Source organism: Streptomyces sp. NPDC104202, assembly GCF_055584185.1.
This window is the reverse complement of sequence record NZ_JBVJMN010000021.1, coordinates 56,805-106,759: the sequence shown is the minus strand read 5'-3', so window position 1 is coordinate 106,759 and position 49,955 is coordinate 56,805. Positions and strand designations below refer to the sequence as shown.

General features: G+C 73.2%; 49 protein-coding genes. 26 read left to right on the top strand and 23 right to left on the bottom strand.

The window, feature by feature from the left end:
• Positions 1 to 82: 82 nt before the first annotated feature.
• The gene (locus tag ACZ60W_RS16470; RefSeq protein ID WP_469756009.1) at positions 83 to 451 is read right to left on the bottom strand and encodes a YbjQ family protein; all 369 of its coding nucleotides are present in this window, start codon (positions 449 to 451) and stop codon (positions 83 to 85) included.
• Between the two features lie 150 nt (positions 452 to 601).
• Between ACZ60W_RS16470 and ACZ60W_RS16465 the strand changes: the two genes are divergently transcribed.
• Entirely contained in the window at positions 602 to 1,303 is a 702-nt protein-coding gene (locus ACZ60W_RS16465; protein WP_469756005.1) for a DedA family protein, read from the top strand.
• A 207-nt stretch (positions 1,304 to 1,510) separates the two neighbouring features.
• On the opposite strand, the gene ACZ60W_RS16460 is transcribed toward ACZ60W_RS16465, so the two are convergent.
• Together ACZ60W_RS16460 and ACZ60W_RS16455 are read right to left on the bottom strand one after the other, a co-directional pair.
• Positions 1,511 to 3,169 (bottom strand): threonine/serine exporter family protein, encoded by a 1,659-nt coding sequence (locus ACZ60W_RS16460; RefSeq protein WP_469756004.1) that lies wholly within the window; start codon positions 3,167 to 3,169, stop codon positions 1,511 to 1,513.
• A gap of 115 nt (positions 3,170 to 3,284) precedes the next feature.
• Positions 3,285 to 3,776, bottom strand: a complete 492-nt coding sequence (locus tag ACZ60W_RS16455; RefSeq protein WP_015034462.1) for an inorganic diphosphatase — start codon at positions 3,774 to 3,776, stop codon at positions 3,285 to 3,287.
• Between the two features lie 103 nt (positions 3,777 to 3,879).
• On the opposite strand from ACZ60W_RS16455, the gene dacB reads away from it, so the two are divergent.
• The 6 genes from dacB to folE all read left to right on the top strand — a co-directional run bounded on the left by dacB (position 3,880) and on the right by folE (position 11,221).
• The gene (dacB, locus tag ACZ60W_RS16450) at positions 3,880 to 5,301 is read left to right on the top strand and encodes a D-alanyl-D-alanine carboxypeptidase/D-alanyl-D-alanine endopeptidase (protein WP_469756003.1); all 1,422 of its coding nucleotides are present in this window, start codon (positions 3,880 to 3,882) and stop codon (positions 5,299 to 5,301) included.
• 82 nt (positions 5,302 to 5,383) lie between these two features.
• Positions 5,384 to 6,520: a zinc-dependent metalloprotease gene (locus ACZ60W_RS16445; RefSeq protein WP_469756002.1), complete on the top strand. Its 1,137-nt coding sequence runs from the start codon at positions 5,384 to 5,386 to the stop codon at positions 6,518 to 6,520.
• Between the two features lie 207 nt (positions 6,521 to 6,727).
• Positions 6,728 to 7,747, top strand: a complete 1,020-nt coding sequence (gene tilS, locus ACZ60W_RS16440; protein WP_469756001.1) for a tRNA lysidine(34) synthetase TilS — start codon at positions 6,728 to 6,730, stop codon at positions 7,745 to 7,747.
• 41 nt (positions 7,748 to 7,788) lie between these two features.
• On the top strand, positions 7,789 to 8,328 hold the full coding sequence (hpt, locus tag ACZ60W_RS16435) for a hypoxanthine phosphoribosyltransferase (RefSeq protein ID WP_030219931.1): 540 nt from the start codon (positions 7,789 to 7,791) through the stop codon (positions 8,326 to 8,328).
• Positions 8,329 to 8,499: 171 nt separating this feature from the next.
• Positions 8,500 to 10,518, top strand: a complete 2,019-nt coding sequence (gene ftsH, locus ACZ60W_RS16430; RefSeq protein WP_469756000.1) for an ATP-dependent zinc metalloprotease FtsH — start codon at positions 8,500 to 8,502, stop codon at positions 10,516 to 10,518.
• A gap of 97 nt (positions 10,519 to 10,615) precedes the next feature.
• Positions 10,616 to 11,221: a GTP cyclohydrolase I FolE gene (folE, locus tag ACZ60W_RS16425; RefSeq protein ID WP_469755999.1), complete on the top strand. Its 606-nt coding sequence runs from the start codon at positions 10,616 to 10,618 to the stop codon at positions 11,219 to 11,221.
• Positions 11,222 to 11,243: 22 nt separating this feature from the next.
• Here the strand turns inward: folE and ACZ60W_RS16420 are convergent, their stop codons facing one another.
• From ACZ60W_RS16420 to ACZ60W_RS16395, 6 genes are all read right to left on the bottom strand, one after another.
• The gene (locus ACZ60W_RS16420) at positions 11,244 to 11,726 is read right to left on the bottom strand and encodes a DUF3180 domain-containing protein (RefSeq protein WP_469755998.1); all 483 of its coding nucleotides are present in this window, start codon (positions 11,724 to 11,726) and stop codon (positions 11,244 to 11,246) included.
• Between the two features lie 47 nt (positions 11,727 to 11,773).
• A complete protein-coding gene (folK, locus tag ACZ60W_RS16415) occupies positions 11,774 to 12,373 on the bottom strand; it encodes a 2-amino-4-hydroxy-6-hydroxymethyldihydropteridine diphosphokinase (protein ID WP_469755997.1) in 600 nt (199 codons plus the stop codon).
• Complete coding sequence (folB, locus tag ACZ60W_RS16410) at positions 12,370 to 12,729, bottom strand: dihydroneopterin aldolase (RefSeq protein WP_364277156.1); 360 nt, start codon at positions 12,727 to 12,729, stop codon at positions 12,370 to 12,372. Before folB ends, folK begins: the two co-directional genes overlap by 4 nt.
• 121 nt (positions 12,730 to 12,850) lie before the next feature.
• Positions 12,851 to 13,270: a nuclear transport factor 2 family protein gene (locus tag ACZ60W_RS16405; protein ID WP_469756008.1), complete on the bottom strand. Its 420-nt coding sequence runs from the start codon at positions 13,268 to 13,270 to the stop codon at positions 12,851 to 12,853.
• 65 nt (positions 13,271 to 13,335) lie between these two features.
• The gene (folP, locus tag ACZ60W_RS16400; RefSeq protein WP_469755996.1) at positions 13,336 to 14,196 is read right to left on the bottom strand and encodes a dihydropteroate synthase; all 861 of its coding nucleotides are present in this window, start codon (positions 14,194 to 14,196) and stop codon (positions 13,336 to 13,338) included.
• A gap of 28 nt (positions 14,197 to 14,224) precedes the next feature.
• Positions 14,225 to 16,066, bottom strand: coding sequence for a phosphatidylglycerol lysyltransferase domain-containing protein (locus tag ACZ60W_RS16395; protein WP_469755995.1), 1,842 nt, complete (start codon positions 16,064 to 16,066; stop codon positions 14,225 to 14,227).
• A gap of 185 nt (positions 16,067 to 16,251) precedes the next feature.
• On the opposite strand from ACZ60W_RS16395, the gene ACZ60W_RS16390 reads away from it, so the two are divergent.
• Positions 16,252 to 17,364, top strand: coding sequence for an alpha/beta hydrolase (locus ACZ60W_RS16390; protein ID WP_469755994.1), 1,113 nt, complete (start codon positions 16,252 to 16,254; stop codon positions 17,362 to 17,364).
• A 54-nt stretch (positions 17,365 to 17,418) separates the two neighbouring features.
• Here the strand turns inward: ACZ60W_RS16390 and ACZ60W_RS16385 are convergent, their stop codons facing one another.
• Positions 17,419 to 18,378, bottom strand: a complete 960-nt coding sequence (locus tag ACZ60W_RS16385) for an ABC transporter ATP-binding protein (protein WP_469755993.1) — start codon at positions 18,376 to 18,378, stop codon at positions 17,419 to 17,421.
• Between the two features lie 143 nt (positions 18,379 to 18,521).
• Here ACZ60W_RS16385 and ACZ60W_RS16380 point away from each other — a divergent pair, with 143 nt between their 5' ends.
• The 4 genes from ACZ60W_RS16380 to ACZ60W_RS16365 all read left to right on the top strand — a co-directional run bounded on the left by ACZ60W_RS16380 (position 18,522) and on the right by ACZ60W_RS16365 (position 22,042).
• Positions 18,522 to 19,208: an ABC transporter permease gene (locus ACZ60W_RS16380; protein WP_469755992.1), complete on the top strand. Its 687-nt coding sequence runs from the start codon at positions 18,522 to 18,524 to the stop codon at positions 19,206 to 19,208.
• A gap of 1 nt (position 19,209) precedes the next feature.
• Positions 19,210 to 19,911, top strand: coding sequence for an ABC transporter permease (locus ACZ60W_RS16375; protein ID WP_469755991.1), 702 nt, complete (start codon positions 19,210 to 19,212; stop codon positions 19,909 to 19,911).
• Between the two features lie 6 nt (positions 19,912 to 19,917).
• Complete coding sequence (locus tag ACZ60W_RS16370) at positions 19,918 to 20,904, top strand: ABC transporter substrate-binding protein (protein ID WP_469755990.1); 987 nt, start codon at positions 19,918 to 19,920, stop codon at positions 20,902 to 20,904.
• A 130-nt stretch (positions 20,905 to 21,034) separates the two neighbouring features.
• Complete coding sequence (locus ACZ60W_RS16365) at positions 21,035 to 22,042, top strand: hypothetical protein (RefSeq protein WP_469755989.1); 1,008 nt, start codon at positions 21,035 to 21,037, stop codon at positions 22,040 to 22,042.
• Between the two features lie 81 nt (positions 22,043 to 22,123).
• Here ACZ60W_RS16365 and ACZ60W_RS16360 read toward each other — a convergent pair whose 3' ends face one another.
• A complete protein-coding gene (locus ACZ60W_RS16360) occupies positions 22,124 to 23,266 on the bottom strand; it encodes an NADH-quinone oxidoreductase subunit D (protein WP_469755988.1) in 1,143 nt (380 codons plus the stop codon).
• Between the two features lie 44 nt (positions 23,267 to 23,310).
• Positions 23,311 to 24,372: an SAM-dependent methyltransferase gene (locus ACZ60W_RS16355; RefSeq protein WP_469755987.1), complete on the bottom strand. Its 1,062-nt coding sequence runs from the start codon at positions 24,370 to 24,372 to the stop codon at positions 23,311 to 23,313.
• A 97-nt stretch (positions 24,373 to 24,469) separates the two neighbouring features.
• Here ACZ60W_RS16355 and ACZ60W_RS16350 point away from each other — a divergent pair, with 97 nt between their 5' ends.
• Positions 24,470 to 25,672: a sensor histidine kinase gene (locus ACZ60W_RS16350; RefSeq protein ID WP_469755986.1), complete on the top strand. Its 1,203-nt coding sequence runs from the start codon at positions 24,470 to 24,472 to the stop codon at positions 25,670 to 25,672.
• A gap of 42 nt (positions 25,673 to 25,714) precedes the next feature.
• Positions 25,715 to 26,395 (top strand): response regulator, encoded by a 681-nt coding sequence (locus tag ACZ60W_RS16345; RefSeq protein ID WP_469755985.1) that lies wholly within the window; start codon positions 25,715 to 25,717, stop codon positions 26,393 to 26,395.
• A gap of 4 nt (positions 26,396 to 26,399) precedes the next feature.
• Here ACZ60W_RS16345 and ACZ60W_RS16340 read toward each other — a convergent pair whose 3' ends face one another.
• Positions 26,400 to 27,488, bottom strand: coding sequence for a DUF5937 family protein (locus tag ACZ60W_RS16340; protein ID WP_469755984.1), 1,089 nt, complete (start codon positions 27,486 to 27,488; stop codon positions 26,400 to 26,402).
• 131 nt (positions 27,489 to 27,619) lie between these two features.
• Between ACZ60W_RS16340 and ACZ60W_RS16335 the strand changes: the two genes are divergently transcribed.
• A complete protein-coding gene (locus tag ACZ60W_RS16335) occupies positions 27,620 to 27,865 on the top strand; it encodes a hypothetical protein (protein WP_469755983.1) in 246 nt (81 codons plus the stop codon).
• Positions 27,866 to 27,939: 74 nt separating this feature from the next.
• On the opposite strand, the gene ACZ60W_RS16330 is transcribed toward ACZ60W_RS16335, so the two are convergent.
• Positions 27,940 to 29,109 (bottom strand): threonine aldolase family protein, encoded by a 1,170-nt coding sequence (locus tag ACZ60W_RS16330; RefSeq protein ID WP_469755982.1) that lies wholly within the window; start codon positions 29,107 to 29,109, stop codon positions 27,940 to 27,942.
• Between the two features lie 125 nt (positions 29,110 to 29,234).
• On the opposite strand from ACZ60W_RS16330, the gene ACZ60W_RS16325 reads away from it, so the two are divergent.
• From ACZ60W_RS16325 to ACZ60W_RS16280, 10 genes are all read left to right on the top strand, one after another.
• Positions 29,235 to 30,152, top strand: coding sequence for a Rossmann-like and DUF2520 domain-containing protein (locus ACZ60W_RS16325; protein WP_469755981.1), 918 nt, complete (start codon positions 29,235 to 29,237; stop codon positions 30,150 to 30,152).
• Complete coding sequence (panC, locus tag ACZ60W_RS16320; RefSeq protein ID WP_469755980.1) at positions 30,149 to 31,234, top strand: pantoate--beta-alanine ligase; 1,086 nt, start codon at positions 30,149 to 30,151, stop codon at positions 31,232 to 31,234. Before ACZ60W_RS16325 ends, panC begins: the two co-directional genes overlap by 4 nt.
• Positions 31,231 to 32,925, top strand: a complete 1,695-nt coding sequence (locus ACZ60W_RS16315) for an L-aspartate oxidase (protein WP_469755979.1) — start codon at positions 31,231 to 31,233, stop codon at positions 32,923 to 32,925. The genes panC and ACZ60W_RS16315 overlap by 4 nt, the downstream gene beginning before the upstream one ends.
• Positions 32,926 to 33,942 (top strand): carboxylating nicotinate-nucleotide diphosphorylase, encoded by a 1,017-nt coding sequence (gene nadC / locus ACZ60W_RS16310; protein WP_469755978.1) that lies wholly within the window; start codon positions 32,926 to 32,928, stop codon positions 33,940 to 33,942.
• Positions 33,942 to 34,748, top strand: a complete 807-nt coding sequence (locus ACZ60W_RS16305; RefSeq protein ID WP_469755977.1) for a type III pantothenate kinase — start codon at positions 33,942 to 33,944, stop codon at positions 34,746 to 34,748. The genes nadC and ACZ60W_RS16305 overlap by 1 nt, the downstream gene beginning before the upstream one ends.
• A gap of 227 nt (positions 34,749 to 34,975) precedes the next feature.
• Positions 34,976 to 35,548 carry a hypothetical protein gene (locus ACZ60W_RS16300; protein ID WP_469756007.1) on the top strand — a complete coding sequence of 191 codons (573 nt, stop codon included), beginning with the start codon at positions 34,976 to 34,978 and terminating at the stop codon, positions 35,546 to 35,548.
• A 14-nt stretch (positions 35,549 to 35,562) separates the two neighbouring features.
• On the top strand, positions 35,563 to 35,742 hold the full coding sequence (locus ACZ60W_RS16295; protein ID WP_469755976.1) for a hypothetical protein: 180 nt from the start codon (positions 35,563 to 35,565) through the stop codon (positions 35,740 to 35,742).
• 128 nt (positions 35,743 to 35,870) lie between these two features.
• Entirely contained in the window at positions 35,871 to 36,290 is a 420-nt protein-coding gene (locus ACZ60W_RS16290) for a BlaI/MecI/CopY family transcriptional regulator (protein ID WP_469755975.1), read from the top strand.
• Positions 36,291 to 36,299: 9 nt separating this feature from the next.
• The gene (locus ACZ60W_RS16285) at positions 36,300 to 36,845 is read left to right on the top strand and encodes an amino-acid N-acetyltransferase (protein WP_469755974.1); all 546 of its coding nucleotides are present in this window, start codon (positions 36,300 to 36,302) and stop codon (positions 36,843 to 36,845) included.
• Positions 36,846 to 36,970: 125 nt separating this feature from the next.
• Positions 36,971 to 37,303 carry a histone-like nucleoid-structuring protein Lsr2 gene (locus tag ACZ60W_RS16280; RefSeq protein ID WP_469755973.1) on the top strand — a complete coding sequence of 111 codons (333 nt, stop codon included), beginning with the start codon at positions 36,971 to 36,973 and terminating at the stop codon, positions 37,301 to 37,303.
• Here the strand turns inward: ACZ60W_RS16280 and ACZ60W_RS16275 are convergent.
• On the bottom strand, positions 37,282 to 37,872 hold the full coding sequence (locus ACZ60W_RS16275; protein WP_469755972.1) for an SCO3374 family protein: 591 nt from the start codon (positions 37,870 to 37,872) through the stop codon (positions 37,282 to 37,284). The two genes, ACZ60W_RS16280 and ACZ60W_RS16275, sit on opposite strands and share 22 nt — an antisense overlap.
• 461 nt (positions 37,873 to 38,333) lie before the next feature.
• Between ACZ60W_RS16275 and ACZ60W_RS16270 the strand changes: the two genes are divergently transcribed.
• Positions 38,334 to 40,856, top strand: a complete 2,523-nt coding sequence (locus ACZ60W_RS16270; RefSeq protein WP_469755971.1) for an ATP-dependent Clp protease ATP-binding subunit — start codon at positions 38,334 to 38,336, stop codon at positions 40,854 to 40,856.
• Between the two features lie 319 nt (positions 40,857 to 41,175).
• Here ACZ60W_RS16270 and ACZ60W_RS16265 read toward each other — a convergent pair whose 3' ends face one another.
• From ACZ60W_RS16265 to ACZ60W_RS16230, 8 genes are all read right to left on the bottom strand, one after another.
• Entirely contained in the window at positions 41,176 to 42,828 is a 1,653-nt protein-coding gene (locus tag ACZ60W_RS16265; RefSeq protein WP_469755970.1) for a long-chain fatty acid--CoA ligase, read from the bottom strand.
• Positions 42,829 to 42,975: 147 nt separating this feature from the next.
• Complete coding sequence (locus ACZ60W_RS16260; protein WP_469755969.1) at positions 42,976 to 43,521, bottom strand: SigE family RNA polymerase sigma factor; 546 nt, start codon at positions 43,519 to 43,521, stop codon at positions 42,976 to 42,978.
• Positions 43,522 to 43,751: 230 nt separating this feature from the next.
• The gene (locus tag ACZ60W_RS16255) at positions 43,752 to 45,005 is read right to left on the bottom strand and encodes a DUF1906 domain-containing protein (protein ID WP_469755968.1); all 1,254 of its coding nucleotides are present in this window, start codon (positions 45,003 to 45,005) and stop codon (positions 43,752 to 43,754) included.
• A 214-nt stretch (positions 45,006 to 45,219) separates the two neighbouring features.
• Positions 45,220 to 46,386, bottom strand: a complete 1,167-nt coding sequence (locus ACZ60W_RS16250) for a lipid-transfer protein (protein WP_469755967.1) — start codon at positions 46,384 to 46,386, stop codon at positions 45,220 to 45,222.
• A complete protein-coding gene (locus ACZ60W_RS16245; RefSeq protein ID WP_469755966.1) occupies positions 46,383 to 46,766 on the bottom strand; it encodes a MaoC family dehydratase in 384 nt (127 codons plus the stop codon). Before ACZ60W_RS16245 ends, ACZ60W_RS16250 begins: the two co-directional genes overlap by 4 nt.
• Positions 46,763 to 47,818: an acyl-CoA dehydrogenase family protein gene (locus ACZ60W_RS16240; protein ID WP_469755965.1), complete on the bottom strand. Its 1,056-nt coding sequence runs from the start codon at positions 47,816 to 47,818 to the stop codon at positions 46,763 to 46,765. The genes ACZ60W_RS16245 and ACZ60W_RS16240 overlap by 4 nt, the downstream gene beginning before the upstream one ends.
• A 1-nt stretch (position 47,819) precedes the next feature.
• Complete coding sequence (locus tag ACZ60W_RS16235; protein WP_469755964.1) at positions 47,820 to 48,761, bottom strand: bifunctional MaoC family dehydratase N-terminal/OB-fold nucleic acid binding domain-containing protein; 942 nt, start codon at positions 48,759 to 48,761, stop codon at positions 47,820 to 47,822.
• Entirely contained in the window at positions 48,758 to 49,924 is a 1,167-nt protein-coding gene (locus ACZ60W_RS16230; protein ID WP_469755963.1) for an acyl-CoA dehydrogenase family protein, read from the bottom strand. Before ACZ60W_RS16230 ends, ACZ60W_RS16235 begins: the two co-directional genes overlap by 4 nt.
• Between the last annotated feature and the right edge of the window lie 31 nt (positions 49,925 to 49,955).

Below are 49,955 nucleotides of genomic sequence, written 5' to 3'. Positions count from 1 at the left end.
GCCGCGCGAGCCGTGGCGGCTCTACGTCTACGACCTGCGCACCGGGCGTGAGCACCCCGTCGCCGCGCGGCGCGGCTCCCGCTCAGGCGCGTGGCGCGATCACCACCGCCGTGCCGTACGCGCACACCTCCGTGCCCACGTCGGCGGCCTCCGTCACGTCGAAGCGGAACATCAGCACGGCGTTCGCGCCGCGCGCCTGAGCCTGCTCCACCAGGCGTTCCATCGCCTGGTTGCGGGTCTGCACGAGGGTCTTGGTCAGACCCTTCAGCTCCCCGCCGATCATCGACTTCAGCCCCGCGCCGATCTGGCTGCCCAGATGGCGTGAGCGCACGGTGAGCCCGAAGACCTCACCGAGCACCTGCCGGACCTCGAAACCCGGCACGTCGTTCGTGGTCACGACCAGCACGTCGGGGTGCGGCCCCTGGCCGCCTCCGTACTCCTCGATGCCCATCGGCATGCACCTCCTGACCCCCCACCCTCGGGTGTGGAGGCCCGGTCCGCATCCCGTGGGGGCCGGGTGGAACCGGGGGCGTCCGGCCCGCGTTGATAGCTTGGGGCAGCCGTCCCCCAAGCCCCCACCGACCGCAGGAGCCCGGAACCCGTGAACACGCTTGCCCTCGGACCGAGCTGGCTGGACCCGGACTATCTGATCCAGACCTTCGGTCTGATCGGTGTCCTGGTGATCGTCTTCGCCGAGTCCGGCCTTCTCATCGGGTTCTTCCTGCCCGGTGACTCGCTGCTCTTCACCACCGGCCTCCTCGTCACCACCGGCAAACTGGACACCCCGCTGTGGCTGGTCTGCACGCTGGTCGTGGCCGCCGCGATCATCGGCGACCAGGTGGGCTACCTCTTCGGCCGGAAGGTCGGGCCCAGCCTCTTCAAGCGCCCCGACTCCAAGCTGTTCAAGCAGGAGAACGTCGAGAAGGCGCACGAGTTCTTCGAGAAGCACGGCCCGAAGTCGCTGATCCTGGCCCGCTTCGTCCCCATCGTGCGGACCTTCACGCCGATCATCGCCGGCGTGAGCCGGATGAACTACCGCTCGTTCATCACCTTCAACGTCATCGGCGGCGTGCTGTGGGGCGCCGGCGTGACCCTCCTCGGCGCCTCCCTCGGCAAGATCGACTTCGTGCACCAGCACATCGAGATGATCCTGGTCGGCATCGTCCTGATCTCCGTCGTCCCGATCGTGATCGAGTTCCTCCGGGCCCGCTCCCAGGCCAAGAAGGCCCAGGCCCGGGACGACCACGACGCCCCCGGCACCCCCAACCCCCAGGGGCCCCGCGGCCGCCACGCCAAGCGCTGAAACCGGCCGGCGGGACGTCCCCGCCCCCGCCGCACCGACACCCCGGGAGCCGACCGCCCCGGGGTGTCGGCGTACCCGGCCCGGACTCCGGGGAGCCCGCGACGGACCCGGCCCGGCTCCGGAGAAGGCGACCACGGACCCCGCCCGGGGCCTGCCGCCCAGGCCGCCTCTTCCGGATCGTGCCTGACCCGGAGGAGACGACAGGCCCTAGAAGCCGCGGGTCCGCTTCGCCGCGCGGCGGGCCGCCGCCGCGCCCGGGGCCTGCATGAAGAGCCGCGCCAGCTCGCTCCCCAGGTTCACCCCGATGGCGATCGCCAGGGCCAGCGCCGCCGCCTTCGCCAGCGAGGCGAACCCCTGGTCCAGGTTGTTCTGGGCGATCGCGAGGACACCGAAGTACGTCGCCGAACCCGGCAGCAGCGGACCGATCGCCGCCGTCACGTACGGCAGCGACGACGTGTGGTGGTAGCGGGCGATCAGCTGCCCGAAGAGCCCCACCAGCCCGGCCGCCACCGCCGTCGCCATCACCGCCGAGCCCTCCGCGGTGACCGCTATCGACGCGTAGATCACCCAGGCCACCCCGCCGTTCAGCGTCGCGAACAGCACCGTGGAGCGCGACTGCTGCAGCAGGACCGCGAAGGTCGCGCACAGCACCATCGACGCCAGGATCTGCGTCACCGGCCGCTCCACCGCCCGCAGCGCCCCCTCGGGGTTCAGCTGCGCGTCGAACTGCACCGCGATGTACAGCACCGACAGCACGCCCACCACGATCGCCACGAAGAAGTACGCGACCTCCAGGAGACGCGCCGACGCGGTGATGTAGAAGCCCGTCAGACCGTCCTGGACGGCCGCCACCAGCGCCCGCCCGGGAATCAGCGCGAACAGGCCACCGGTGATCACCGCCGACGGCCGCAGATCCGCGTGCAGCAGCGTCAGGAGCACCCCCATCGCCGCCGGCGGCATCGCCGCCACCAGGAACTGGTAGAACTCCGGCAGCCCGCGCCCCGCGCACAGCCACGCCAGCCGGTCGCCGAGCACCGCGCCCAGCGCCGCCACGAAGAAGACCGTCGGACCGCCGCCGAGCAGCACCGAGGCCGCGCCGGCCAGGACGCCCGCGGCCGCCGTCAGCACCCAGCCGGGGTAGGGGTGCCGGTTGCGCCGTATCTCCGCGAGCCGCCGGTACGCCTCCTCCGGCGTCACCTCGTGCGACTGCTCGTTGATGTCCGCGATCAGCTGGTACACCGCCGCGAGCCGCGTGTAGTCCGTCCCCCGGCGCCGCACCGTCCGGTTCGCCGTCACCGGGTCGTCCACCAGCGACGGCTGGTACGTGACCGACAACAGGGTGAACGTGACCGTCGGCTCGACCCGGTCCAGGCCGTACGAGCGGCAGATCGCGAACATCGCCGCCTCGACGTCCTCCGCGCCCTCCCCGCCCGCCAGCAGCAGCTCGCCGATGCGCAGGGTCAGGTCGAGCACGCGCGGCACCGAGGGACCCGACTCGTCCTCCTTGCGGGACGACTCCGGCACCGGCCGCTCGTGCACCGGCAGCCGCAGCATGGTCCGCATCCGGTCCTGCCACGGCGCGTCCTGCGACAGCCGCACCAGCGGCACCCCGTACGCCGGGGTGAAGACGGGCGGCGAGTTGCGCGCCGAGTACGTGGCCGGCGTGGCGAACGCCGACTTCTCCTGCTCCGGCGGCGGCTCCGGCGTCAGACCCGGCGGCAGGGCGAACTCGGAGGTCGGATGCTCCTCCTCGGGCGGCGCCGGCTGCTCCACCCCGACAGGAGGGACGAATGCGCTCCGTGCCTCGTCCGACTGAGGCTTCCGGTCCTCCGGAGCCTCCTCGGGGCCCTTCGGCTCCGCCACCACTCTCTCCGCCTCATCCCCAGGGAATCGTGGATTCCAGTATGAAGGGGCGACGGACGTGCGAAAGGCGGTGCACCCGACAGGTGCACCGCCTTCACACGATCACGACAGCGAGGGCTCAGTGGCCGCCCTGCTCCTTGGCGCGCGCGTACGACTTCTCGATCTCGGCCTCGGCCTCGGCGCGGCCGACCCAGTCGGCGCCCTCGACGGACTTGCCCGGCTCCAGGTCCTTGTAGACCTCGAAGAAGTGCTGGATCTCCAGGCGGTCGAACTCCGCCACGTGGTGGATGTCGCGCAGGTGCTCCATGCGCGGGTCCGTGGCCGGGACGCAGAGCAGCTTGTCGTCGCCGCCCGCCTCGTCGGTCATGCGGAACATGCCGATCGCGCGGCACTTGATGAGGCAGCCCGGGAAGGTCGGCTCGTCGAGGATGACGAGCGCGTCCAGCGGGTCGCCGTCCTCGCCGAGGGTGTTCTCCACGTAGCCGTAGTCGGTCGGGTAGGCCGTCGACGTGAAGAGGCGACGGTCCAGGCGGATGCGACCCGTCTCGTGGTCGACCTCGTACTTGTTCCTCGACCCCTTGGGGATCTCGATGAGAACGTCGAACTCCACGGGTGGCTCCTCCTGAATCAACACAAGTGAATGCTCGCGACGACGCGCGGTGATTAAGTGTCCCTCACGCACGTGTGTGATCGCGAAAGGGGCTGGTCAGCAGATGCCGGAGCCGAGGATGTGGCAGCTCACGGCGGGCTCCGCCGCCCTCGGACTCGTCCTGGCCGCCGCGGCGGTGACCGCGGCCGGTCCGTGGGACGGAGGCCAGCGTACGGCCGAGCGGGCCCGCGCCGCCGCCCCCGCGGCGGGTGGCACGCGTCACGCCCCCGCGCCCGCCCCGGCCCCCGCGCCGCCCCGCCGCCCGGCCCCCGCGCCCAGCGCCCCCGGCGTCCTCACCGCCCTGCACGCCCCGGCCCCCGCGGGACGGCCCGCCGGACGCCCCGCCGACCTCGCCGCCGTCCTCGTCCCGCTCCTCGCCGACCCCGGCCTCGGCCCGCTGCGGACCGCCTCCGTCGTCGACACCGCCACCGGAGCGCAGCTGTACGGCGAAGGCGCCGGCACCCCCATGACCCCCGCCTCCACGATCAAGATCGTCACCGTCGCCGCCGCGCTCTCCGCCCTCGGCCCCGACCACCGCATCGCCACGACCGTCACCGCCACCCCCGACGGCAGCCGCGTCACCCTCACCGGCGGCGGCGACCCCACCCTCGACCGGGCGCGCCTGAAGGCCCTCGCCGCCGACACCGCCCGCGCCCTCGGGAAGACCGGCCGCACCTCCGTACGCCTCGCCTACGACACCGGCCTCTACCGCGGACCCGCCCTCCACCCCATCGGCCCCAACGAGAACATCGCCCCCGTCGTCGCCCTCATGACCGACGAGGGCCGCCTCGACGGCAGCGACAGCGGCCCCGCCCCCCGCACCGCCGACCCGGCCGGCGACACCGCCCGCGCCTTCGCCGGCCACCTCGCCGCCGCCGGCGTCCGGGTCACCGGCGAACCGGCCCCCGGCCCCACCCCGAAGGCCGCCCCGCTCGCCCGCACGTACTCCGCACCCCTCGCCGACCTCGCCGAACGCACCCTCACCCACAGCGACAACGACCTCGCCGAGGCCCTCGCCCGGCAGACCGCCCTCGCACACCGGCTCCCCGCCGGCTTCCAGGGCGCCGAGCGGGCCGTACGGGCCGAGCTCCGCCGCCTCGGCCTCCCCGTCGCGGGCACCCGCTTCGCCGACGGCAGCGGACTCGACCGCCGCGACCGCGTCTCCGCCACCCTCCTCACCGGACTCCTCACCCGGGCGGCCGACCCCGCCCGCCCCGCCCTGCGCCCCCTCCTCACCGGCCTCCCCGTCGGCGGCTTCACCGGCACCCTCGCCGGCCGCTACGACACCGCGCCGGCCACCGTCGGCGCCGGACTCGTCCGCGCCAAGACCGGCACGCTCACGGGCGTCAACACGCTCGCCGGGACCGTCGTCACCCCCGACGGCCGCCTCCTCGCCTTCGCCTTCCTCGCCGGCCGCACCGTCTCGCCGTACGAGGCGCAGCCCGCCCTCGACCGCCTCTCCGCGGCCCTCGCCGGAGCCCGCTGACCCCGCCCCCGACCCCCGCCGACCCGCGGAGAACCCGTACCGAACCCTCTCCGATCGCGCGCCGAGACCGTACGGTTGACGCATGACGAGCATCGGTGGCGCAGGCACATCCGGGATGGTCGACTGGAACCTCGCGGTCGCGACCGCGACCCGCCTCGTGCGGCCCGGACCCGAAGTCAGCCGCGACGAGGCCCGCGAGGTCGTCGCCGAACTCCGCAGGCACGCCAAGGCGTCCGAGGAACACGTCCGCGCCTACACGCGCATGATCCCCGAGGGCGTCGAGCCGCACGACACCCCCGTCCTCGTCGTCGACCGGGCCGGCTGGATCCGGGCCAACGTCGCCGGCTTCCGCGAACTCCTCACCCCGCTCCTCGGCAAGATGCAGGACCGCCGCGCCGGCACCCCCGGCAGCGCCGTCCTCGGCGCCGTCGGCGGCAAGGTCACGGGCGTCGAGCTGGGCATGCTGCTGTCCTTCCTCGCCTCGCGCATCCTCGGCCAGTACGAGACCTTCGCCCCCGCCAGCCGTGAACTGCCCGCCGGCGGCGGTGGCGGGCGGCTCCTCCTCGTCGCCCCCAACATCGTCCACGTCGAACGCGAACTGGAGGTCTCCCCGCACGACTTCCGGCTCTGGGTCTGCCTCCACGAGGAGACCCACCGCACCCAGTTCACCGCCGTCCCCTGGCTCCGCGACCACCTCCAGGGCGAAATCCAGTCGTTCCTCACCGCCACCGACGTCGACCCCGGCACCGTCGTGGAACGGCTGCGGGAAGCCGCCCAGACCCTCGCCGGCGGCCGCCCCGAGGGCGAGGAGGGCGAGCCGTCGCCGTCCCTCGTCGAACTCGTCCAGACCCCCGAGCAGCGCGAGATCCTCGGCCGGCTCACCGCCGTCATGTCCCTCCTCGAAGGCCACGCCGACTACGTCATGGACGGCGTCGGACCGCAGGTCGTGCCCTCCGTCGCCGAGATCCGCGAGAAGTTCCAGCAGCGCCGGGCCCGCGGGGCCTCCCGCCTCGACCTCGCCCTGCGCAAACTCCTCGGCCTCGACGCCAAGCTCCGCCAGTACCGGGACGGCGAGCGCTTCGTCCGCGCCGTCGTCGACCAGGTCGGCATGGACGGCTTCAACCGCGTGTGGACCTCCCCCAACACGCTCCCCACCAAGTCCGAGATCGCCGCCCCCGCCGACTGGATCGCGAGGGTGCACCGTAAGGCAGACTCGTGAGGCAGGTGCGGCAGACGGCATAGGAACACGGGAGAACAGCCGGCCAATCACCCATCCGAGGGACCCTGGGCACGGGGTGGGGCGTGCAATGCTCGGGTAACGGCCGGGTTTCTGTCACCATCGACGCACTCTGAGTGACCGAACCCCCCTTTCCGACCGTTAAGACTCCGACCGAGGCACCCCACCCCATCACGAAGGGCACCGGACATGGGTCCCCATCCTGCGGTCGCGGCGATACGCCTGGCGGTCCGCCGCGTACTCCACGACGTTCTCACCGAGCACCAGACCGACCCCACCACCGCACCCGACGCGCCCGCACCCCTGGTGCTCGTCGCGTGCTCCGGAGGCGCCGACTCCATGGCGCTCGCCTCCGCCCTCGCCTTCGAGGCCCGCAAGCTCCCCGTGCGGGCCGGCGGCATCACCGTCGACCACGGCCTCCAGGACGGCTCCGACAGCCGCGCCACCGAGGTCGCCGGACGCATGACCGCCCTCGGCCTCACCCCCGTCGAGGCCGTCACCGTCACCGTCGGCCGCGAAGGAGGACCCGAGGCCGCGGCCCGCGACGCGCGCTACGCCGCGCTCGACGCCGCCGCCGCACGCCACGGCGCCGCCGCGATCCTCCTCGGACACACCCGCGACGACCAGGCGGAGACCGTCCTGCTCGGCCTCGCACGGGGCTCCGGCATCCGCTCGCTCTCCGGCATGGCCGCCGTCTCCGGCGCCGCCCGCCGCTACCGGCGGCCCTTCCTCCAGCTCGACCGCCAGACCGTCCGCAAAGCCTGCATCGCCCAGGAGCTCGCCGTGTGGGACGACCCCCACAACAGCGACCCGGCCTACACCCGCTCCCGCCTCCGCCACGAGGGCCTCCCCGCCCTGGAGAAGGCCCTCGGCAAGGGCGTCGTCGAAGCACTCGCCCGAACGGCCCAGCTCTCCCGGGACGACGCGGACGCCCTCGACACCTGGGCCGCCGACGCCGAGACCTCCGTACGCGACGAGGCCGGCGCGCTCGAATGCGCCAAGCTCTTCGGACTTCCCCCCGCCGTCCGCCGCCGCGTCCTGCGCCGCGCGGTCATCGCGGAGGGCGCCCCCGCCGGTTCCCTCTTCGCCCGCCACATCGAGGAAGTCGACCGGCTCATCACCGGATGGCGCGGCCAGGGAGCCATCAACCTGCCCGGCCGCGTCGAAGCCCGTCGCCAGGGTGGCAGACTGGTCATCCGGCAAGGCTGACGCACGCTGCAACGAAAGTGACCCGGGTGAACGAGAAGGACATGGGCACCGACCTCCAGTCGGTGCTCATCACCAAGGAAGAGATCGACGCCAAGCTGGCTGAGCTGGCCGCGAAGATCGACGCGGAATACGCGGGCAAGGACCTGCTCATCGTCGGTGTCCTCAAGGGCGCCGTGATGGTGATGGCGGATCTGGCTCGCGCCCTTTCCACCCCCGTCACCATGGACTGGATGGCCGTCTCCTCGTACGGCGCCGGCACCCAGTCCTCGGGCGTCGTCAGGATCCTCAAGGACCTCGACACCGACATCAAGGGCAAGCACGTCCTGATCGTCGAGGACATCATCGACTCCGGCCTGACCCTGTCCTGGCTCCTGTCGAACCTCGGCTCGCGCGAGCCCGCCTCCCTGGAGGTGTGCACCCTGCTGCGCAAGCCCGAGGCCGCCAAGGTCGCCATCGACGTGAAGTGGATCGGCTTCGACATCCCCAACGAGTTCGTCGTCGGCTACGGCCTCGACTACGCCGAGAAGTACCGGAACCTTCCGTTCGTCGGCACGCTCGCCCCGCACGTCTACGGCGGCTGAACACCCGGCGGTCCGGGGAACCCGCACCGCCTTCCCCCCGTTGAACCACGGGAAGGCGGTCGCGGGCGACGCGGCTGAGGTACCGTCCGAAGAACAGCTTTTTCACACAGCAGCTCTCACAGCAGCATTTTCCTACGGGCAGGAGGGACGGGGCGTACTCGCTCCGTATGGATGGACGTGAAGCGATACTTCCGTGGGCCGGTCATGTGGATCGTGCTGGCCGTCCTCGCCGTGGTCGTGCTGATGCAGGTCGTCGGCTCGTCCGAGGGCTACAAGACGGTGGACACCGGCAAGGTCGTCCAGGCGATCGACAAGAACCAGGTCAAGCAGGCAAAGGTCACCACCGGTGACGAGCAGATCATCAAGATCGAGCTCATCGACGGCCAGAAGATCGACAAGAGCAGCAAGGTCCAGGCCAGCTACATCGGCAGCCAGGGCGTGGACATCGCCGACAAGCTCCAGGAGAAGTTCGAGGCCGGGCAGATCGAGAAGGGCTACACCGTCTCCCCGACGAAGCAGTCGCCCTTCGTCTCGATCCTGCTCTCGCTCCTCCCCTTCGTCCTGATCGTGGTCGTCTTCCTCTTCCTGATGAACCAGATGCAGGGCGGCGGCTCCCGCGTCATGCAGTTCGGCAAGTCCAAGGCGAAGCTCATCACCAAGGACACGCCGAAGACCACCTTCGCCGACGTCGCCGGCTCGGACGAGGCCGTCGAGGAACTCCACGAGATCAAGGAGTTCCTCCAGGAGCCCGCGAAGTTCCAGGCCGTCGGCGCCAAGATCCCCAAGGGCGTCCTGCTCTACGGCCCGCCCGGAACCGGCAAGACGCTCCTCGCGCGCGCCGTCGCCGGCGAGGCCGGGGTCCCCTTCTACTCGATCTCCGGCTCCGACTTCGTCGAGATGTTCGTCGGCGTCGGCGCCTCCCGTGTCCGCGACCTCTTCGAGCAGGCCAAGGCCAACGCACCGGCCATCGTCTTCGTCGACGAGATCGACGCGGTCGGACGCCACCGCGGCGCCGGCCTCGGCGGCGGCCACGACGAGCGCGAGCAGACGCTCAACCAGCTCCTCGTCGAGATGGACGGCTTCGACGTGAAGGGCGGCGTCATCCTGATCGCCGCCACGAACCGGCCCGACATCCTCGACCCCGCCCTGCTCCGCCCGGGCCGCTTCGACCGCCAGATCGCGGTCGACCGTCCGGACATGCAGGGCCGTCTGGAGATCCTCAAGGTCCACCAGAAGGGCAAGCCGGTCGCCCCGGACGTCGACCTCGGCGCCGTCGCCCGACGCACCCCCGGCTTCACCGGTGCCGACCTCTCCAACGTCCTCAACGAGGCGGCGCTCCTCACCGCCCGCAGCGACCAGAAGCTGATCGACAACAAGGCTCTGGACGAGGCGATCGACCGTGTGGTCGCGGGCCCGCAGAAGCGGACCCGGATCATGTCGGACAAGGAGAAGAAGATCACCGCGTACCACGAGGGCGGTCACGCCCTGGTCGCGGCGGCCTCGCCGAACTCCGACCCCGTCCACAAGATCACCATCCTGTCCCGCGGCCGCGCCCTGGGCTACACGATGGTCCTGCCGGACGAGGACAAGTACTCGACCACCCGCAACGAGATGCTCGACCAGCTCGCCTACATGCTGGGCGGCCGCGCGGCCGAGGAGCTCGTCTTCCACGACCCGACCACGGGCGCGGCGAACGACATCGAGAAGGCCACCGCCACGGCCCGCGCGATGGTCACCCAGTACGGCATGACCGAGCGGCTCGGCGCCATCAAGTTCGGCGGCGACAACACGGAGCCGTTCCTGGGCCGCGAGATGGCGCACCAGCGCGACTACTCGGAAGAGGTCGCGGCGCTGGTCGACGAAGAGGTCAAGAAGCTCATCGAGACCGCGCACAACGAGGCGTGGGAGATTCTCGTCGAGAACCGTGACCTCCTCGACAACCTGGTCCTCGCCCTCCTGGAGAAGGAGACGCTGGGCAAGGAGGAGATCGCCGAGATCTTCGCCCCCATCGTCAAGCGCCCGGCGCGCCCGGCCTGGACCGGATCCGCCCGCCGCACCCCGTCGACGCGTCCGCCGGTGCTCTCCCCCAAGGAGCTCGCCCTGACGAACAGCGCCAACGGAACGGCCACCCCGGCGGTCGACACCACCAAGGGCATCGAGATCGCCCCGGTCGACAACCCCGAGGACTGACCGGCCCACCCCGGAATGGCTGCCGCGCCCCCACAGGTTTTAGCCTGTGGGGGCGCGGCATTTCGCGCACATCAGCCAGACGGAACGAGGCACAGAGATGACCGACCCGGTGACCCTGGACGGCGAGGGCACGATCGGCGAGTTCGACGAGAAGCGCGCGGAAGCCGCCGTCCGCGAACTCCTCATCGCCGTCGGCGAGAACCCCGACCGCGAGGGCCTCCGCGAGACCCCGGCGCGGGTGGCCCGGGCGTACAAGGAGATATTCGCGGGCCTGTGGCAGCGCCCCGAGGACGTCCTGACGACCACCTTCGACCTCGGGCACGACGAGATGGTGCTGGTCAAGGACATCGAGGTGTATTCGACCTGCGAACATCACCTCGTCCCGTTCCGTGGGGTCGCCCACGTCGGGTACATCCCGTCGACGACGGGCAAGATCACCGGGCTGTCGAAGCTCGCGCGCCTCGTGGACGTCTACGCCCGCCGCCCCCAGGTCCAGGAGCGGCTTACCACCCAGGTGGCGGATTCCCTCATGGAGATCCTGGAGCCGCGCGGTGTGATCGTCGTCTTCGAGTGCGAGCACATGTGCATGTCGATGCGCGGCATCCGCAAGCCGGGCGCCAAGACCATCACCTCGGCCGTACGCGGCCAGCTGAGGGACCCGGCGACCCGCGCCGAGGCGATGAGCCTGATCATGGCGCGCTGAGGCGCGACGACAGGGGAGAGTCTCAGGCCCGGGCCTTGCCCGGGCCTTCGTCGTCGTCCTCCGGGAGGCGGCAGACGCGTTCCAGGAAGAGGGCGGCGACGATGACGGCGATGCCCGCCGCGACGGCGAGGCCGGCGTAGAGGGCCTGGTCGCGGCGGGCGGGGACGTCGAGGGAGCCGAGGAGGAAGACGCCCGTGCCGCCGTACATGCCGGAGACGAGGGCGGCGACCAGGGCACTGGCCTGTCCGAAGACCACGGCGCGGGCCGCCATGAGCGGCTCGACGCCCTTGGCGCCCGGGCGGCGCTCGCGCTGGGCCTTGAGGCGGACCCGGATCGAGAGCGCGGTCGCGGTGAGGACGGCGGCGATCACGGCGAGGACGATGGGCGCGGCGATCGGCACGCTCGGGAGGGTGCCGACCGCGTCCCAGAGGCGGGCGGCCCCCCAGGAGAGGATGCCGGCCACGAGGAAGAGTCCGGCGAGCACCTTGAGCCGCAGTTGTTTCACCGGGTGTCCTTCATGTGGTCGCGGGCGGTCTGCCACGAGCCTAACGACTACTCGGGCAGACGGAGTTCCAGGTCGACACGGGGAGTGACGCCGTCACGGCCGAGGGAGTCGAGGAGCGCGGCGACGGCGCCGCGGCCGGGGAGCTGGGCCTCGGGGTCGACGTCGTGCCAGGGGGCGAGGACGAAGGCGCGCTCGTGGGCGCGCGGGTGCGGGAGGGTGAGGACGGGGTCCTCGGAGACCACGTCGGCGTACGCGATGATGTCGACGTCGAGGGTGCGGGCGCCCCAGCGCTCCTCGCGGACGCGGTGGAAGGCCTCCTCGACGGCGTGGGCCCGCTCCAGGAGCGAGGAGGGCGGCAGCGTCGTCTTCACGAGCGCCACGGCGTTGAGGTACGAGGGCTGGCTGTCGGCCTCCACGCCCCAGGGCTCCGTCTCGTAGACGGGGGAGACGGCCTTGACCCGGAGGCCCGGGGTGTCCCCGAGGGCGTCGAGGGCCCCCTGGAGGGTCTCCAGGCGGTTGCCGAGGTTGGCGCCGAGGGCGAGGACGGCCCAGCGGGGGTTGGAGAGGGTCACGTCGGCCGCGTCGACGGTCGCCACGACGGAGGCCGGTACCGGCTGGACGGTGGGGTCGCTGTGGGTGGCTTTCATCGTCGGCTCCGGGTGATCGTGATGGTGACGTCGTCGAAGGGCACGGTGATCGGTGCGTCCGGCTTGTGGACGACGACCTCCACCTCCTGTACCCCGGCATGGCCGAGACATTGCTGGGCGATGCGCTCGGCGAGGGTCTCGATGAGGTCGACGGGCTCGCCCTGGACGACGTCGACGACCTCTTCGGCGACGATGCCGTAGTGCACGGTCTTCGCCAGGTCGTCGTCGGCCGCCGCGGGGCGGGTGTCCAGGCCGAGGACCAGGTCCACGATGAAGGTCTGGCCCTCCTCGCGCTCCTTGGGGAAGACGCCGTGGTGGCCCCGGGCCTTGAGGCCGCGCAGCGCGACACGATCCACGCGAATCACTCCTGCTGTCGTAGTTCGGGTGGCCACGCAGCCGGGTGCGGACGGCCGGGTGTCCACTGTCGAATCTACCTGCGGGGGCCGACAGCGCTTGCCCTCGGGGGGCGCGGGCGCGTCAGGACGGCGGTTCGGTGCCTTCCGCGCCGGGCGGTCCGGCCCCCTCGTCGCCGGTGTCGGCGAGGACGGGGGAGGCGTGGTGGGACCAGAGCCGCCAGCCGTCGGGCGTGCGGCGGAACACGTTGGTGGCGACGACGAGCTGGCCGACGAGGGGGCCCAGTTCGGCGCCGTCCTCGGCGGGTGCGCCGCTGAGGATGTTCTCGGTGCAGGTGACGACGGCGGTGCCGTCGGCGAGGGAGATCTCCAGGTCGGTGAGGAAGAACTGGATGTACTCCGTGTTGGCCATGATCAGGGCGTACGAGCGGAGCACCGCGCCGCGTCCGGTGAGCACCGGCCAGCCCGGGTGGACGCAGGTGACGGGGGTGGCTCCGTCGTCGAGCCAGAGGCGGGAGACGCCCTCGAAGTCGCCGGTCTCCATCGCCTCGTAGAAGGCGGTGTTGGCGGCTTCGACGGCCGCCTCGTCGGTGCTGCGGTCCGTGCGGCTCACGCGGCTCCCTCGACGGCTCGGGCGACCCGTACGGCGTCCGCGGTGGCCCGGACCTCGTGGACGCGGACGGCCCACGCGCCCGCGTGGGCGGCGAGGGCGGAGACGGCCGCGGTGGCGGCGTCGCGCTCGCGGGCGGGGGGCGGGGCGGCGCCGTCGCGGGTGAGCACGTGGCCGAGGAAGCGCTTCCGGGAGGCGGCGACCAGCAGGGGCCGGCCCAGGGCGCGGAGCTCGGGGAGGTGGGCGACCAGGGCCAGGTCGTGGGGGGCGAGCTTGGCGAAGCCGAGGCCGGGGTCGACGACGATCCGTGCGGGGTCGACGCCGCCGTCGACGACGGCCTCCAGGCGGGTGCGGAGCTCGCGGACGACCTCGGCGACGACGTCGTCGTAGACGGCGAGGCTGTTCATGTCCTGGCTGAAGCCGCGCCAGTGCATGACGACGAAGGGGACCTCGGCGGCGGCGACGGCGGGGACCATGCCGGGGTCGGCGAGTCCGCCGCTGACGTCGTTGACGAGGACGGCGCCGGCCTCGACGGCGCGGGCGGCGACACGGGCGCGCATGGTGTCGACGGAGACGGCGACGCCTTCGGCGGCCAGGCCGCGGACGACGGGGACGACCCGGCGGAGTTCCTCCTCCTCGTCGACGCGGGTGGCGCCGGGCCGGGTGGACTCGCCGCCGACGTCGACGAGGTCGGCGCCCTGGGCGACGAGGTCGAGGCCGTGTTTGACGGCGGCCGTGGTGTCGAACCAGCGGCCGCCGTCGGAGAAGGAGTCGGGGGTCACGTTGACCACGCCCATGACCGCGCAGCGGTCCCACTCCGGCAGACCTCGGGCGGTGCCCCGGTCGATCGTCGTACTCATGTGTCCAGCGTAGGGCCCAGGGGTGAGATCAGGCCGCGCGGACCTCGCGCTCGACGGTGGCGGGAACGATGTGGGCGCAGGGCCGCGGGGCGGGCGCGGGGCGCCGGCGGGTGAAGGGGCGGGGGAGGGAGAGGTTCACGAAGCCCTCGGCCTGCATGGCCGCGAAGCCGATGCGGGGCAGGTCGCGGCTGGTGCGGTAGACGACGAAGCGGGGTTCCCAGCGTGGCCGGAACTTGGCGTTGAACTTGTAGAGCGACTCGATCTGGAACCAGCGGGAGAGGAAGACGAGCAGGCCGCGCCAGACGCGCAGGACGGGGCCCGCGCCGATCTTCTCGCCGCGCGCGAGGGCGGAGCGGAACATCGCGAAGTTCAGGGACACGCGCGCGATGCCGAGTCCGGGGGAGGCCTGGAGGGCGGCGCAGATGAGGAGCTCGTTCATGCCGGGGTCGGCGGAGCGGTCGCGGCGCATGAGTTCGAGGGACATCCCGTCGCGGCCCCAGGGCACGAAGTGGATGATCGCCTTGAGGTCGCCGTAGGGGGAGTCGGCGCCGTCGTCGTCGGGCTTGTGGGCGGTCGCTATGACGGCGTCACCGTCGCCGGGGGCGCCGATGCGGCCGAGGGCCATGGAGAAGCCGCGCTCGGTGTCGGTGCCGCGCCAGGCGGCGGCGGCGCGGCGGACCCGGGCGAGTTCGGCCTCGTCGAGGTCGGAGACGCGGCGGACCTGGGTGGTGTAGCCGTTGCGTTCGATGCGCTTGACCATCTGGCGGACGTTGCGCATGGCGCGGCCGGAGAGGGAGAAGTCGGCGACGTCGACGACGGCCTCGTCGCCGAGTTCGAGCGCGTCGAGGCCGGTCTCGCGGGTCCAGACCTGGCCGCCCGTCTCGGAGCAGCCCATGACGGCGGGGGTCCAGGAGTGGGCCTTGGCCTCGTCCATGAAGCGCTCGATGGCGCCGGGCCAGGCCTCGACGTCGCCGATGGGGTCGCCGCTGGCGAGCATGACGCCGGAGACGACGCGGTAGGTGACGGCGGCCTTGCCGCTGGGGGAGAAGACGACGCCCTTGTCGCGGCGGAGGGCGAAGTGGCCGAGGGAGTCGCGGCCGCCGTGCTGGTCGAGGAGGCCGCGCAGCCGGGCCTCGTCGTCGTCGGTGAGGCGGGCCGCGGGGTGCTCGGGGCGGAAGGCGAGGTAGATCGTGGTGAGGGCGGTGAGCATGCCGAGGGCGCCGAGGGAGTAGCCGACGGTCCAGTCGACGCCCTTGGTGTAGCCGACGGGGCCCTCGACGCCGAAGAGTCCGAAGAGGACGTGTTCGAGGCGGTCGGTGAGGCTGGGGCTGCCGACGACGCGGCCGGGGTGGGCGCTCACGATGACGAGGCCGAGGGCGAGGGAGCCGGCCCCCATGACGACGAAGTTGGCGAGGGCGCGCCAGCGGCTGCGGGGGTCGGGGAGGGCGGCGAACTCGTCGCGGTGGCGCAGCAGCAGGGCGAGGAGCGCGAGGGAGAGCAGTCCGCCGAGCACCGAGTGGCGCCAGACGAACTGGGCGGCGCCGCCGAGGGGGAGGAGGACGACGGCGGCGCGCCAGGCGCGGCGCTTGTGGCGCTTGAGTCCGTGGGCGAGCAGCAGGAGCAGGACGCCGGCGCTCAGGGAGAGGGCGGCGGACAGGGGGCCGAGGGTTCCGGGGAGGACTTCGGCGAGGGCGTGCATGCGGCTGGCGCGGAACCGGGGGAAGACCCCGGCCGCGATGTCGATCAGTCCGACCAGGGTGCAGGCCGTGCCGACGAGGGCGGGGACCTTCTCGGGGCGGGGGCCGTGGAGAATCCGGCGTACCCGAACCGGAACCAATCCCGATTTGTCCCCATCTACCGTGACAGACATGGCTTCCCGTACTTCCCGTGGTTCCTGTGGTCCCGCGAGGGGTCCTGCGAGGGCTTCCGACTCCGGTCGGGCCTCGCGGTGTGTGCGGCGGGCCGTTCCGGCTGGTGCGCCTTCTAGGACGGAGCCGTGCGGGGTCGGGTTCATCGGTTCACAGGAAATTCTCGGAAAGAAGGCTCGGTCGTCTCATGGGACTCACCAGTGACAAGGTCCTCTGGCTGGCGGTGGCGCTGGGCGTGGGGCTGTTCCTGGCCACGGTGCTGCTCTGGCCGCGGCTCGCGCGCAGCGGGTGGCGCCGTGTCGTGGGGCGGGTCGGGCTGCTGCTCGTGACGCAGGTGGCGCTGTTCGCCGCCGTGGGGCTGGCCGCGAACCGGTCGTTCCTGTTCTACGGCTCGTGGGCCGACCTCCTCGGCCAGGAGCAGGACATGGGCGTGGTCGTCGACCACGCGGCCGGCTCCAAGGACGTCAGGGTCGTGGGGACGCGCACGCTCGACGTGCCCGGCGCGGGGCGTCCGGCGATCGGCGGGCAGATACAGAAGGTCGTCGTAGCGGGCGACCGGTCCGGGATCGTCTCGCCGGCGTACGTCTACCTGCCCCCGGAGTACTTCCAGCCGCGGTACGCCAAGCGGACGTTCCCGGCCGCCGTGGTGCTGACCGGCTACCCGGGCATGGCGGAGAACCTGATCAAGGGGCTGAAGTACCCCAAGACGGCGTACCTCCAGGCGAAGGAGGGACGGATGCAGCCGATGATCCTGGTGATGCTCCGCCCGACCGTCGCGCCGCCGCGGGACACCGAGTGCGTGGACGTCCCCGGCGGCCCGCAGACGGAGACCTTCTTCGCCGAGGACCTGCCGCGGGCGGTCTCGGAGACGTACCGGGTCGGGACGAAGCCCCGGAACTGGGGCTTCATGGGGAACTCCACCGGCGGCTACTGCGCGCTGAAGATCGCGATGCACCACCCGGACCGGTTCGCGGCGGGCGCGGGTTTCTCGGCGTACTACCGGGCCGCCGAGGACGTCACGACCGGCGACCTCTTCCACGGCGACGACCGGCTGCGCAAGCGGTCCGACCTGCTGTGGAGCCTGGACCACCTGCCGCAGGGCGGTACGTCGTTCCTGGTCACGACCTCGAAGCGGGGCGAGGACAACCTGAAGCCCACGCGCGAGTTCATCCGGAAGGTGAAGAACCCGGGGAAGGTCTCGTCGATCACCCTGGAGAGCGGCGGCCACAACTTCAACACCTGGAACCGCGAGATCCCCTCCGGCCTCGTCTGGATGAGCGGGAAGCTCAGCGCGACCTGACCGGCACGCGCACCCGCCCCGGAGCGGACCGGCCGGTGCGCGCGGCGGCGCCGGTCACCCGGGGGTGGCCCGGCGCAGCGCGCGGTGGACGCCGGCCGGCGTCAGGACGCCGACCGGGTCGCCGTCGGCGCCGGTGACGGTCAGGCGCCCGGTGTCGTGCTGGAGGAGCGCGGCCAGCGCTTCCTTGAGCGAGGTCCCGAGGGGGACGGGGGCGGGGCCGCCGTCGCCGTCCTCGGCCCACGGGTCGAGGTCGGCCTCCGTGACGGCGGTGACGGCGAGCCGCTTGAGGCCCCGGTCGCTGCCGACGAAGTCCGCGACGTACGGGGTGGCGGGGGAGCCGAGGACGGTGGCGGGGGCGTCGAACTGCTCGATGCGGCCCTGCCCGTAGACGGCCATGCGGTCGCCCATGCGGACCGCCTCCTCGATGTCGTGGGTGACCAGGAGGACGGTCTTGCGGACGGTGGCCTGGAGGGCGAGGAACTCGTTCTGCAGGCGCTCCCGGACGACGGGGTCGACGGCGCCGAACGGCTCGTCCATGAGGAGGACGGGCGGATCGGCGGCGAGGGCGCGGGCCACGCCGACGCGCTGGCGCTGCCCGCCGGAGAGCTGCGCGGGGTACCGCGGGCCGTAGGTGGCCGGGTCGAGGCCCACGAGGTCGAGGAGTTCGGCCGCACGCGCGCGTGCGGCGGCCTTCTTCCACCCGAGGAGGGCGGGGACGGTCGCCGTGTTGTCGAGGACCGTGCGGTGCGGGAAGAGGCCGACCTGCTGGATGACGTAGCCGATCTTCCGCCGCAGGGCGACCGGGTCGACGCCGGCGACGTCCTCGCCGTCCACCAGGACGCGGCCCGAGGTCGGCTCGACGAGCCGGTTCACCATCATCATCGTGGTCGTCTTGCCGCAGCCGGACGGCCCGACCAGGGTGACGAGTTCGCCCTCGGCCACCTCGAAGGAGAGGTCGTCCACGGCGGTCGTGCCGTCGGCGTACCGCTTGGTCACGTGCTCGAACCGGATCATGGTTCCCCATTCTGTCCCCTGACCGCCGGGGGTGTGTGAAGGGCGTGTTGCCGCATTGTGGCGAGTTCCCGTGTTCGCGGGCGGTGGGGGTTAGGGTCGTCGGACAAGCGTTCGGGAAGATCGACGGTCCGGGGGGAGGGACGATGAGCGCGCCGAACTGTCTGGTCGCCAACGACTGGATCTGCGGGGAGTACCTCCGCACGCGCAGCGGGGAGTTGACCGACGCGCTGCTCCAGCATGTGGGAATCACGGTCGCGTCCGTACTGATCGCGCTCGCCGTCTCGGTGCCCCTCGCGCTGCTCGTACGGGCCAGGCCACGGTTCGCCGCACCGGTCCTCGGCCTCACCACCCTGCTCTACACGGTCCCGTCGCTCGCGATGTTCTCGCTGCTGCTGCCCTTCTTCGGGCTGTCCGCCGCGCTCGTGGTGACCGGCCTCGTGCTCTACGCGCTGACCATCCTCGTGCGCAACACCCTGGCGGGACTCGCCGCCGTACCGGCCGAGACCCGGGAGGCCGCCCGCGGCATGGGGTACGGCTCCTGGCGGCTGCTGTGGCAGGTCGAACTCCCCCTGGCGCTGCCGGTGCTGATGGCCGGCGTCCGGATGGCGACGGTCTCCACGATCGCGCTGACCACGATCGGCTCGGTCGTCGGCCGCGGGGGCCTCGGCAACCTCATCGAGGACGCGCTGCCCACGTTCTTCAAGGCGCAGATGCTCGCCGCCTCGGTGCTGTGCGTGCTCCTCGCCGTCGTCGCCGACCTGTTCCTCCTGGGCCTCCAGCGGCTGCTCACGCCCTGGACCCGGATACGGACCGCGCCGGGGGGCGAGTGAGATGGGGGCCGTGACGGATGCCTGGGCCTGGCTCACCACCGGCGCGCACTGGACGGGCGAGGAGGGCGTCGGACACCGGCTCGCCGAGCACGTCTACGTGAGCGGGGCGGCGCTCCTGATCGCCGCGGCGCTCGCGCTGCCGCTGGGGCTCTGGCTCGGCCACCTCGGCCGCGGCGGGGCGCTCGCGGTGAACCTCTCGAACGTGGGGCGGGCGATCCCCGTCTTCGCGGTCCTCGCCCTGTTCATGGTGTCGCCCCTGCGGAACGCGGGCTACGTGCCGACCGTCGTCGCCCTGGTCCTCTTCGCGATCCCCCCGCTCCTCACCAACGCCTACGTGGGCGTCAGCGAGGTCGACCGGTCCGCCGTGCGGGCCGCCCGGGGCATGGGGATGACCGGCGGCCAGCTCTTCCGCAAGGTCGAACTCCCCCTGGCCCGGCCGGTGGTGATGACCGGGGTCCGCTCGGCCGCCGTCCAGGTGGTGGCCACGGCGACGGTCGCGGCGATGGTCGGCCAGGGCGGCCTCGGCCGGATCATCACCGCGGGATTCGCCACGTACGACACCGCCCAGGTGGTCGCGGGCGCCGTGCTCGTGGCCCTGCTCGCCCTCCTGGTGGAGGGCGCGATGGTGGGCGCCGAGCGCCTCCTCGGCCTGCTCGCGCGCCTCGGCGGACGCACACGCTTCGAACGACTCGACCAAAGCTGACTGGAGATGGGTGATCTCGTGAACAGGGTCTCGCGTATCGCGGGCGCGGTACTGGGTACGGCGGCGCTGACCGTCGCGCTCGCCGCGTGCGGCGGTGACAGCCTGGAGGACGGCAAGAAGGGCTCCGGGGACACCGGGGGCGGCACGAAGGGTTCGCTGGTGGTGGGCGCGGCCGCCTTCACCGAGGCCAAGGTGCTCGCCGAGCTCTACGCCCAGGTGCTGCGGAACGCCGGATACTCCGTGTCCGTCACCACGGTGAAGAATCGCGAACTGTACGAACCCTCCCTGGAGAAGGGCGAGATCGACGTCGTACCGGAATACGCGGCGACGATCGCGGAATTCCTCAACGCGAAGGTGAACGGGCCGAAGGCGCCCGAGGAGAAGCCGGTCGCCTCCGGCGACGCGACGGCGACGGTCGAGGCGCTGCGGAAGCTCGCGGAACCGCGCGGTCTCAAGGTGCTCGCGGTCGGCGCGGCCGTCGATCAGAACGCCTTCGCGGTCACCAAGGAATTCGCCGCGAAGAACAAGCTGACGACCCTTTCCGATCTCGGCCGTTCCAAGCTGAAGGTGAAGATCGCGGCCGGGGACGAATGCGCGGTACGGCCCTTCTGCGCACCCGGTCTGAAGAAGACGTACGGCATCGACGTGACGGGCGTCGACCCCAAGGGCGTCGGCACCCCGCAGGCGAAGCAGGCCGTCAAGGACGGGGTGGACCAGCTGGTCCTGACGACCACCACGGACGCCACGATCGACGGCTACGGACTCGTCTTCCTCACCGACGACAAGAAGCTGCAGAACGCGGACAACGTGCTGCCCGTCGTCAACGCCAAGGACGCCGGTTCCCCCGAGATAGCCGCCGCGCTCGACCGGCTCACCCAGGTGCTGACCACAGCGGATCTCGCCGAACTCAACCGCAAGGTGGACGCCGAGCGGGCGAAGCCCGGGGACGTCGCCAAGGCCTATCTGGGCGAGAAGGGGCTGGTCGACAAGTAGTCCGCGGGTGAGGGGAGTCGGCCCGAAACGGAACCGGAACGGTTGATATCCACTTCCGGTGGCGAGAAGTGGCCAAGAGATTACCGGGCCGACGCCCCACACCCTGCCTACGCACGGTAAATTTCAGGCCATGCCACGTGGACGCCACCGCCATTCCCCGCCTCTGCACAAGCTGATGCCGCCCTCCGCGGTCGCCGGCGCCGCGGTCGTGTGCGCCGCGGCCGCCTGGCTCCCCGGCGACCTGGTGGTCGTCCGGCTGTTCGCCGCCGCCGCGGCCGCCGCCGCCGTCACCGGTGCCGTCCTCATGCGCAGCTGGGACCGGAGCGCCGGACTGCGGGTCGCCGAACTCGACCGCGCCCGTACGGCCGACCAGTGGAAGTCCGAGGAACGGGTCGCCGAACTGGAGTCCGACCTGGAGGAGTCCCGCGCCCTGCGCGCCAAGCTCGACGCCAAGCTCCGCGCCAAGCGCGTCGAGCTCGCCGGGCTGCGCGGCGAGCACGCCGACCTCCTCCGCCGGTACGCCACGGCCGAGACCGAGCGGGCCAGCGCCCTGGAGGCCGGGCGCGTCCTCGCCCTGGAGACCACCGGCGCCAAGGCCCTCCCGGCCGGCGCGTCCGCGCCCACCCCGGAGGCGTACCGTCGCGCCGCCCAGGCACTGCGCGACCTCCCGCGCAACGCCGCCGCCCAGCAGGCCCGCCGCACCACCGAGGCCGCCCGCGCCCGCGACCTCGCCGAGCGCGCCCGCGAGACGGAGGAACCCCAGGGGAAGCACGCGGCGGCCGCCGGAACCGAACACTCCCGCCCGGCCGCCGCCCTCGCCCTCCCGCCGGCCGCCCCGGCCCCCACCGCCCTGCCCGCCGTGCCGACCGCCAGCGCGATCGTCCCCTACGCGGCCCGACGGCCCGTCCCGCGGCCCGAGGGCGGCTTCGACTTCTTCGGCACGCAGAAGGCGGCCGCCGCGATCGAGGCCGTCCAGCACACCGACCTCGCCGACGTCGTCGGCGAGGAGGTCCTCGCCGCCCCCCTCCTCACCCCCGTCGCCCCGCCCCGCACCATCGGGCACGTCATCGACCTCACGGCCCACGACGAGACCGAACAACTCGACGTCGCCGAACTCCGCGGCGCCGTCAACTCCTGATCTCACCCCCACCGCCCCAGCGGAACGATGGCCCACGACGGGGGCCGCACGGCCGGAGGTGCAGCCGAGGGCGCCCGACGGCTACTTGTCGATGTCGCCGACGACGAAGAAGAGCGAGCCCAGGATCGCGACCATGTCCGCGACCAGCGTCCCCGGCAGGAGTTCGACGAGCGCCTGGATGTTGTTGAAGGAGGCGGAGCGGAGCTTGAGCCGGTAGGGGGTCTTCTCGCCCTTGGAGACGAGGTAGTAGCCGTTGACGCCGAGGGGGTTCTCGGTCCAGGCGTAGGTGTGGCCCTCGGGCGCCTTGAGGACCTTGGGCAGGCGCTGGTTGATCGGCCCCTGGGGGAGGTCGGCGATGCGGTCGAGGCAGGCGTCGGCGAGGTCGAGGGAGTTGTGGGTCTGGTCGAGGAGGCACTCGAAGCGCGCGAGGCAGTCGCCCTCCTCGCGCACGGCGACGCGGAGGGTGTCCTGGAGCTCCCCGTAGGCGAGGTACGGCTCGTCGCGGCGCAGGTCGAAGTCGACGCCGGAGGCGCGGGCGATGGGCCCCGACACCCCGTACGCGTGGACGGCGGCGGGGGAGAGGACGCCGACGCCGCGGGTGCGGCCGCGGAAGATCTCGTTGCCGAGCACCAGCCGGTCGTACACGTCCATCCGCGACCGCACGTCCGCGACGGCCTGCCGCGCCCGTCCGAGCCAGCCGGCGGGCAGGTCCTCCTTGAGGCCGCCGACCCGGTTGAACATGTAGTGCATCCGGCCGCCGGACACCTCCTCCATCACCGTCTGGAGCTCCTCGCGCTCCCGGAAGGCGTGGAAGACGGGGGTGATGCCGCCGAGTTCGAGGGGGTACGAGCCGAGGAACATCAGGTGGTTGAGGACCCGGTTCAGCTCGGCGAGCAGGGTGCGGGTCCACACGGCGCGCTCGGGGACCTCCATGCCGAGCATCCGCTCGACGGCCATGACCACGCCCAGCTCGTTGGAGAACGCGGAGAGCCAGTCGTGGCGGTTGGCCAGCATGATGATCTGCCGGTAGTCCCGCGCCTCGAAGAGCTTCTCGGCTCCCCGGTGCATGTAGCCGATCACCGGCTCGGCGTGCCGGACGACCTCGCCGTCGAGCACGAGCCGGAGCCGGAGCACGCCATGGGTCGAGGGGTGCTGCGGCCCGATGTTCAGCACCATGTCGGTGCTCTCCGCCGCGCCGCCGATTCCGACCGTCGTCTCCGTCATGCGGGACAGTATCCCCCGCGCCCCGAGCCCGCCGCCCGCCGCGTTCACGAGCCGGCCGGGACCCGCTGGACCAGCCACAGGAAGTCGCCCAGCCCGCCGCGCGCGGTGAGCTCGGCCGCCTCGCCGGCCGCGGAGAGCGCGCGGACGTAGCCGGCCGGTTCGGAGGAGGCGAGGGAGAGCGGCGGACGCCCCCCGGACACCCCGAGCCGACCCAGCGCCTCCCGCTGGGTCAGCAGCTCGGCCGCCGGTGCCCCGCCGGCCGCAGCCGCGTCCCCGGCAGACCCGGCCCCCGCTCCCGAGACCGCGCCCCCGCGCACCCCCGCCAGGGCCTCCGCCCCCGCCGCCGCGCACGCGTCCAGGGCCACGTGGGCCGTCAGGTCGCAGGTGCCGTCGGGGACCGGGGGCACCTCGCGGCCCGCGCGGAAGCCGGTGAGGGAGCCGAAGGGCGGCCGGGAGGCCCGTACGTGCGCGTAGTCGACGGCCACCGCGCGGCCCGCCGCGAGGGAGGCGACCGCCGAGGCCCAGGCGGCGTCGCGGGGGCGGCCGATCTCGGCCCGGGCGCCCGGACCGGCAGGCGGCCACCACCGGGCCAGCCACTCCGCGTCGGGGCCGGAGACGGGAGGGCCGAGCCGTTCCGTGCCGGTGGCGTCGACCTCCACGTACCGGGCGGTGCCGGCCGCGTCCGCCTCGGCGACGTCCACCGGCACGTTGTCGAGCCACTCGTTCGCGAAGAGGAGTCCGCGCACCCCGTCCGGCACCCGGTCCGTCCACGCGATCCGGGGGTCGAGCGCGGCCGGACGGGCCGCGCGCTCCACGGCGACCGCCCGGACGGCGAGCCCGCTGCCGGCGGTCGCGGCCAGCACTCCGGCGAGCAGTTCGCCGCGGCCCGCGCCCACGTCCACCAGGTCCACCTCGGCCGACCCCAGCTCCTCCGCGACCTCCCCGAGGAGCCGGGCCACGGCCGCGGCGAAGAGCGGGGAGGCGTGCACCGAGGTGCGGAAATGCCCCGCCGGCCCCTCGGGCCGCAGATAGAAGCCCCCGGGGCCGTACAGCGCCCGCTCGGCGGCCGTCCGCCACCCCTGCCACTGACACGTCTCATCCGTCACGGGCCCCAGTCTCCACCTCGGGGAGTACGGGCCCCTCGCCAAGGATCGACCCCACGGTTGATCCCTGGACCATCTCGCGGTCCCTACTCTGGGTGACGTGCAGCGCCTCTACGACTTCCTCCGCAGACACCCGACGGGCGTCGACACCTTCTGGGCCGTCGTCCTCCTCGGGTTCTCCCTGCTGTGGGTGGGGACGGCCTCCCTGACGTCCGGGAACCCCGCCGGGTACGGCCTCGTCGCCGCGCTCTTCTCCCTGGTGGTGGCCCTGCGCCGGCGGGCACCCGAGAAGATGCTGCTCCTCGCGGTCGCGCTGGGCGTCGCCCAGCTCGCCTTCGACCTGGTGCCGTTCCTGGCCGACTTCGCCATGCTGGTGATCATCTTCACCGTCGCGGCGCACGACGGGCCCCGCTGGGCCTCCCGTCTGGCGCTCGCGGGCGGTCTCGCCGCCTCCACGCTCTCCCAGCTGAGATGGCCGATGGAGGGCGAGGACTCCGGGGCCGCCAAGGTCTTCTTCACGATCATCATGACCGTGCCGTTCGCGCTCGCCTGGGTCCTCGGCGACTCGCTCCGCACCCGCCGCGCCTACTTCGCGCAGCTGGAGGAGCGGGCCTCCCGCCTGGAGAAGGAGCGCGAGGCCCAGGCCAAGGTCGCGGTCGCGGCCGAGCGGGCCCGGATCGCCCGCGAGCTGCACGACGTCGTCGCGCACAACGTCTCGGTGATGGTCGTCCAGGCCGACGGCGCCGCCTACGTCATGGAGTCCTCCCCGGAGACCGCCCGGCAGGCCCTGGAGACGATCTCCACCACCGGCCGCCAGGCGCTCGCCGAGATGCGCAGGCTCCTCGGCATCCTGCGGACCGGCGAACACCAGGAGGCCGGGGAGTACGTGCCCCAGCCCGACGTGCAGCAGATCGAGGACCTCGTCGAGCAGGTCCGCGGCGCCGGCCTCACGGTCGACTTCGCGATCGAGGGCAGCCCGCGCCCGCTCCCGAGCGGCGTCGAGCTGACCGCGTACCGCATCGTGCAGGAGGCCCTCACCAACACACGCAAGCACGGCGGGCCGGACGTCGGCGCCAGCGTCCGGCTGGTCTACTTCGACGACGGTCTCGGGCTGCTCGTGGAGGACGACGGCCGCGGGGCGCCGCAGGAGATGTACGAGGACGGCGGCGCCGACGGCCGCGGTCATGGTCTGATCGGCATGCGGGAGCGGGTCGGCATGGTCGGAGGCACCCTGGACGCGGGGCCGCGTCCCGGCGGTGGCTTCCGGATCAGCGCCCTGCTCCCCCTCAAGCCCGCCCACTAGGCCACCGAGCCGGCCCGCCCAGCAGAAGAGGATCTTCCTGACATGTCCATCCGCGTGATGCTCGTCGACGACCAGGTGCTGCTGCGCACCGGTTTCCGCATGGTGCTCGCCGCCCAGCCGGACATGGAGGTCGTGGCGGAGGCGGGCGACGGGGTCGAGGCCCTGGAGGTGCTGCGCTCCACGGCGGTCGACGTCGTCCTGATGGACGTGCGCATGCCCAAGCTGGACGGGGTGGAGACGACCCGCCGGATCTGCTCCCAGCCGGACGCGCCGAAGGTGCTGATCCTGACCACCTTCGACCTCGACGAGTACGCGTTCTCCGGGCTGAAGGCGGGCGCCAGCGGCTTCATGCTGAAGGACGTGCCGCCGGCCGAGCTGCTCGGCGCGATCCGCTCCGTGCACAGCGGGGACGCCGTGGTGGCGCCCTCCACCACGCGCCGCCTCCTGGACCGCTTCTCGCCGATGCTGCCGTCCACGGGCACCGAGACCCGTGCCGTCGACGGCGCGCTGGCGCGGCTGACGGACCGGGAGCGCGAGGTGATGATGCTGGTCGCGCAGGGTCTGTCGAACGGCGAGATCGCCGCGCGCCTGGTCCTGTCCGAGGCGACGGTGAAGACGCACGTGGGCCGCATCCTGACCAAGCTCGGGCTGCGCGACCGCGTCCAGGTCGTGGTCCTCGCCTACGAGTCGGGCCTGGTCAGGGCCGGCGGCGGCGCGGCCTGACCGGCTACCGCAGCACCGACTCCAGGAAGTCGCTGCCGAGCCGGGCGACCACCGAGACGTCCAGCTGGTGGAGGACGTACCGGCCGCGCCGCTGGGTGGTGAGCAGGCCGGCCTTCTTCATGACCGCGAGGTGCCGGGAGACCTCGGGCGCGCTGATGCCGTAGGCGTCGGCCAGTTCGCCCGTCGTGTACGTGCCCCGGGCGAGGCTTCGGCTCAGCCGCATCCGCATCGGGTGGGCGACCGCCTCCAGGCGCAGCTTCACCGTGTCGACCGGGACGCCGCCGCCCAGCTCACGGGTGGGCACGGGGTACTGGACGACCGGCTGCCAGCCCGGCGCGTGCAGCGCGATGAGGTGCGGCCAGCCGAAGGCGGTCGGCAGAAAGGTCACTCCCGTGCCGTCGGCGCCGGTGCGGCCGTGACCGAGCTTGTCGACGACGATCCTGGCGCCCGCCGCGTCCTGCTCCAGGACCATCGCGGAGGACGCGTCGGCGACCGCCTCGGCCAGCCCCTTGCGGCGCATCAGCTCGGTCTTGTGGCGGGCGTCCGCGGCCAGCTGCACCCGCACCCGCCTCCAGGTGTCGGCGAAGAACGCCTCGTCGCAGTCCTCCAGGAGCCGCCGGATCCACGCGCGCGTGCCGGGCGGGTCGGCCAGCATCCGCTCCACGAACGCGGCCTGGCGCGGCCCGCGCGCGGCGGCGAGGTCGAGGGCGCGGCGGCGCATGGTCGCGTCGACGAGCGGCGAGGGGGCGCCGTCCGCGTACCGGCTGGCGCAGGAGATCTCCAGGGCCGCCCCCACGAACTTCTCGTCGTCCATGCGGTCGAGGTCGTCCAGCTCCTCGGCCAGGGTCTCCCGGGGCCGGGGCGGCAGCAGGATGTCCGAGCGGGTGGCGTTCCACATGAAGTCGGCCTCGTGGAGCCGGTCCGCGAGCTCCGGCTTCAGCGCGGCCGCCGTCGTGGTGGTCCAGGCGTGCAGCCGGGCGTGGTGCCCCGGCTCGGCCAGCGCGTGCAGGGCGGCGCCCAGTTCGGCCAGCGGCGAGGGGCAGAAGGCGATCCGCTCGTGCGGCAGTCCGGTGATGTCGATGGTCACGCTCACCCGTCCATGGTGCCGGGTGGGGCGGGGGAGCTGTCGCCCCGTTTGACGGCACCCGTCAATCGACGGCCCCCGTTTGACGGGTGCCGTCAAACGGCGGGCCGGGCCGTGGGGGCGCGGCCCACCGTGAGGACATGAACGCGATGCACCAGTACCTCTTCGACACCTACCGCGCCGCACGGCTCGGCGAGCCCGCACCCCCGGCGCCCGGCGCCGGCGAACTCGCCCTCCTGAGGGCCGTCCGCGACCGGCGCCGCCTCGCGCGCGTCGCGGCGGACCGCGAGGACGGAGGCCGCCCGCGGATCGCCGCGGACCGCCGGGCCGGCCGCCCGCGCCGTCTTCTCGACGCCTTCCGCCGCGGGGCGCCGCCCGCCCGCTGACCGCCGGACCCGGGCGGCGGGCCGGCTCCCGGACGGCGGGCCGCGGCCCGCCGCGCCGTCGGCCGGGGCCACGGTCAGGCGCCGACGCGGGACAGGAAGTCCCGCACGGCCTCCTTGACGTCGTCCGCCGTCCAGGCCAGACCCGGCGACGTCACCGTCACCTCGGTGAGGGCCACCCCCGGCGGCCCGCCCGCGCCGGGGGCGAACCAGCGGCGGAACAGCGCGGTGCCGGTTGCCTCGGTCTGCGCCAGGGCCGCCGCCGTGAGCACCTCCGCGTCGTACGGCAGCCAGACCTGGAACTGGTGGGTGTGCGGGGCCTCCGGGTGGACCCGGAACCAGCCGACGCCCGCCTCCGCCAGCCCCTCCCGGAGCGCGTCGGCCACCACGCGCGCGTGGGCCACGTACGAGGGCAGCCGGGGCAGCTCGACGTCGAGGCCGCGGAGCGCGGCGAGCGCCGCCGGGTACTGCTGGAAGAGCAGCCCCCCGTACCGGTGCCGCCAGACGCGGGCCTCCTCCATGACGTCCTCGGGCCCGGCCAGCGCGGCCCCGGACAGGCCGCCGAGGGACTTGTAGAACGACACGTAGACGCTGTCGGCGAGCCCCGCGATCTCCGCGAGCGGACGGCCGAAGCGCGTCGGGCACTCCCACAGGCGCGCCCCGTCGAAATGGACGACCGCGTCCCGCTCCCGGGCCGCCTCCACCGCCCCGGTCAGCTCCTCCCAGGTGGGCAGCACGAAGCCGGCGTCCCGCAGGGGCAGCTCCAGCATCAGCGTCCCGAACGGCTCCGGGTGGTCCCGCACCTCCTCGGCGGTCGGCAGCCGCGGGGCGTCGGTCGGGTGGACGGTCCGGAGCCCGGACACGGCCGAGAGCGCCCCGCCCTCGTGGAGCTCGGGGTGGGCGAGCGGGTGGAGCGCGACGACCGGGCTGCCGGTGCGCCCGGCCCAGCAGCGCAGGGCCACCTGCTGGGCCAGGGTCCCGGTCGGGAAGAACACGGCGGCGGGCATCCCGAGCTCCCGGGCGACCCGGCGCTCCAGCTCCTCCACGAGCCCGTTGCCGTAGGTGTCCAGCGGGGCGTCGCCGTGCCCCGCGGCCTCCGCCCAGTCGGCCAGCTCGCGCAGCCGGGGGCCGACCGCGCCGTCCACCGAGGTGTCCCACAGCGTGCGGTCGGCGCCGCCCCAGACCTTCGCCCGGTGGAGCCGGGCCGCTTCCTCGTCCACCGGACCGTCAGCACTCTCAGGATTCATGGGCCGATCATCACACCACCGCCCACAGCCTGTGGACGGCCACGGAGCGGGCGACGCCGCTGGCGTAGCATGACCAGAAATCGTCCGGTACCCGCCGAGGACTGGAACGGAAGGCCGTCCCCACCGTGAACGCACCAGCAGCGCCAGAGCCCCGAGCCGAGGACCGACCCGCCCGGCTCACCGTCGGAGTCGTCGGCGCCGGCCGCGTGGGCCCCGCCCTCGCCGCCGCCCTCCGGCTCGCCGGACACCGCCCCGTCGCCGTCTCCGCCGTCTCCGACGCCTCCCGCCGCCGCGCCGCGGAGCTCCTGCCCGACGTGCCGGTCGTCGAGCCCGCCCGGGTCCTCGCCCTCGCGGACCTGGTCCTGCTGACCGTCCCGGACGACGCCCTGCCGGGCCTCGTCGAGGGCCTCGCCGACACCGGAGCCGTCCGCCCCGGCCAGCTGATCGTCCACACCTCCGGGCGGTACGGCGCACGCGTCCTCGACCCCGCCCGCCGGGCCGGCGCCCTGCCGCTCGCCCTGCACCCCGCCATGACCTTCACCGGCACCCCGGTCGACGTCCAGCGGCTCGCCGGCTGCTCCTTCGGGGTGACCGCCCCCGAGGAGCTGCGGCTGGCCGCGGAGGCCCTGGTGATCGAGATGGGCGGCGAGCCCGAGTGGATCGCCGAGGAGGCCCGCCCGCTCTACCACGCGGCCCTGGCCCTCGGCGCGAACCACCTCGTCACCCTGGTGGCCCAGTCGATGGAACTCCTCCGCAAGGCCGGCGTCTCCGCCCCCGACCGGATGCTCGGCCCCCTCCTCGGCGCCGCCCTGGACAACGCCCTGAGGTCCGGGGACGCGGCCCTCACCGGCCCCGTCGCGCGCGGGGACGCCGGCACCGTCGCCGCCCACGTCGCCGAGCTGCGCAAGCACGCGCCCGGCACCGTCGCCGGCTACCTGGCGATGGCCCGCACCACCGCGGACCGGGCGCTCGCCCACGGTCTGCTCAAGCCCGAGCTGGCCGAGGACCTGCTGGGCGTACTCGCCGAGGGGGACTCCCGATGAACGCCACGCCCGCCACCCCCCTCGCGCCCGTCCGCACGGCACGGGAGCTGCGCGCCCTGGACGGCGGCGCGCCCCGGGCCGTGGTCATGACCATGGGCGCCCTCCACGAGGGTCACGCCACGCTCATCCGCGCCGCCCGCGAGCGCGTCGGGGAGCGGGGCTCCGTCGTCGTCACGGTCTTCGTCAACCCGCTCCAGTTCGGCGCGGGCGAGGACCTCGACCGCTACCCGCGCACCCTCGACGCCGACCTGGCCCTGGCCGTCGAGGCGGGGGCGAGCGCCGTCTTCGCGCCCACCGTCGACGAGGTCTACCCCGGCGGGGAACCCCAGGTCCGGATCACCGCCGGTCCCATGGGCGAGCGACTCGAAGGCGCCTCCCGGCCCGGCCACTTCGACGGCATGCTGACCGTCGTCGCCAAGCTGCTCCACCTCACCGCCCCCGACCTGGCCTTCTTCGGCCAGAAGGACGCCCAGCAGCTGGCCCTGATCCGCCGGATGGTCCGCGACCTGAACTTCCCCGTCGAGATCGTCGGCGTGGAGACCGTGCGGGAGGCGGACGGCCTCGCCCTGTCCAGCCGAAACCGTTACCTGTCGGGCGAGGAGCGCCGTACCGCGCTCGCGCTCTCCCGCGCCCTGTTCGCCGCCTGCGACCGGCTCGCCGCCCAGTCGGCCCTGCGCGCGCGTGCCGACGCGCTGCCCGGCGCCCACGGCCGGGTCGAGAACCGCGCCGAGGCGCTCTCCCGGCTCGGCGAGGCCCGTGCCGCCGCCGACGCCCACGCGGTCGCGCAGGCCGCCGAGGGCGGCGGCGCCGAAGCGGTGCGGGCCGCGGCCCGCACCGTCCTGGACGAGGCGGCCAAGGCACGGCCGCCGCTCACCCTGGACTACCTGGCCCTCGTCGACCCGGCCGACTTCACCGAGGTCGCCGACGACCACGACGGCGAGGCGATCCTCGCGGTCGCCGCGCGCGTGGGCGCCACCCGGCTGATCGACAACGTCCCCCTCCTCCTCGGCACCCCCCTGGTCGCCACCACCCTGTCCGGGGCCGACCTGCCCGGAACCACCCAGTTCGGAGCCGCCAAGTGACCGGAATACGGCTGCACGCCCCCGCGCCCGGCTGGGACATCGACGCCGACGTCGTCGTCGTCGGCTCCGGTGTCGCCGGCCTCACCGCCGCCCTGCGGTGCACGGCCGCCGGACTGCGGACGGTCGTCGTCACCAAGGCCCGGCTCGACGACGGCTCGACCCGCTGGGCCCAGGGCGGCATCGCCGCCGCCCTCGGCGACGGCGACACCCCCGAGCAGCACCTCGACGACACGCTCGTCGCCGGAGCCGGCCTCTGCGACGAGCGGGCCGTGCGCGCTCTGGTCACCGAGGGCCCCGACGCCGTCCGCCGGCTGATCGCGACCGGCGCCGACTTCGACAAGACCGCCGACGGCGAGATCGCGCTGACCCGCGAGGGCGGCCACCACCGCCGCCGCATCGCGCACGCCGGCGGCGACGCGACCGGCGCCGAGATCTCCCGCGCCTTGGTCGAGGCGATACGGGACCGGGGCGTGCGCACCATCGAGCACGCCCTCGTCCTCGACCTCCTCACCGACGCCGAGGGCCGTACCGCGGGCGTCACCCTGCACGTCATGGGCGAGGGCCAGCACGACGGCGTCGGCGCCGTCCACGCCCCCGCGGTCGTCCTGGCCACCGGCGGCATGGGCCAGGTCTTCTCCGCCACCACCAACCCGGCCGTCTCCACCGGCGACGGCGTCGCCCTCGCCCTGCGGGCCGGCGCCGAGGTCTCCGACCTGGAGTTCGTCCAGTTCCACCCCACGGTGCTCTTCCTCGGCGCCGGCGCGGAGGGACAGCAGCCGCTGGTCTCCGAGGCCGTCCGGGGCGAGGGCGCCCACCTGGTCGACGCCGACGGGGTCCGCTTCATGGTCGGGCAGCACGAGCTGGCCGAGCTCGCGCCCCGGGACATCGTCGCCAAGGCGATCACGCGCCGGATGCAGGAGCAGGGCACCGAGCACATGTACCTCGACGCCCGGCACTTCGGCGCCGAGATGTGGGAGCAGCGCTTCCCGACCATCCTGGCCGCCTGCCGCTCCCACGACATCGACCCGGTGACCGAGCCCATCCCGGTCGCCCCCGCCGCCCACTACGCCTCCGGCGGCGTCCGCACCGACCTGCGCGGCCGGACCACGGTCCCCGGGCTCTACGCGTGCGGGGAGGTGGCCTGCACGGGCGTCCACGGCGCCAACCGGCTGGCCTCGAACTCGCTCCTGGAGGGCCTGGTCTTCGCCGAGCGGATCGCCGAGGACGTCATCGCCGCCGCGCCCCGCGTCGCCGGGACCCCGGTGCCGCACCCGACGCCGGTGACGCTGCCGCTGCCGGTGGCCGGCGCCCGGACCCGCGTCCAGCGGGTGATGACGGCCGGCGCGGGCGTGCTCCGCTCGGAGACCAGCCTGCGCACGGCCGCCGAGGCCCTCGACGCCCTGCACAGCGACGCCGTGGCGGGCGGCACCGACGACACCAAGGCCGCCGAGCCGGGCGTGGAGTCCTGGGAGACCACCAACCTGCTGTGCGTCGCCCGGGTCCTGGTCGCCGCGGCCCGCCGCCGCGAGGAGACCCGCGGCTGCCACTGGCGCGAGGACCACGCCGACCGCGACGACGCGCGCTGGCGCCGGCACCTCGTCGTCCGCCTCACCCCGGAGCGGACCCTCGACGTCCGCACCACCGACAGCTTCGACTTTCCCCCCACCCTCGACGCCCCCAGGGAGCCGTAAGTGAGCACGCCCGAGGAAGCCCGTCCCGAGCCCGTGGACGTCCCTCTCATCCAGATCACCTCGGTCTCCTCCGAGGAGGCCGGCGGCTGCGGCGACGACTGCGCCTGCGGCGGCGAGGAGTTCGAGTGCGGGCTCGACCCCGCGCTGGCCGAGCTGCTCGCGGAGTCCGGCCTCGACCCCGTCCAGGTCGAGGACATCGCCCACCTGGCGATCGCCGAGGACCTCGACGGCGGCGTCGACGTGACGACCGTGGCGACCGTCCCCGAGGACGCCGTCGCGACCGCCGACTTCACCGCGCGCGAGGCCGGTGTCGTGGCCGGCCTGCGGGTCGCCGAGGCCGTCCTGTCGATCGTCTGCGCCGACGAGTTCGAGGTCGAGCGGCACGTCGAGGACGGCGCGCGCGTCGAGGCCGGGGAGGTCCTCCTCAGCGTCACCGCCCGCACCCGGGACCTGCTCACCGGCGAGCGCAGCGCGCTCAACATCCTGTGCCGCCTCTCCGGCATCGCCACCGCCACGCGCGCGTGGGCGGACGCCCTGGAGGGCACCCGGGCCAAGGTCCGCGACACCCGCAAGACCACCCCGGGCCTGCGCGCCCTGGAGAAGTACGCGGTCCGCTGCGGCGGCGGCGTCAACCACCGCATGTCGCTCTCCGACGCCGCGCTCGTGAAGGACAACCACGTGGTGGCCGCCGGCGGCGTCGCCGAGGCGTTCAAGGCCGTCCGCGAGCTCTTCCCCGAGCTGCCCATCGAGGTCGAGGTCGACACGATGCACCAGGTCCGCGAGGTCCTGGACGCGGGCGCCGACCTGATCCTGCTCGACAACTTCACCCCCGGCGAGACCGAGGAGGCCGTCGCCCTGGTCGCGGGCCGCGCCGTCCTGGAGTCCTCCGGCCGGCTGACCCTGGACAACGCGGCGGCGTACGCGGCGACCGGCGTCGACTACCTCGCGGTCGGCGGCCTCACCCACTCCTCCCCGATCCTCGACATCGGCCTGGACCTGCGCGAGGTGCGGGCCTGATGCTGCTCACCATCGACGTCGGCAACACGCACACGGTCCTCGGCCTCTTCGACGGCGAGGAGATCGTCGAGCACTGGCGGATCTCCACGGACCCGCGCAGGACGGCCGACGAGATGGCGGTCCTGCTCCAGGGCCTCATGGGCATGCACCCGCTGCTCGGCGTCGAGCTGGGCGACGGCATCGAGGGGATCGCGATCTGCGCGACGGTCCCCTCGGTGCTGCACGAGCTGCGCGAGGTGACCCGCCGCTACTACGGCGACGTGCCGGCGGTGCTGGTGGAGCCGGGCGTCAAGACGGGCGTCCCGGTCATCACCGACAACCCGAAGGAGGTCGGCGCGGACCGCATCATCAACGCGGCCGCGGCGGTCGAGCTGTACGGCGGTCCCGCGATCGTCGTGGACTTCGGCACGGCGACCACGTACGACGCGGTCACCGCGCGCGGGGAGTACGCGGGCGGGGCGATCGCGCCCGGCATCGAGATCTCGGTCGAGGCGCTGGGCGTCAAGGGCGCCATGCTCCGCAAGATCGAGCTGGCCCGCCCGCGCAACGTCATCGGCAAGAACACCGTCGAGGCCATGCAGTCCGGCATCATCTACGGCTACGCGGGCCAGGTCGACGGCGTCGTCGCCCGGATGAAGCGCGAGCTCGTCGGCCCGGCCGGCGACCCCTCCGACGTCACCGTCATCGCCACCGGCGGTCTCGCCCCCATGGTCCTCGGCGAGTCCACCGAGATCGACGAGCACGAGCCCTGGCTGACCCTGATCGGCCTCCGCCTGGTCTACGAGCGCAACGTGTCCCGCATGTAGGACCGGCACCGGGGCGTCGGCGGTCCCGCTGCCCGCAGGTGCGGCGGCGCCGGTCACGGCCGCCGGGGTGCTGCTCGTGGTCCGGCGGCGGCGCTCCGTCCGGCCCGGTACGCAGGAGGCCGCCGGCCGGGGCCCCCTCCGGCGCGTCGGAATGATCGCTAAGAGAAAATTGTCCGATTAGCGCGTAGTGTCGGCCCATGCCCACGCCATACGGATCCCGCGGCGGCATGGCGTTCAGCGCGGACGAGCTGCGCGTCCTGCGTCGCGCCCTCGCCACCGCCCTGCACCCCGCCCCCCTTCAGGACGAGGACGTCCAGGACTGCCTGCGCCTGGCCGCATCCGTGGACGAGGCCGTGCGCGAGGCCGGCCGGCTGCGCGCCTTCCTCCTGGACGACCTGACCCGCTACCGCCACGCGCTGCCGGGGTCGCTCGGCGGCTATCTGGAGCGGCTGCGCGAGGCGCTGGCCGCCGGGTACGACCCGGGAGCCGACGACCTCGCCGCCCTGCGCGCCCTGCGGAGCAACCCGGCCGCCGCCGGGCTCCTCGCCCGCTGCCAGGTCCTGGCCGAGCGCTCCGTACGGGCCCGCCTGGCCCGGGTCTCCCAGGCCACCGTCTCCACCCCGGCCGGCGCCCCGCGGGCGCGGCTGATGGCGCTCCCCGGCGGGCGCGCTGCGGCCGACGAGCCCAAGCCGACCCCGCCGGCGCCGGCCGAGCGCCCGGTGCCCAAGCCCTCCGAGGTCTTCCCGCCGCGCCGGCGGCCCGTACCCCCGCCCCCGCCCGAGGAACGGGTCGCCGGATAGCTACTCTGGTCGGCATGGACTACGTATCCGCGCTCCTGCCCCCCGTCGTGATGGCCGCCTTCTTCATCGGCCTCGTCGTCACGATCGTCAAGAGCCAGGGCGGCCCGAACAAGGCCAAGGAGGACGCGGTCGTCGACGCCGCCCTCGCCCGCGCCGAGGCCGCCCGCCAGGCGGACGGCACCCCCGCCGCCTGAGCACCGCCGCCCTCCGGGGCGGCCGCCGCACCACCGGGACGTGCGACCTTTCGAGGTTGCACGTCCTTTTTGTCAGTTTGCTTCCTTCAATGACCGCTCTCTGGGCTTTTGCGCACTAAGGTGACGTTGTGCCCCGTCCTTTGGGAGAGCTCGAAGACGCCGTCATGACCCGCGTCTGGCAATGGAACCGCCCGGTGACCGTCCGGGAAGTTCTCGAGGACCTCCAGCAGGAACGGTCCATCGCCTACACGACCGTCATGACGGTCATGGACAATCTCCATCAGAAGGGCTGGGTGCGCCGGGAAGTCGAAGGCCGCGCCTATCGATATACCGCGGTCTCCACCCGGGCCGCCTACTCGGCCGCCCTGATGAACGAGGCATGGGCCCAGAGCGACAACCCGGCCGCCGCTCTCGTCGCCTTCTTCGGGATGATGTCGCAGGACCAGCGCGAAGCCCTGAACGACGCCATCCGAATCGTCCAGCGGGACACGCCGCTCCCCCCGGCGCCCGGGGAGGGCGCCGACCGCGCGGAGGGCCGGGAGCGATAGCGTCCCCCCATGTCGCCGTCTGCCTCCCCGGCCGCTTCCGCGGCCTCCGCCAAAGCCGTCACCGTTCGCAGGGCCCGCACCAGTGATGTCGCCGCGGTCCGCCGACTCGTCGACCCTTTCGTCCGGCGCGGGATCCTGCTCGACAAGGCGACCGTGACCCTTTACGAGTCCATCCAGGAGTTCTGGGTCGCGGAACGCGACGAGGACGCCACCGTCGTCGGCTGCGGCGCCCTCCACGTCATGTGGGAAGACCTCGCCGAAGTCCGCACTCTCGCCGTCGATCCGGAGTTCAAGGGAGCCGGCGTCGGACATCAGGTGCTCGACAAGTTGTTGCACACGGCCCGATGGCTCGGCGTGCGGCGGCTATTCTGCCTGACCTTCGAAGTCGACTTCTTCGCGAAGCACGGCTTCGTCGAGATCGGCGAGACCCCCGTCGACGGAGATGTCTACAGCGAGCTCCTGCGTTCCTATGACGAGGGAGTCGCCGAGTTCCTCGGTCTCGAACGAGTGAAGCCGAACACCTTGGGCAACAGCCGGATGCTTCTGCACCTGTAGCCCTATGTCCGAATCGCGCACGTTTCCCGCGTTGCCGGGCTTCTGAACCTCTCCCAGGGGTTTGTGTTTTTCCCGGAAAAGCGGTTTCCTTTCCGCGTACTGCATTTTCGATGAAAGGAAATCCGGTGGCACAGAAGGTTCAGGTCCTTCTTGTCGACGACCTCGACGGCGTCGAAGCGGACGAGACGGTGACGTTCGCGCTGGACGGGAAGACCTACGAGATCGACCTCACCACCGCCAACGCCGAAAAGCTCCGCGGCCTGCTGGAGCCGTACACCGCGGGCGGCCGTCGCACCGGTGGCCGCACCACCGGCGGACGCGGCAAGGCGCGTGTCGCGGCCGGCAGCCCCGACACCGCGAAGATCCGCGCGTGGGCCAAGGAGAACGGCTACGACGTGAACGACCGCGGCCGCGTGCCCGCCACCGTCAAGGCGGCCTACGAGGACGCGAACCGCTGAGGCGACAGCTGCTGAGCCGCCGGCCCACCCGACCGGGCACTCAGCAGCCGCACCCGGTGGCACTCCGCGGCGGCGGCGGCCACGAGCCGCACCAGACACGGGGCATCCGCACCGCCCCAGGGAGCGGACCGCAGGGCCGGCAGCGAGGACTCCACCTCGCGCCCCGGCACGGGGGGCCGCAGCCACACCGCGGCGCCCGGCGCGCCGGAACCGCCCCGCCCCGGGGGAAGGGGCGCGGTCATCCGGCCGTCGGCGCCCAGCGCGGCGAGATCCAGTGAGATCCCGCCCCACTCCAGCCAGTCGAGCAGTCCGGGGAGCTCCTCGGCGCTCCCGGCGGCCACGAGCAGCCGCATCCGGCCCCCCGCCAGGGCCACCGGACCCGTCGCCGCGCCCAGTCGGCGCAGGACGCCGCGGCCGGCCGCGGCGGGCAGCTCCAGGACGTCGAACCTCAGCCCCGTGACCAGCCGGACCGGCGGACCCGCCACCGTCGCCCAGCCGAGCTCGTCCTCGTACCACCGCGCGGCGCCGCCGTCGATCGGCGAGCGGGGCAGCGGGACGGTGAGGGTCATGTCCGGGGAACTCCCGCGGGGGCGTGTTGGTTACGCCCGCCGTGACACCGCGTCCCCTCCCGGTCGCGCAATGTGTCCGGGATGGGGCGTACGAGTGCATTCGACCGCGCAAGGGTGTTCGCTGGTAGCGGAGGGAACCGGGGTGTGCCGCATGGAGTGTCCGTCCTTACGGGTAAGACATTCCTAGTGGAGAGGGGCGACTCGCGGGCTTCGGCGTCTCACGTTCGCCATCGGCGTACTGATGGCGCGGGTAACTACTTGGCCTGCGGGAACATCGTCTCGCACCATCGGGTTGGAGCATTTGTCGGCTGTTCGGCAGCAGGTCTCCCCGCGGAAGAGGGGGTGATCCGGACGGATGTCGGCAGTTGGAATGAGCGGTCCCCGCTTGCGGGACTAAGCTGCGGAAGGACAGGGAGGGGATCGACCCCTAACTGACTGACCGCTCTGAGGAGCGATTAACGATGTTCGAGAGGTTCACCGACCGCGCGCGGCGGGTTGTCGTCCTGGCTCAGGAAGAAGCCCGGATGCTCAACCACAACTACATCGGCACCGAGCACATCCTTCTGGGCCTTATCCACGAGGGTGAGGGTGTCGCCGCTAAGGCCCTGGAGAGCCTCGGGATTTCGCTCGAGGCGGTCCGCCAGCAGGTGGAGGAGATCATCGGCCAGGGCCAGCAGGCCCCGTCCGGGCACATCCCCTTCACCCCTCGTGCCAAGAAGGTCCTGGAGCTCTCGCTCCGCGAGGCCCTCCAGCTCGGCCACAACTACATCGGCACCGAGCACATCCTGCTCGGCCTGATCCGCGAGGGCGAGGGCGTCGCCGCCCAGGTCCTCGTGAAGCTGGGTGCCGACCTCAACCGGGTGCGTCAGCAGGTCATCCAGCTGCTCTCCGGCTACCAGGGCAAGGAAGCCGCCACGGCCGGCGGTCCTGCCGAGGGCACGCCCTCGACGTCCCTGGTCCTCGACCAGTTCGGCCGCAACCTCACCCAGGCGGCCCGCGAATCCAAGCTCGACCCGGTCATCGGGCGCGAGAAGGAGATCGAGCGGGTCATGCAGGTGCTGTCCCGCCGCACCAAGAACAACCCGGTGCTCATCGGCGAGCCCGGCGTCGGCAAGACCGCCGTCGTCGAGGGCCTCGCGCAGGCCATCGTCAAGGGCGAGGTGCCCGAGACGCTGAAGGACAAGCACCTCTACACCCTGGACCTCGGCGCGCTGGTCGCCGGCTCCCGCTACCGCGGTGACTTCGAGGAGCGCCTGAAGAAGGTCCTCAAGGAGATCCGCACCCGCGGCGACATCATCCTGTTCATCGACGAGCTCCACACCCTCGTGGGTGCGGGTGCCGCCGAGGGCGCGATCGACGCCGCCAGCATCCTCAAGCCGATGCTGGCCCGCGGTGAGCTCCAGACCATCGGTGCGACCACGCTGGACGAGTACCGCAAGTACCTGGAGAAGGACGCGGCCCTCGAGCGCCGCTTCCAGCCCATCCAGGTCGCCGAGCCGTCGCTGCCGCACACCATCGAGATCCTCAAGGGTCTGCGCGACCGGTACGAGGCCCACCACCGGGTCTCCATCACCGACGAGGCCCTCGTCCAGGCCGCGACCCTGGCCGACCGGTACATCTCGGACCGCTTCCTCCCGGACAAGGCGATCGACCTGATCGACGAGGCCGGCTCCCGGATGCGCATCCGCCGGATGACCGCGCCGCCGGACCTCCGCGAGTTCGACGAGAAGATCGCCGGCGTCCGCCGCGACAAGGAGTCCGCGATCGACTCGCAGGACTTCGAGAAGGCCGCCTCGCTCCGCGACAAGGAGAAGCAGCTCCTCGCCGCGAAGGCCAAGCGCGAGAAGGAGTGGAAGGCCGGCGACATGGACGTCGTCGCCGAGGTCGACGGCGAGCTGATCGCCGAGGTCCTCGCGACCGCCACCGGCATCCCGGTCTTCAAGCTGACCGAGGAGGAGTCCAGCCGCCTGCTCCGCATGGAGGACGAGCTCCACAAGCGCGTCATCGGGCAGAAGGACGCGGTCAAGGGCCTCTCGCGGGCCATCCGCCGTACCCGTGCCGGCCTGAAGGACCCGAAGCGTCCCGGCGGCTCGTTCATCTTCGCCGGTCCGTCCGGTGTCGGTAAGACCGAGCTTTCGAAGGCGCTCGCCGAATTCCTCTTCGGCGACGAGGACGCGATGATCTCCCTCGACATGTCGGAGTTCAGCGAGAAGCACACGGTTTCCCGTCTCTTCGGTTCGCCGCCCGGATACGTCGGCTACGAAGAGGGCGGCCAGCTCACCGAGAAGGTGCGCCGCAAGCCGTTCTCCGTCGTCCTCTTCGACGAGGTCGAGAAGGCCCACCCCGATATCTTCAATTCCCTTCTCCAGATCCTGGAGGACGGTCGCCTGACCGACTCCCAGGGCCGGGTCGTGGACTTCAAGAACACGGTGATCATCATGACCACCAACCTCGGGACCCGGGACATCTCGAAGGGCTTCAACCTGGGCTTCGCCGCCCAGGGCGACACGAAGTCCAACTACGAGCGGATGAAGGCGAAGGTCAGCGACGAGCTGAAGCAGCACTTCCGCCCCGAGTTCCTCAACCGTGTGGACGACATCATCGTCTTCCCGCAGCTGACGCAGGACGACATCCTCCAGATCGTCGACCTGATGATCGGTCGCGTCGACGAGCGCCTCAAGGACCGGGACATGGGCATCGAGCTCTCCCAGTCCGCGAAGGAGCTGCTCGCCAAGAAGGGTTACGACCCGGTGCTCGGCGCCCGTCCGCTCCGCCGGACGATCCAGCGCGAGATCGAGGACACGCTGTCGGAGAAGATCCTCTTCGGCGACCTGCGCCCCGGTCACATCGTGGTCGTGGACACGGAGGGCGACGGCGAGGAGCGCGCGTTCACCTTCCGCGGCGAGGAGAAGACGGCCCTGCCGGACGCTCCGCCGATCGAGACCTCGGGCGGAGCGGGCCCGAACCTCTCGAAGGACGCGTAAGGCACCGCAGTACGAAGGGGGGGGGGGGGGGGGGGGGGGGGGGGGGGGGGGGGGGAAGAGGGGAGGGGGGGGGGGGCCCCCCCCCCCCCTTTTTGCCCGTGTCGGAGGAGAGGGGGGGGGGGGGGGGGGGGGGGGGGTTTTTTTTTCTTGGAGGGGGCGTCAAAAAGGGAGGGGGGTTGGGTGGTGGGGTTGCGCTCCGCGGGAGAGGGTCGAAACAAGGGGGCGGGGGGGGGGGGGGGGGGGGGCCCCCCCCCCCCCCCCCCCCCCCCGTGCCGGCACCGGCCGGTCCAGTCCGGTCCGGCCGGTGCCCCCCGGTCCGCTACAGCTCGGTGACCTCCAGGCCGCCCTCCGCGTACTGCCGGCGGATGACCTTCTTGTCGAACTTGCCGACGCTCGTCTTCGGCACCGCCGGCACGATCGCCCAGCGCTCCGGGAGCTGCCACTTGGCGATGCCGCCCTCGTCGGCGAGGAACGCCCGCAGGGTCTCGTAGTCCGCCGTCTCGCCGTCCTTGAGGACGACGGTCGCCAGCGGGCGCTCGCCCCACTTCTCGTCCGGCACCGCGACGACCGCGGCCTCGGCGACGGCCGGGTGGGCCATGAGGGCGTTCTCCAGCTCGACGCTGGAGATCCACTCGCCGCCCGACTTGATGACGTCCTTCGCCCGGTCGGTGAGGGTCAGGTAGCCGTCGGGGCTGATCACGCCGACGTCACCGGTCTTCAGCCAGCCGTCCTCGCTGAACTTGTCGGCCGGACGGATGTCCTCGGCGCCGATGCCGCCGAAGTACGAGCCCGCGATCCAGGTGCCGCGCACCTCCAGCTCGCCCGCCGACTCGCCGTCCCAGGGCAGGTGCTCGCCGCCGGGGCCGACGAGCCGTGCCTCGACACCGGCGGGGAAGCGGCCCTGGGTGACCCGGTAGGGCCACTCCTCCTCGGCCGTGAGCCCGGCCGGCGGGTGGGCCATCGTGCCCAGCGGGGAGGTCTCGGTCATGCCCCAGGCGTGGCAGAGGCGGACGCCGAGCCGGTCGTACGCCTCCATGAGGGAGGGCGGACAGGCCGCGCCGCCGATGGTGACCTGGGTCATCGAGGACAGGTCACGGGGGTTGGCGGTGACCTCGGCGAGCAGGCCCTGCCAGATGGTGGGGACGGCGGCGGCGTGCGACGGCTTCTCGCGCTCGATCATCTCGGCGAGCGGCGCGGGCTGGAGGAAACGGTCCGGCATGAGCATGTTGATGCCGGTCATGAAGGTGGCGTGCGGCAGGCCCCAGGCGTTGACGTGGAACTGCGGGACGACGACCAGGGTCGTGTCCTTCGCGGTGAGGCCCATCGACTCGGCCATGTTGACCTGCATGGAGTGCAGGTAGATCGAGCGGTGGGAGTAGACGACGCCCTTGGGGTCCCCGGTGGTGCCGGAGGTGTAGCACATGGCGGCGGCCGAACGCTCGTCCAGCTCCGGCCAGTCGTACGTGGTCGGGCGGCCCGCGATGAGCTCCTCGTAGTCGTGCACGCGCGGCGCCGCGCCGTCCAGGACCGAGCGGTCGCCGGGGCCAGCGACCACGACGTGCTCGACCGTCGGGAGGTGCGGGAGGAGCGGGGCGAGGAGGGGCAGCAGGGAGCCGTTCACGATCACGACCCGGTCGGCCGCGTGGTTGACGATCCACACCAGCTGCTCGGGGGGCAGACGGAGGTTGAGCGTGTGGAGGACCGCGCCCATGGACGGGATCGCGAAGTACGCCTCGACGTGCTCGGAGTTGTTCCACATGAGGGTGGCGACGCGCTGGTCGCCGGTCACGCCGAGTTCGTCGCGCAGGGCGTTGGCCAGCTGGTGCGCGCGGGCGCCGGCCTCCGCGAACGTGCGGCGGTGCGGCTCGGGCTCGCCCGTCCAGGTGGTGATGGTGGACTTCCCGTGGATCGTCATCCCGTGCTTGAGGATGCGGCTCACGGTCAGCTGTACGTCCTGCATGGTGCTGTACACGGGGCGTCCTCCCGGTGGGCGCTACGTGGCAGAAAGGGTGTGGCGATTCTGCGCACATACCGCGCGGTATGTCACTACCCCGGAGTACGGAAATTGCCAGTGATCGCTGGCGCGAGCGCCCCGACCGGCCGCGAAGGGAGGATTTCGCTACCGAACGGGCGTCAGCTCCGGGTCCTCGCGGAGCTTGCCGAGCGCCCGGGACACCGCGCTCTTCACCGTGCCGACCGACACCCCGAGCACCTCGGCGGTCTGCGCCTCGCTCAGGTCCTCGTAGTACCGCAGCACCACCATCTGCCGCTGCCGCTCGGGCAGCTTCAGCACCGCCCGCCACATCGCATCGTGCAGCGCCTGCCGCTCGGCCGGGTCCGGCGCCGGCAGCCCCACCGGCTCCGGCAGCTCCTCGCAGACGACCTCGTCGACCTTCCGCTTGCGCCACTGCGACGTGCGCGTGTTCAGCAGCGCGCGGCGGACGTAGCCGTCCAGCGCCCGGTGGTCCTCGATCCGCTCCCAGGCCATGTAGGTCTTGGTGAGCGCGGTCTGGAGGAGGTCCTCGGCGTCCGACGGGTTCGCGGTCAGCGAGCGTGCGGTGCGCAGGAGCACGGGCCCGCGCGCCCTCACGTACGAGGAGAAGGTCGGGTACGACGCGTACTGCGAGGCACCGGCGCAGACGGGGCCAGAGGGTGGCGGAGTCATGACTCCACGCTAGGAGCGGACCGTCCCCCGCGGATCGGCCCCAGGTCCCGAACCCCGGTCCGCCTCAGGTTGTAGGGAGGGGGACACCTCCACCTCCTCTGGGTGGAGAGGCCCCCCTCCCTACGCCTCAGGGTCGCCGGGTCCCGCGGCCGGGCTCCGCAGGCCCCGGGCCCGGACGCGGCCGGGACCCTCTCGGGGTGGGAACGGCCGGGCGCCCGTGTCGTACGCGGTCAGCGCGACGTCGGGGACACGGGCGACGGAAGGGGTACGGACGCCGGCTCGGCCGGAGCCGGCGGGAAGGGCACGGACACCGGTTCGGACGGGGCGGCGGGGAGAAGCACCGCCGGCGGCTCGGGGAGGGCCGGAGGGGCGGGTGGGACGGTCGGGGCGGGCGGGGGCGTCGGGGTGGGCGGGACCGTCGGGTCGGGGGCGGGCGTCGGATTCGCGGACGTCGGCGTCGGCGTCGGCGTCGGCATCGGCATCGGCGTGGCCGTGGGCCGGGGCGTGACGCTCGGCTTCGGCGTGGCCGTCGGCTTGGGCGTGGCCGTCGGCTTGGGGGCGGAGGCTGCCGCCGCCGAGGCGGCGGTGCCGGTGACGGTCCTGACGGCGGGGCGGGCGACCGGCGCGTCGACGGCGTTGCGGTCGATCATGAGGCGCCGACCGCCGTACGACTCGGCGACGTCTCCCGCGTACTGGTGGATCCGGGCGTGCGGCGTCCACGCCTGCGGGTGCAGCGTGGACTCCGAGTCCGGTGCGGGCCGGCCGTTCCAGCGTGCGAACCACATCACGGCCGGCATGTCCTGGGTGCCCGCCCGCCGCGCCCGCTCGATGTCCTGCACGCCCGAATCGGCGCTTCCGTAGAAGCCGGGGACGTAGCCGAGGCGTCGGACCTCCCGGTTCCAGGCGCGGACGAAGGAGAGGGTGGTCGCCGCGCAGCCCGCGTCCTCACGGCGGTAGCTCTCGATGTCGAGGTAGAGCGGGCTCCCCTCGGCCAGCCCGAGGGACCTCGCGGCCCGCACCGCCTCGGCCGCCTCCCCGGTGCCCTGGCTCCAGGGGGTCGAGCCGATGGCGAACGGCCGCTTGGCGGGGGCGATGACGCACGGCGCCTGGGAGCCGACGAAGAGGGGCAGCAGCCGCCAGCCCATCGCGTGCACCGAGGCGACCCACGCGCCGGTGAGCTCCCGCTGCACGGGGCAGCCGCGGCCCCGCCCACCGATGTAGATCCCCACGGCCCCGTACGGCGACCCGCGCCACGCCTCCATCACCGCGAGGGACGGCGCCTCGCAGGTGTCGAACGCCCGGCCCTCGAACCACGTGGGCTCACCGGCGGCGGACCCCTCCGCGGCGGGGGCTCCGGGAGCCGGGGATACGGCGGCGGGGGCTCCGGCCAGGGTCCGGGCGTCTCCCGGCCGGGGGCCCTCGCTGGCCGGCCCCGGGGCGGTGAGGAGCGCCGCCCCGGCCACCCCCGCCGCCAGGGCGGCCACCGCGGCCCGCACCCGGGCGGCCGGGTGCGGGCGCCGAGGAGGGGGAGGCGAGGGAGGGAGGGGCGGCGACGGGAGCGGAAGGGTTGCCGGGGGCGCTTCGGAGACCGTTCCCTGCGGGCGCGGAGGGACGGGCGGGCCGGGTGGCCAGGTGGGGTTGCTCATGGCGCGAGTGAAGAACCGCCCGCGCCGCCCGGCCACCGCAGGGGCCGTCGCCTCAGCCGTCCGAGCCCAGGATCAACCCGGACGTGGGAACCCCCGTCCCCGCCGTCACGAGGGTCCGGGCGGCGCCGGAGACCTGGTTCACGGAGGTGCCCCGCAGCTGGCGCACGGCTTCCGCGATGCCGTTCATGCCGTGCAGGTACGCCTCGCCGAGCTGGCCTCCGTGGGTGTTCAGCGGGAGCGCGTCGGCCGCGACGAAGTCGGCGGCCTCCCCCGGGCCGCAGAAGCCGAACTCCTCCAGCTGCATCAGCACGAAGGGGGTGAAGTGGTCGTAGAGGATGCCCACGTCGATGTCGCTCGGCGCCAGTCCGGACGTCCGCCACAGCTGACGGGCCACCACACCCGTCTCCGGCAGCCCGGTGAGGTCGTCCCGGTAGAAGCTGGTCATGGCCTCCTGCCGGCGTCCGGCCCCCTGCGCCGCCGCGAGGACCACCGCGGGCGGATGGGGCAGGTCGCGGGCGCGCTCGACGGTGGTCACGACGATCGCCTGGCCGCCGTCCGTCTCCTGGCAGCAGTCGAGGAGCCGGAGCGGCTCGACGATCCAGCGCGAGGCGGCGTGGTCCGCGAGGGTGATCGGCTTCCCGTGGAAGTAGGCGGCGGGGTTGCGGGCCGCGTGCCGGCGGTCGGTGACGGCGACGTGGCCGAAGGCGTCCGGGGTCAGCCCGTAGGCGTGGAGGTAGCGCTGGGCGGCCATGGCGACCCAGGAGGCCGGGGTGAGCAGGCCGAAGGGCAGCTGCCAGCCGAGCGCCGCCCCTTCGGCGGACGGCTCGCGCTGCTGGACCCCGGAGCCGAAACGGCGGCCGGAGCGCTCGTTGAACGCCCGGTAGCAGACGACGACCTCGGCGACGCCGGCCGCGACGGCCAGCGCGGCCTGCTGCACGGTGGCGCAGGCGGCCCCGCCGCCGTAGTGGACGCGGGAGAAGAACGCCAGCTCGCCGATCCCCGACGCCTGGGCGACGGTGATCTCCGGGTTGGTGTCCATGGTGAAGGTGACCAGGCCGTCGACGTCGCCCGGGGTGAGGCCGGCGTCGTCGAGCGCCGCCCGCACCGCCTCCACGGCGAGGGAGAGTTCGCTGCGGCCCGAGTCCTTGGAGAACTCGGTCGCGCCGATGCCCACGACGGCCGCCCGGCCGCCGAGGCCGTCCCGGTGGCGCAGGCTCATCGGCCGACCTCCACGGTGACCGTGCCGGTGACGTGGTGGCCGAGCCCGTTGGCCCCGGTGATCCGGACGCCGACCGTGTCCCCGTCGACCTCGGTGACCGTGCCGGTCAGGACCATCGTGTCGCCCGGGTGGTTGGGGGCGCCGAGCCGGATGGCGACCTTGCGCAGGACGGCCCGGGGGCCGAAGTGGTCGGTGACGTACCGGCCGACGAGCCCGTTGGTGGTCAGGATGTTCATGAAGATGTCCGGGGACCCCTTCTCGCGGGCCAGCTCGGCGTCGTGGTGCACGTCCTGGTAGTCGCGCGAGGCGACGGCCCCGGCGACGATCAGGGTGCGCGTGATCGGGATGCGCAGCGGCGGCAGCTCGTCCCCGGGCCTCATGACGGGTCCCCCTTCGCGAGCAGGTCGCCGAGCCGGGCGAGGAGTTCGGTGCCGCAGCCCAGATAGGCGTCGAGCTGCCGGCCCCACAGGAAGTGGCGGTGGACGGGGTGGTCGAGGTCGGCGCCCGTGCCGCCGTGCAGGTGCTGTCCGGCGTGCACGACCCGCTTTCCCGCCTCGGAGGCCCACCACGCGGCCGTCAGGGCCGCCCCGGTGGCGTCCAGCCCCTCGTCGAACCGCCACGCGGCCTCGTAGGCCGTGACCCGGATGGCCTCCGTGTCCATGTGCGCGTCGGCGGCCCGCAGTTGCACCGCCTGGTGCGTGGCGAGCGGACGGCCGAACTGCTCCCGCACCGAGGTGTGCGCCACGGCCCTGGCCAGCGATCCGGCGCAGACCCCGGCCTGGAGGCCGGCGAAGGCGATCCGGGCGGCCGTGAGCACCTCCGCGTACGCCGCGCCCGGCGCGGAGGCCGGTCCCGGTCCGGTGGCTCCGAGCCGCTCGGCGGGCGCCCCGGCGAGGACGAGCCGCCCGGCGGACCAGGGCGCCGTGAGCTCCACCGCCTCGATCCGTGCGGCGTCCTCGGTGCGGACGAGCCACAGGGCGTGGTCCTCGTCCGGGACGAGGACGTGGGTGGCGTCCCTGAGCCACGGCACCCACTCCACGGTCCCGTCGAGCCGCCCGTCGCGCGCGGCGACCGTGCCGGAGGCCGGGAGGGCTCCCGTCACCACCGTCGTCCCGTCACGGAGGCCGGGCAGCAGCCTGCCGCGCTGCTCCTCCGTACCGTGGCGGGCGACGGCGAGGATCCCGTACACACAGCTCGCGGCGAACGGCACCTGGGCCGTGGCGCGTCCCTGCTCCTCCAGGAGCAGGACCAGGCCGAGCAGGCCGGTCTCCTCGACGGAGCCGGGGAGACCGGCCGCGCAGAGCGCCTTCCAGAGCCCGGCGTCGGTGCCGGTCCCGGCGGCTCTGAGCCGCTCGTGTCCGGAGAGGTCGGCGAAGATCCGCCCGGCCAGTTCCCGGGCCGCCTCCTGCTCCTCGCTGGGGGTGAAGTCCATGTCAGTCCTCCCCTTCCGCGCGGAAGACGGGGAGTTCGAGATCCTCGTCGACCCGCAGGAACTCCAGCCGCACCGGCATCCCGATCCGCACCTTGTCGTACGGCACACCCACGACGTTGCTGACCATCCGCACGCCCTCGGCGAGTTCGACCAGTCCCACCGCGTACGGCGGGTCGAAGGCCGGGAAGGACGGGTGGTGCATCACCACGTACGAGAAGACGGTCCCGGCGCCGCTCGCCTCGACCGTGTCCCACTCCCGCGCGCCGCAGTCGGCGCACCCCGGCAGCCAGGGGAAGCGCAGGGTCGCGCAGGCGGCGCAGCGCTGGACGAGCAGGCGGTGCGCGGCCACCCCCTCCCAGAATCCGGCGTTGTCCCGGTTGACCACGGGCCTCGGCCGCCGTGCCGCGGGCCGCTCCTCCCCGCTCCGGGGGACCGTGCCCGCGGACCGGGCGGCGGGGGCGTACTTGAGGATGCGGAAGCGGTGGGTGCCGGCGAGCTCGCCGTCCGCCCGTACGTCCATCCGGGTCGTGACGAAGTGGCCGGTGCCCAGCCTGGTGGTCTTGCGCGGCGAGACGGACTCGATGACGGCGTCGAAGGTGATCTCGTCGCCCGGCCGCAGCGGCCTCAGGTACTCCTGTTCGCAGTCGGTGGCGACCACCGAGGTGTACCCGGCGCCGTCGAGGAGCGCCGACAGCTCCTCGTACGCCCCGGAGCGGTCGGTGTGCCCCGAGAGGCCGCCCATCGTCCAGGCCTGGAGCATCGTCGGGGGCGCGACGGCGTCCGGCCCCCGGTAGGCGGGGTGGTCGTCGCCCATGGCCTCGCACCAGTGGCGGATCATGGGCAGGTTGACCGGGTCCTTCCCGGTGCCGGCCGTGGCGGCCGGCCGGCCCTCGTAGGCCACGAGCCGGGCGTACAGCGGGTCGTCCCGCTCCGTGCCGGTCATCGCCGCCCCCTCCCCTTCATGCCGAGCCGCATCCTCGCGACGATCTCGCGCTGCACCTCGCTCACCCCTCCCCCGAAGGTGTTGATCTGCGCGGCGCGGTTCATGCGCTCCAGCTCACCGCCGTCGCACTCCCCCGGCGATCCCGCTCGCACCGTCCCTGCCCCGCCCGCGATCTCCTGGCATATGCGATACACCTCCACCGCCGATTCGGTTCCCGCGAACTTCACTCCGCTCGCGTCCCCCGGGGCCAGTCGGCCGGCCCCCACGTCCCCCACCAGACGCCAGTTCAGCAGGCGTGTCGCGGCCAGCCGGGCGTGCGCTTCGGCGGCCCGGATCCGGACCCACGGCTCGTCGATGCGACGCCTGCCCGTCACCGGATCGGGGGTACGTGCCCGGTCGAGCACGGCCGCGAAGAAGTCCTCGGCCTGCATGCCGATCGCGGCGAGCGCCACCCGTTCGTGGTTGAGCTGGCTGGTGATGAGCCCCCAGCCGCCGTGCTCGGGACCGACGAGGTTCCCCGCGGGGACCCGGATCCCGTCGTAGTGCGTCGCCGTCGTCGTCAGCCCGCCCACGGTCTCGATCGGGGTCCAGGAGAAGCCGGAGGCGTCGGTGGGGACGAGGAGGAGGGAGATGCCGCGGTGCGGGGGTGCTTCGGGGTCGGTGCGGCAGGCGAGCCAGATCCAGTCGGCGTTCTGCGCGTTGGAGGTGAAGACCTTCTGGCCGTCGATCACCCAGGAGTCGCCGTCCCTGACCGCCCGCGTCCGCAGCGAGGCGAGGTCGGTGCCGGCCTCGGGCTCGCTGTAGCCGATGGCGAAGACGGTCTCGCCGCGCAGGATGCCGGGCAGGAGCGCGGCCTTCTGCTCCTCCGTCCCGTACGCCATCAAGGTGGGGCCCACGGTGTTGAGGGTGACCATCGAGACGGGTGCGCCGGCGCGGTACGCCTCGTCGAAGAAGACGAACTGCTCGTCGGGGCCGCGCCCCCGGCCCCCGTACTCCTCGGGCCAGCCGAGACCCAGGAGGCCGTCCGCGCCGATCCGGCGGAGCAGCCGGCGCTGGGCGCCGGTGTCGTCGTGCGGCGGGGGCCCGTCGGGCATCAGCTCCCGGAAGTACGCGCGGAGTTCGGCGCGCAGCCGCAGCTGCCGCTCGGTCGGGGCGAGGTGCACGGCAACGGCCTCCCGTGGGACGACTGAGGTT

Bases quoted from the DNA above. Each gene is read 5' to 3' on its own strand.
- ACZ60W_RS16470 (WP_469756009.1), bottom strand. From the start codon at position 451: ATGGGCATCGAGGAGTACGGAGGCGGCCAGGGGCCGCACCCCGACGTG.
- dacB (WP_469756003.1), top strand. From the start codon at position 3,880: ATGCCGGAGCCGAGGATGTGGCAGCTCACGGCGGGCTCCGCCGCCCTC.
- ACZ60W_RS16445 (WP_469756002.1), top strand. From the start codon at position 5,384: ATGACGAGCATCGGTGGCGCAGGCACATCCGGGATGGTCGACTGGAAC.
- tilS (WP_469756001.1), top strand. From the start codon at position 6,728: ATGGGTCCCCATCCTGCGGTCGCGGCGATACGCCTGGCGGTCCGCCGC.
- hpt (WP_030219931.1), top strand. From the start codon at position 7,789: ATGGGCACCGACCTCCAGTCGGTGCTCATCACCAAGGAAGAGATCGAC.
- ftsH (WP_469756000.1), top strand. From the start codon at position 8,500: ATGGACGTGAAGCGATACTTCCGTGGGCCGGTCATGTGGATCGTGCTG.
- folE (WP_469755999.1), top strand. From the start codon at position 10,616: ATGACCGACCCGGTGACCCTGGACGGCGAGGGCACGATCGGCGAGTTC.
- folK (WP_469755997.1), bottom strand. From the start codon at position 12,373: ATGAAAGCCACCCACAGCGACCCCACCGTCCAGCCGGTACCGGCCTCC.
- ACZ60W_RS16405 (WP_469756008.1), bottom strand. From the start codon at position 13,270: ATGGAGACCGGCGACTTCGAGGGCGTCTCCCGCCTCTGGCTCGACGAC.
- folP (WP_469755996.1), bottom strand. From the start codon at position 14,196: ATGAGTACGACGATCGACCGGGGCACCGCCCGAGGTCTGCCGGAGTGG.
- ACZ60W_RS16395 (WP_469755995.1), bottom strand. From the start codon at position 16,066: ATGTCTGTCACGGTAGATGGGGACAAATCGGGATTGGTTCCGGTTCGG.
- ACZ60W_RS16390 (WP_469755994.1), top strand. From the start codon at position 16,252: ATGGGACTCACCAGTGACAAGGTCCTCTGGCTGGCGGTGGCGCTGGGC.
- ACZ60W_RS16385 (WP_469755993.1), bottom strand. From the start codon at position 18,378: ATGATCCGGTTCGAGCACGTGACCAAGCGGTACGCCGACGGCACGACC.
- ACZ60W_RS16380 (WP_469755992.1), top strand. From the start codon at position 18,522: ATGAGCGCGCCGAACTGTCTGGTCGCCAACGACTGGATCTGCGGGGAG.
- ACZ60W_RS16375 (WP_469755991.1), top strand. From the start codon at position 19,210: ATGGGGGCCGTGACGGATGCCTGGGCCTGGCTCACCACCGGCGCGCAC.
- ACZ60W_RS16370 (WP_469755990.1), top strand. From the start codon at position 19,918: ATGGGTGATCTCGTGAACAGGGTCTCGCGTATCGCGGGCGCGGTACTG.
- ACZ60W_RS16365 (WP_469755989.1), top strand. From the start codon at position 21,035: ATGCCACGTGGACGCCACCGCCATTCCCCGCCTCTGCACAAGCTGATG.
- ACZ60W_RS16360 (WP_469755988.1), bottom strand. From the start codon at position 23,266: ATGACGGAGACGACGGTCGGAATCGGCGGCGCGGCGGAGAGCACCGAC.
- ACZ60W_RS16345 (WP_469755985.1), top strand. From the start codon at position 25,715: ATGTCCATCCGCGTGATGCTCGTCGACGACCAGGTGCTGCTGCGCACC.
- ACZ60W_RS16335 (WP_469755983.1), top strand. From the start codon at position 27,620: ATGAACGCGATGCACCAGTACCTCTTCGACACCTACCGCGCCGCACGG.
- ACZ60W_RS16330 (WP_469755982.1), bottom strand. From the start codon at position 29,109: ATGAATCCTGAGAGTGCTGACGGTCCGGTGGACGAGGAAGCGGCCCGG.
- panC (WP_469755980.1), top strand. From the start codon at position 30,149: ATGAACGCCACGCCCGCCACCCCCCTCGCGCCCGTCCGCACGGCACGG.
- ACZ60W_RS16305 (WP_469755977.1), top strand. From the start codon at position 33,942: ATGCTGCTCACCATCGACGTCGGCAACACGCACACGGTCCTCGGCCTC.
- ACZ60W_RS16300 (WP_469756007.1), top strand. From the start codon at position 34,976: ATGGCGTTCAGCGCGGACGAGCTGCGCGTCCTGCGTCGCGCCCTCGCC.
- ACZ60W_RS16295 (WP_469755976.1), top strand. From the start codon at position 35,563: ATGGACTACGTATCCGCGCTCCTGCCCCCCGTCGTGATGGCCGCCTTC.
- ACZ60W_RS16285 (WP_469755974.1), top strand. From the start codon at position 36,300: ATGTCGCCGTCTGCCTCCCCGGCCGCTTCCGCGGCCTCCGCCAAAGCC.
- ACZ60W_RS16275 (WP_469755972.1), bottom strand. From the start codon at position 37,872: ATGACCCTCACCGTCCCGCTGCCCCGCTCGCCGATCGACGGCGGCGCC.
- ACZ60W_RS16270 (WP_469755971.1), top strand. From the start codon at position 38,334: ATGTTCGAGAGGTTCACCGACCGCGCGCGGCGGGTTGTCGTCCTGGCT.
- ACZ60W_RS16260 (WP_469755969.1), bottom strand. From the start codon at position 43,521: ATGACTCCGCCACCCTCTGGCCCCGTCTGCGCCGGTGCCTCGCAGTAC.
- ACZ60W_RS16250 (WP_469755967.1), bottom strand. From the start codon at position 46,386: ATGAGCCTGCGCCACCGGGACGGCCTCGGCGGCCGGGCGGCCGTCGTG.
- ACZ60W_RS16245 (WP_469755966.1), bottom strand. From the start codon at position 46,766: ATGAGGCCCGGGGACGAGCTGCCGCCGCTGCGCATCCCGATCACGCGC.
- ACZ60W_RS16240 (WP_469755965.1), bottom strand. From the start codon at position 47,818: ATGGACTTCACCCCCAGCGAGGAGCAGGAGGCGGCCCGGGAACTGGCC.
- ACZ60W_RS16235 (WP_469755964.1), bottom strand. From the start codon at position 48,761: ATGACCGGCACGGAGCGGGACGACCCGCTGTACGCCCGGCTCGTGGCC.